Source organism: Phytohabitans sp. LZ39, from assembly GCF_059359075.1.
This window is the reverse complement of the sequence record NZ_JCADBM010000013.1, coordinates 229,460-282,617: the sequence shown is the minus strand read 5'-3', so window position 1 is coordinate 282,617 and position 53,158 is coordinate 229,460. Positions and strand designations below refer to the sequence as shown.

The window sequence follows — 53,158 nt, the reverse complement described above, 5'->3', positions numbered from 1 at the left end:
GTTGCCGTTCTGGAAGCCGTCGTGCAGCTGGAGGTCGTTGCCCTCGGAGCACTCGTCCGGACCGAAGTCCAGCGGCGGGGGCGCCGACGGCGGCGCGCTGGTGGCGGGCTGGTTGGGCGCGCCGGGGTTGTTACCGCCGCCGCCGTTGCCGTTGCTGACGGTGCAGGTGGCCAATGCCTGAAGCCCTTGCGGCCGCGGCCCGGCCCGGTCGATCGCGATGGTGATCCGGTCGAGCGCCGCGCGGCGCTTGTCGGCCAGCGGGCCGAGGATGGCGTTCTGCACGAAGTTCGGACCGCCCTGGCCGGCGCTCGAGGCAAGCCGCCGGTTGGCTTCGGCGATCTGCGTCTCCAGCTGGGCGAGGTTGCGGTCCACCTCCTCGCGGGCCCGCGCCGGCACCTCCGGTAGGCGGTCGGCGACGGTGGGACAGGAGATCGTCGGCGTGCTGCTCACCTGGGTGGTGCAGGCCTGGCCGTCACCCCAGTAGTTGCGGACCGTGCGGCCGTTCTGCCGGCTTTCGGTGACGTTCTGCTGCCCGGCGGGCGCGGTGCCGTTCGGAGCGGGTCGGCACTGGGCCGCCGCGGGACGGTTGCGATCGCGGTTGCTCCCCGCGTTGGACACCTGGGTGACCGCGATGACGCCGCCGAAGACGGCGAGGGTGCCGATGATCGCGATGATCCGGTTTCTGCGCGTGGACAGGAGACCCTTTTGCCGTCGTGCCGACCTGTACATGGTGCACCTTTTTCTGGAAGCCGAGCGCGGCTCTCGTTCGCTGAGTGCAGCCACCATATGAGTCAGCATTGAGCTTCCGCCAAGCTGCAAATGATGATTTAAAGCTACGCGGCGATTCCTTAACGACGATTTATGGAATCACCATTCAACCGCTCAGATCATCCGTTCGGCCGATGCCTGGGGGTCGAGGACACGCGCCAGCTTTTCGGGAGTACGCACCGCGCCGGCGTCCCGCGCGACGATACCCTGCGTGCCGCTCACCGTCACTACCTTCGCACCGTCGGGTGATGCGAGACGGAGCGGCAGCGGCACGGGCGCTGACGCCGGCGGGCTTTTCGTGGGGCGGTGGGCAGCCTAGAGTTGGGGCTGGCGTTGACCGGGCGTGGGTGTGCGTCCGGGCGGGAGGCGCAACCCGCCCGGAGTCCACCGCCACCCGCCGTCCGGGGCCGCGCCGCTGCATGCACCGGACCGGTCTCCTCGCGCCGTCCATCGCTCTTACAGGAGAGGGACATGGCCCGACCGATCACGCTGTTCACCGGCCAGTGGGCCGATCTGCCATTCGAGGAGATGTGCCGGCTGGCCTCCGACTGGGGCTACGACGGCCTGGAGATCGCCTGCTGGGGCGACCACTTCGAAGTGGACAAGGCGGTAAACGAAGACGGGTACGTCGAGCGCAAGCGCGAGACGCTCGCCAAGTACAACCTCCAGGTCTTCGCGATCTCCAACCACCTCGTCGGGCAGGCGGTCTGCGACCACCCCATCGACGAGCGCCACCAGGGCATCCTGCCCGCCCGCATCTGGGGCGACGGCTCGCCAGAGGGTGTGCGGCAGCGGGCGGCAGCGGAGCTTGCCGACACGGCTCGCGCGGCGGCCAAGCTGGGCGTCCGCACCGTCGTCGGCTTCACCGGCTCGTCGATCTGGCACACCCTGGCCATGTTCCCGCCGGTGCCGCCCTCGATGATCGAAAAGGGATACGAAGACTTCGCCAACCGGTGGAACCCGATCCTCGACGTCTTCGACGAGGAGGGCGTCCGCTTCGCACACGAGGTGCACCCCAGCGAGATCGCGTACGACTACTGGACCACCAAGCGCACGCTCGAGGCGATCGGTCACCGCCCCGCCTTCGGGCTCAACTGGGACCCGTCGCACTTCGTGTGGCAGGAGCTCGACCCGGTCAACTTCATCTTCGACTTCGCCGACCGCATCTACCACGTCGACTGCAAGGACGCGAAGGTCCGCACGGGCGACGGCCGCCGCGGCCGCCTCTCCTCCCACCTGCCCTGGGCCGACATGCGCCGCGGCTGGGACTTCGTCTCCACCGGCCACGGCGACGTGCCGTGGGAAGACTGCTTCCGCGCGCTCAACGCGATCGGCTACGACGGCCCGATCTCCATCGAGTGGGAAGACGCCGGCATGGACCGGCTCGTCGGCGCGCCCGAGGCGCTCCAGTTCGTGCGCCGCCTGGCCTTCGACGCACCCCAGGCAGCGTTCGACGCGGCCTTCTCGAGCAAAGACTGACCCTCGTCGGGTACACGGATGGGCCCGGCCACCGCGGCCGGGCCCATCCTTCTGTGCGGGGTCACATGGTTGCTGTTCGCGATCCGACCCGACGGGTCAGATGGTGCTGTTGTTGCGATTCGCGCTCGCGGATCCGGTGGAGGTGGTCGACGCCGTCAGCGCGTCGTCCGTGTGCCCGGTGAGCTTCTCGCCGACCCGGGTGTGGGCCAAGCGGTCCTTGCCCTCCTCGTAGAGGCGGTTGGCCTGCGCCTGCGCGACGCCGGCGGCCTCCTGCACCGTGGGGTGGTCCCACACCTTACGGGCGTTGAGGACCAGCTCCTCGTACTTCTCCCGGCCGGCGCGGGCACCCAGGACGAAGCCCGCAGCCAGCCCGCCGATGAACCACAGCTTTCCGCGCATAGCGGCTCCTTCCCAGTGGTCTTCTACACGGGGTACGTACCCATCCTGCCTCGCGTCCATGCACCCTTGGGCCCCGAGCGGCAGAATGTCCCGATTTGGCACTGGCGTGTCCCGGGTAACCCTGTAGCCCCACGCCCCACACCGTCCTGTACTCTTGTGCAGTCGCGCGGCGCCGGAGCGATCCGATGCCAGCTCGATCCCCCATAGCTCAATTGGCAGAGCAGCCGGCTGTTAACCGGCAGGTTTTTGGTTCGAGTCCAAATGGGGGAGCTCACGCTTCCAATGGGCCCGCTCGTCCGGTTCGGCCGCGGCCTTCCCCAGCCGGCGGGTCAGTGGCCGCTAGCACCGCCTGCGGGATACGATCCCCGCGCCAGCAGGGGGCGGTAGCTCAGCAGGTTAGAGCAGGGGACTCATAATCCCTCGGTCGCGGGTTCGAGTCCCGCCCGCCCCACAAGTACTGACCTGGGATTATGTCCGGCCTGGTGATCCAGTTGATCTGCTCGGGACCTGGATTGCTAGGGAAATGCTAGGGATCTTGCTCTGCTACGCGCTCTTCCGCGTCTTCAGTGGGACGAGCGCTGCCGCCGCTTCTGCGGCGTCCCGGCCTACCGTGCCGATGAGGTGGCCGTAGGTGTCGTTCGTGATCTTGATTGAGCTGTGCCGGAGACGCTTGCTGACGATCGCGATGTCGACGCCGGCGGCGAGCTGGAGGCTGGCCGCGAGGTGGCGCAGCTTGTGCAATGAGATCTTGGGCAGTCCGTGACGGGCGACGAGCTTCTCGAACCGGTAGGTGACGAAGTCCGGGTGCTGGCCGGAGCCGTCCTCGCGGGTGAAGACGAGCCCGGTGTCCTGCCAGGCCGGCCCCCAGGCGAGCCGCTCTTCGAGCTGCTGCTTTCGCCACACCCGGAGGACCTCGGCCGTGCCTTCGTCGATGTCGACCATCGACTCCGACCCGTCCGTTTTCGGCCTGGACTCCACCACCTTGTGCCGGGCGGCGGTCCGCTGCCAGGCCACGTCGACAACGCAGGCGTCCAGGTCGACGTCGCACCAGCGCAGCCCGCAGAGTTCACCCCGCCGCAGCCCGGCGAACGCCGCCAGGTGCAGCATCGGATACAGCCGCTCACCGTCGGCTGCGATGGCATCGAGGAACTCGCCGAGCTGCTCCGGCTCCCAGACCTTCACCCGTGGGCGGGCGCCTCGAGCGACGTCGGCGAGGGCCGCGACGTTGCGGGACACCTCGCCCGCTCGTAGCGCGGCGTTGAGCGCGCTACGCAGCGTCGCCCGCACACGCTGGGCCGTGACCGGGCTGAACGGCCGCGGCACCGGAACCCGCCGGGCCTTTACCGGACGCTTGCCCGCCGCGGCCCGTTCGGCGTTTACCGCGTCGGCTTCGGCCTGGAGCCGCTCGTTGGTCTCCTTCGCCGTTTACCGCGTCGGCTTCGGCCTGGAGCCGCTCGTTGGTCTCCTTCGCCGTTTACCGCGTCGGCTTCGGCCTGGAGCCGCTCGTTGGTCTCCTTCGCCGTTTACCGCGTCGGCTTCGGCCTGGAGCCGCTCGTTGGTCTCCTTCGCCTCGGCGATGCGCTCGTCGTGCTCGCTCCGGATGTCGATGAGCATCCTGGTGACATGCTGTGGGCGTAGATCGATCAGGCGCAGATGGCCGAGGTAAGGGATCAGGTAGTTGTCGACGTGACCGCGATAGCCGACCTCGGTGGTTGGCCGGATCGCTTCTGCGCCGACCTTGCCGTCCAGCCAGTCGGTGAGCCATGCCCCGACGGTCTGCTTGCCGTCGGTGGGCAGGGTGCCGGCCTGGTCAGCGGCGAGGATCTCGGCACGGGCCTCTACGGCGGCCTTGGCGCTGGAAAAGCCGCCCTTGGTCCATTGTCGGCGTTTGCCGTTGGGGCCGGCGGACAGCTCGACGTGGTACGCCCAGGAGTGGGTCTTGCAGACCTTGCCCTGCGGCGGGCAGCCGGCGTCGCAGCGCTGGAACACGCCCTTGCCGTACTTCGGCGATCTTCGGTTCACTTCCTCTCCTTCGCGGGTAGCAGGTTAAGTTTCTTGGCCCTGCGTGACCAGTTCCTCAACTGGCCGTCGGTGACGTCGCCGAAGCCTCGGGCCTTGAGTTGGCCGGTGACGTACGGCCACGGCTTGCGAGCTGGCTCACCTCCTTGTGCCTTCGCTTCGTGATAGAGGGCGGCGACCGTCGCTACGAAGTCGTCACCCCGCTCTGCTGGGCGGCCCGGCCGCTTCGGCGGTGTTTTGACGCTGCTCCGGCGCGCCGCGGTGGTCCTCTTGACGGTCGGTGCGGTCCACGCGCCTTCGCGCCGGGTCGCCTCGACGATCTCCGCGACCCGCAACGAGCGGAGGACGGCGGCGGTCAGCACGCCGCCGGTCGGCTGTACACGTGCTCGGCCGTCGCTGGTGAACGCGCGCAGGTCCAGGCCGACCGGGGTTGCCGTGCCGTCTATGTCCGCCCAGTGCACGGTCAGGTGCCATTGGTGCCCGTCGGAGTCGGTGTGAATTTGTGAAATCGCGCCGAGCTGGCGGGCCATACATGGTCCTCTTGTCATCGTTGTGGGCTGAATATAGCGTAAGTGATGACAAACCATGAGCACAATCTATCGCTCTGGCAAATACTACCGGCGTTCCCCTTGTCCACTATGGATACCGCGGCTGTTCGTGTGAGCCGACGGCTCCTGTCGTCACCTGGTCGGTGATGCCGAGCGCGTTCAGCACAGCAGCGCGCGTGACGCGTAGGTACCGTCCAAGGTGCAGCACCGGGACCGGGAAGCGGCCTTCGCGGGCAAGGCGGTAAGCCTCGTCGCGGCCGACGCCGAACGCGCGACCGGCGGTCGGGACGTCCACCGTTACGGGCCAGGCCCGGATCTCGTCGGGAGTCGGTACTCGCTTGCTCACGGCTGCCTCCTGCTCGTCACTGCCTGGCCGATCCCCGCGCTCGGTGCTGACGCTGTGCCCAGCCAAGGCGCAGCTCGGTCCCGGCCCTTGACGTCGAGGATGACGCGCAAGGGTTAGCGGCGTCGCGACCAGTGGCAGCCGGTAGCGGATGCGCTGACACGTGTTGGTGTGGCCCGCTACGAGCCGTTAGTAGGCGCCGGAAAAGTTGGCACGTCCGTGCCGGCTCGTCCGGTCGAACTGGCTGGGCGTCCGAGCAGGAGCGCTACGGGCTACCGGCAGCGCTACGGGGGCTGCAGAAGCTCTACCCCGCGCCTGGTGACGACAGACAACACCTGCGCCAGCGTGTTGACGACACGACATCCGACCTAACGCCCACGCCCGCCGCTACCCTCGCTACCAGCGTCAGGACGCCGGGGCGCGACCTCCACTTCTGGTCGCTTCCGCTTCCGCACCGCCGGGCTGGCCGTGCGGAACGGAACCAGGAAGCGGAAGCCGGGCCGTTCCGGAACGCCCGGCGGGGCACGCGGAACGGCCGTCGGAATGGCCGGACGGTTCCGGCCGGCGGCCCGGAGGGGTGCCAGTTGACACCGGCCCCGTCCGCAAGCGCCGAAGCGGCCCCCGGAACGGCCAGAGCTGGCAGCGGTCGAGCGACCGCTACAGGGTTAGCGGACCCATTAGCGCCGCAGGTCACTGGCTCTTCGCGTATCCGGGAGCGCTACGGGTAACGCCACCGTGGTAACGGCGCGCCGGCAGCGCTACCAGCCGCCGCCATAGGCCGACCCGGGCGCCGTACGCTTCCACTTCCGTTCGCTTGGCGAGCGGAACTGGAAGCGGAACCAGGAAGCGCACGCCGCGCCGTTCCGCCGTTCTACCCCATCGCGTGCGGCAGGACGCCCGGTCCGTTCCGGAGGGTGCCGGCATTCCGGCGGCATGGGTGGAACGGCCCACCCGGAACGGGCGGGCCGTTCCGGCACGCTGGCCTCGGAACAGCCGGGCGGCATTCATCCCGGCTGGGCCGGCTCGGCCGCCGGCGCGGTCTCAAGGTGGACCTGGTGGAGCCGCCCGGCACCGAGTGCCGCGAGCCGACCGGTTCGGGTGACCAGATTCCCGCCGACATGGGCCGTTACGTGTCTTGGCCGGTACAGCCGAATCGGAGCCAAGCGCATCTGCCGCCCGTGCGCCCGCGCGAGTTCGAGGTGCCCGCAGCCACGTCGAGCGTGCCGTGCCCGGACCCCGACCGCTAACCCGTAGCGCCCGCGCGTAGTTGATCTTGGGTGAGCAAGTTGAAGGGTCTTGCAACAACACGTGCCGACCGAGCGCGGTCAGCAGGTGTTGTTGGCGGGCCACCGTCGTGCGGCGGGGCACCCGTAGCGCGTTACGGCAACGGTTCCGCTAACCCCCAGCGCCGACGATTCCCTTAGCGGCGAACAGTTCGCCGGGAGGGACGGTCGGTTGTGGACGGGCAGGCGCACGGCGAGTGGGCTCGCGTCCCGCGTCAGCGGGCTGGCCGTGATCGCCGGCACGAGTTCCCGGGCCGCACGTTGCGGATAAGCCCGAGTTTCACCGTCGCTGAGCACGCGGAGGTGGCTGCCGCCGCCCGCCGGGCCGGGTTGACCCCGACCGGGTTCTGCGCCGTGGCGGCGCTGGCCGCCGCGCGGGGCGAGACGGCCACGGTCGAGCCCGAGCGGCTGGAGTTCGAGGCCCTAGCCGGGGTGCAGGTGGAGCTGTTCGACCTGCGCACGGCCGTGAACCGGGTCGGCACGAACCTCAACCAGGCCGTTGCCGCGTTCAACAGCAGCGGGCAGGCGCCTGTATGGCTGTGCACCGTGGTGACGATGTGCGGGCGGACCCTCGGTGCCGTGGATGAGGTGATCGCGGCGTTGCACCGGCGGGTCCAGTGATACCCGCAGTCCACTCACGCGGCCGGAACGTCGGTGGCCTGTTGCGGTACCTGTTCGGGCCGGGCCGCCGGGAGGAGCACACCGACGCGCACCTGATCGCGGCGTGGGACGGGGCGGGCAGCCTAGCCGAGCTAGAGCCGCCGACCGACGCGGCCGGCCGCCGGGATGTACGCCGGCTGACGGAGCTGTTGGAGCAGCCGGTCGCGGTGGGGTGGAAGCCGCCGGCCCGCCCGGTGTGGCACTGTTCAATCCGTACACACCCCACCGACCGGATACTGACGGATGCGCAGTGGGCGCACATCGCCGGTGAGGTGATGGCCGCCGTAGGGTTGGCCCCGTACGGCGATACCCGGGCGGTGCGGTGGCTCGCGGTGCGCCACGCTCCGGACCATGTGCACGTGGTGGCCACGACGGTGCGCCAGGACCGGCGCACCGCGTGGATCAGCTACGACAAGCGCAAGGCGCAGGCCGCGTGCCGGGACCTGGAGGAGCGCTATGGGCTGTACCGGGTGGCGCCTGCCGGTGCCGGGTCGCGCCGATGGCCCAGCTCGGCCGAGCTGAACAAGGCCGCCCGACTGGACGCCAAGACTGGCAGCGCCAGGCCAGGCGAGCGGGCGGGGCCCACGGTGGCGCCGCGTGAGGTGCTGCGTCGTCGAGTGCGCGAGGTGGCCGCCATCGCCACGGACGAGGTGGATTTCTTCGCCCGGCTCCAGCAGGCGGGCGTGCTGGTCAGGCTTCGGTGCAGTGCGCGTGACCCGGGGCGGGTAATCGGGTACGCGGTCGGGTTGGACGCGCATGTCACCGCGGTCGGTACCACGGTGTGGTACGGCGGGGGCCGCCTCGCCCCGGACCTGACGTTGCCACGACTGCGGTCCCGGTGGGCCGGGACACCACCGCGAGGCGGGAACGCGGCGCGGCTCGCCGCGACCGGGATGATCCCGCCGCAAGTGTCCCGCCGCGCGGCCGAGACGGTGCGGGACGCCGCCGCCGCGATGCGCGCGGCGCCGATTTCCGGCCTCGCCTCAGCCATCGCGTACGCCGCCGCCGACCTGCTGACTGCCACCGCACGGGCGTGGGAAGGCGAGGCGGGTGGGCCGCTGACCGACGCGGCCGACTGGTTCGACCGCGCCGCCCATGACCTATGCGGCCGGGTGCCGTCACGCCGGGTCTGGCAGGCAGGACACCTGCGCAGCATGGCCCGGCTCATCGCCGTCTTAGGCGCGGTATCCCGGGACCAGGACACTACGGCCGCCCTGCACCTGATCTACACCCTCGCCGCGTTGGCGGAGAGCCTGGCCGACTTGCGCCAGGCACAGGACCGACTGGATCAGGCCCGCGACGCCCGCCGCGCCGCTGAGCAGCTTCGCACCTACCGGCCGCGGTTCGAGCCGGCAGCACCAGCCACGGTGGACCTGCCTATGGTTCGGCCGCTGGTAGCGGACCTGTTGTCGGCCGAGCGCCGCGCCCGGCAACGCTGACCCACCACAGCCGAGACTCGGACCGCTACATGGGGGCCGCCCGCGAGGTTCTAACGGTTGAGTCGTGATAGTGATCGGGTGCCCCGGCGTTCAACTCGGACAGGCTCCACCATGGATCAGTTTCCACCCGGGTCAGGGTACGGCGTCGGTTCCCGCATTCGCCGGTGCTGCGACCTGTGCAAGGTGATGCTCAAGCTTCGGGATTAGGTGGTGCATCGTCTCCTGCTCACGGCCAACTCCGGTTCTGGCCACCTGTGCGGCCAAGTCTCTCAGCATCGGATGTCCGTTGGTGGCCAGGCGTGAGGCGAGGGCGCGTTGTTCTTCGTCTTGTTCCAGGAATGCCGAGGCCGCGTGTAGTTCGACGGTCATGAAGATCGGCGTGACCGCGACGCCGGAGCGGGCCTGGACATCTCCGACGATCGCGACGCCGTGCGCGTCCAGGTCAGACCAGCAGACAGTGGGTTTGTCGATGAGCTTGACGAGGCTTACCAGGCTGTTGTTGACGTAGCCATGCCCCCAAAGGCACAGCCAGGTGTCGGGAACGTCGGAGTGGCGGCATATCGCTTCGAACGTGTCGAGGTTCTCGACGATCAGGACTCCGTGGATGTCCGAGTAGTCGAGGGTGCCGAACTGTTGTGCGCTGCGGGCTGGGATCGCGACCCATGGACGTGCTGCGGAGGCGTCCACGATGACGTCGTCGCCTGTCCACCGTAGCGGCCCGCGGAGCCGGACCTCCGGCTCCGCAGTCTCTACCGCTTGGTCGAAGGGCACGCCGATGATGCGTTCAAAGGCCGCGATGCGCGCGTCGGTCCAGGCTTTGGACCAGCCGAGTTCTTTGGCTGCCAGTTCGCGGGCGGAGAGTCTCTCGTCGTTGGCGGTGGCGCGGTACCAGCCAGCCGCTGCGCGCAGGGCTGCGTCGTAGACGGACCATTTCGTCGTTCGAGCACGTGTGCCCTCTGGTACACGGAGCGGACTGCCGTGGGGCGCCGCGGAGAGGCGGGCGTGCTCGTCGGCTAGTTCGTTGGTTGAGAAGATCGCGGCGAGGAGGGTGTGCCGCGCGTGATCGGGTTCGAGCTTGCCGAGCGTGTGGCGGACCTCGTCGCGACGGCCGTCCGCGATCTGTGCCCGGTAGGCTCGCCAGTGGTAGAGCGCCGCGGTGCCTTCGACCTTCTCCTCCAGCCGTAGCACCCCACACGTGGCGAGTATCGCCGCCACCTGCTCCTCTTCCGGGCGAACGAATACGCCGGTGATCGATTCAGTGGGCAGTGCGCGTCGCAGCAGGGCGCGGGCAGCAGTGGCGGCGGCCGGGTCGAGGCGGGAGATGACCGTGTGCGCCTCTTCGGTGGCTGCTACCGGATGGATGCGTCGGCCGTGGGCGTACTTGCGGCCGATCCGGACGCCTTCGGTGTCGCTCGAACGTGCCATTCGTGTGGCCCTAAATGAGTGGCTGTTGTAGTGATCGGAATCGTTCTTCGAGTTGACCGGCGCCAAGCCGGGACATCAACCGGACGGGCGGGCTGAACGCCGCGCCTGGCTCTCGCGGCAGGAAACTTACTTGCACGTCACACCAGTCCGCTTCTTCGTCGGTGTCTTTGGCGTTGGTCGGGGCACTCAGCACGAACTGCACCTTGGTTCCGAGATTCCGCATGATTTCGATGATCTGGCTGTTGTTGGTTCCGTCCAAGTGTGCCTTGTGCTCGTCGACGATCAGGAGGTCCGCGGTGCGCCCCAAACTCATGGCTGCGAGCAGCAGCAGAATCGAGATCTTGGTCCCTTGGCCTCCGGAGTGGCTGTCGTCTTGGTATGAGACGGGGTTCTCGCCTGCTTTGTGTGCCACCAGGACGTCAACGCCATATTCGTCGGGGACATCTCCGGGAACGAGTCGAATATCCCCGACGATTCCAGCGATCTGGCAGATCTCGATGAACCGGGCACGTAATTCCCGGACCACAGCGCGAATATGCTCGTCGTAGCTTGCGCGGGCGCTTTGGACGAGCCTGGCCCGCTTCTCCATCTCTCCGCTCTTGTCCGTGATGAGTTCTTCGACACTAACCAGACGGTCCTTTTCTGCCTCGTGCTGGCTCACGATGATCGGATCGCGAACGTCGAGCGGGTACCGTGCGGTGTCCGCCACGTCGAGGGCGAGCCGGTCGCGTTCGAGTTGAAGCTCCGCCGGCTTCAGCCGGGCCGTCTCAGTGCCTGTGTACTGTGGCGGAAGCGGATGATCGGCAAGGTCGATCTCACATGCGACTCGTTTCTTGTTGAGCACCTCCAACTCGGTGACGGCTTGCTCACCCTCGCTCTTCCTGGCCTTGGCCTTCTCGGCCAGCTTGTTGACTTCGGCCTTGTCGCGTTCGATCCGCCCGAGCAGTTCGCGCTCCTGCCGGCCGACCCTTGTGAGTTCGTTTCCGATCATGTTGCGTCCGAGCCTGATGCGTGCTAGGTCGCCGCAGGCGACTCGAAAGTCGAGTCTTGTTGATTCGAGTCCACGGACCGTTTCAGACAGTGCGTATGCCTGGCTCAGGCGATAGCGTAGCGACGGTACCGCGGCGTCGATCTCGTCGGATTGTCGCCGCGCCTGGTCGGCGGCATTTTCGAGTTGCGCCATCGTGCGGGCGCGGGCGTCGGGATGAAGCACCGGATCGCGTACGGGGGTGAGCCGGGAGACCACAGGGCCATGCCGCATGCCGTTAGTGGTAGTTGCAGGGGTGCCATTCGCGTTCAAATGCCCGACCTCGTCCATGTTGGCGGCCGCTGTCGCGTCGAGGTGTGCGAGGAGGCCGTGTAACTCGGGCGGCGCGGCGGTCGTGAGGATGTCGAGCGGTGCGCCCGTGCCGCGGCGGATGATGGGCCAGGTGTAGGCCGCGTCAATCGCCTGCTGGCATGCGGACCGGTACTGGCCGTCGGGCACGAGGATGCCCCAGATGGTGTCACCGAGTGCGGCTTGCATGTGCTCGGCATGGGCGTCGTCGTCCGCGGTGGCTTCAAGAAGATCACCGACGGTCGACGCGCTCACGCCGATTGCCCGTAGTTGGTCGAGGAAGGCGCGTACCGCAGGCGGTGCCAGGGTTCCGCCCCGGCGGATGCGTTCGCCATCCGCGTGGCTGCGTTCATGATCTCCACCGGCATCCTGGCGCGCATGGAGAGCCGCGGCCAGTTCGGCCTCGGCTTCGACGACTTGTGCATCGACGTCCGGGACGGTGAGCCCTCCGGTTGCCGCCCGTGCGGAGCGCAGCTCATCCCAAGCGCGGGCGAAGCGTTCGCGGGCCTGTCCGTACATGGTGTTGGCCTCGGAGAGATCACCTTCCAGCGCCTTGCGGCATCGCGTGACACCCGGAAGCTGCTGGGTCAGCAGGGCCAGGTCTTGTTCAGCTGTGCGGTGCTCGCGCTGCAACTCCTCCGCTTCCTGGTGCAGCCGCGCTTGGTCGGCCTCCTTGGACTTGATCTCCCTCTTGATTGCGTCCAGGTCGTTGTCGGCTTCGAAATGGCGTGCTGCGGGTAGTAGAACCTCGTCGATCTCGGTGAGCCTCGTCCTGTCACGCATCCAGGCGCGATGCTGACTCAGCTGAATCCCGAGGCGTTCGACGTCGATCTGCTTCTGCTCGTATCGCCGCTTGGCGTCACGGTGCGCGATGACGGCTTCGTCGTGTTTCACCTTGGCCAGCCGGAACTTTTCCAGAGTCTCTTGCCGTCCGGTCAAGTCGAGCAGCCGCTTCATCAGCCCGCTGGGGCGCTCGGCAACGAGCCGGTCGGTCGCGCCTTGCGGCAGGGCCAGGACTCCCCGGAGGGCTTTGGTGACCCCCGCTCGGGTGAGAATGGTGTCGTACTGGTCCGGGCCTTTCCACTTGCTCTCCGGGTAGCGCTCCATGAGGTCATCGAGTTCGGCGTTGACGTCGGCGCCCCACGTCACGCGGCCGGGCAGGAAAAGGTACTGACGTTTGTCGCCCCGTACGCGGCAGACCACGGTCACGTGTTCGACGTCGAGTCCGGGTCCGGCAACGGCAAACACGCGGTGCGACTGCCCGGGGTGCCTCGGGTTGGCGAAGGTTGCCCGCAGCCATGCTTGGTCGGCTGGTACGCCGGAAGGCTTGCCGTTGAAGATGTAGCTTCCCGGCGTGCGGTGTCCGGACAGGTCGCTCACGCCGAGGATGATCTTCAAGCCGTCGAGCCAGCAGCTCTTCCCGGAGCCGTTCGGACCTACGGCCATCGTGATCCCGGGCGCGGCGAGTGGAATGATGTCCGGCCGCATCGAGCCCCAGTAGACGAACTGCGCCTCCTCAATCTGCGGCATCGTCACTCCCGCCGTCGACCGTCGTACCAGTGGCCTCCTCGCCCGCTTCGCTGTCGGCTCCACCTGTTGCGCGCTGCGCGCGCAGCAGCCTCTGGTGTCGCAGCAGCAGCCGGCGCGCCTGCTCGCTGGCGCGGACCTCATCCAACGCGTCCATCATTGGCCCCGCAAGCAGCTGACCGTCGCGTTGGACGAGGAACCGGGTTCGCTTCAGCTTCGTTATGGAGATCTCGATGGACCGTGGGTGAAGCGTGGGAAGCTGACCGATGATGTCGGCTTGATCGAGGGGAACCTCGACGACGGTGTCCTCCTCCGGGAACAGTCCATCCTCGTCGAGAGGCAGGCGTGAGTTCTCCATAGGCAGGAACCGCAGATGCAGCCAGCAGACCGCGAGCACCGCAAGGTCCTTCGTGTCGAGTGCCTGCGGCGAGTTGTTGAGATTGATGTCCGGCAGCGCGCGTGACAAGCGGGCGGTCCAGCAGTCGAAATGGTGAGAATAGATCAGCTCGCAGCCGACCTCGCTGAGCCGAAGTTCTACCTCCTGGCGTACGTCGTCGTCGCGAAGTTCTGGCACCTCACGGGCGGGCAGCATGGCCACGAGAAGGGCGCCGCTGATCTCAGTCGGCGTCATCGGCGGCTCCAGCCGAAGGGCTTCTTACCCAGGTCGCCGACATCCAGCCGACATCGAACATGTCCAACCGTAGAAGGTCGGTTCTGGCGTCCAGTACGGCGCGGAGAGTGCCGTCGCCGCTCGGTCCGTGCCTCGACCACGCCTCGACGGCCTGGACGTTGCGTCGCAGGGCCTCGTCCCAGCCGTTGTCCACCACCCAGTCGGACAGCAGCGCGCTGCCGGATGCGGCCAACCGTTCCAGCGCGCTGACCGCTCGGTCGACGGGGTTGTCGCCGACGGTCAACGGAGCACGAATCGACAGTGCGCTCGGCGGGGGAGGCGGCAGCGGACGCTCCCGGATCCGCCCAAGGTAATCGTCCAAGGCGGTGAATGCCGCGACCGTGTTGACGGCTGACAGGAAGACCGGACTGCGGGCGCTGTCTCTCACCAAGTCGGCAAGCTCCTCCACGCCGGTTTCTTCGATGGCCTTACGCAGATCTTGGCGATCCACCCGTAGCGTCCCACGAAGACGCAGGTCAGCGCGGCGGGACAAGTGCGTGACGACCTCGTCAGCAAGCCGCCCGACGCTCGCGATGACGTCATGCGCCCGTTGATCGTGCTCCAGGAAAAGAGGATCACCCTGGAACCGCGCGAACATGTCTTGCTGCTCCTCAAGCAGCGTTTGCATGTCCTGGACGTGTGTCCCGGCCATACGCGCCGCTTCCAGCAGCGCCTCTTCGGAGAAGTCGTTCAGCAGACCGCGTAGCTCCTCATAATCGAGTTCAAGGACCGCAATGGCGTTGAGGAACGCCTCGTAGGCCATCTGCGACGGCGCGTTCATCGCTTCCGCCAGCCGCATCGTGGCGGACAAGACCTTGATGATCCGGCTGTAGTCCACGCCGGTTGTGGTGAGCGCACCGCACACCGCGGCCACAACCCTCGCTTCGCGAGTGAGCTGATAGACGCTGGTGCGGCTGTCGTAGGACAGCAGTTCGGCGGTACGCAAATCTTGAACCAGCCGCGACACGGACAGCGGATCCATCCACGCAACGCAGTCCTGTATCACCCGGATCGACAGTCGAGCCCGTGGCTGCGTCGCCAGCTCACGCAGAATCGCAACCCGGTACCGGGCAAGCGGCCCCCGCCCCACCAGACGGGCAAACAGTCCGATAATTGGCAATGCTTGATCGACAACGGGCAGTGGTGTGAGATCTTCATGGATAAGCAGCGTCGGCGTCCAACTATCTGCACTGCGATCCTGCCCGTAGCCATCCGGGTCGACCCGAGGTCCATCGATCACGCATTGACGATAGCGGCTGAACGGTGCGTGAACCATGGGCAGGAAGCACCACCGTTCCGGGCCCCATGGCGTCTCGTGAGGTCGCGGATCCCGCATCCAGCACACATGGTGCAACTGGACAGTTAAACGTAGACGGCGGTGAGGCCGGCACCGACGGCCATGCCGTACTGACTGTGCCGCGGTGTCAACGCGAGTGCGTGCCGGGGCGCCGCGCTGGCGCAACACGATCCTGGCAGACGTGAGTGCCGGCCGGCGAGCTATAATCGTCGATGCCGAGGCTCGGCACGGACTTACAAATCTCGATATTCGCCGCACCGACGAACAACGATTATCACCGACGCCACCACGATCCGCGTCGACTGACCAATCACCTGCGGCCTCTCTGAATCTCAGGACTTCTTCGCTTTCCGCGCTATCTCCAGCTTGACGTCTGCCGTCGCTTGCCCCTGCGCATGGCCAGTGGGCGATCCGGTAGTACCCGCCGTTCCTGACGAAGGAGCTCCTCATGACCACGACCGCCTCCGACCTGCTGGTTGTCGGGCTCGACCTGGCCACCGGCAAAGAAGTGCACATCGACGACGCGCCACTGTCCGTGTGGCACGCGAAGAGTTTCCGACGCGGTGACGCCACCCTGATCTGCCATCACTGCTATATCGGTGACCAGACCCCGGCCGGCACCATAGTTCCGCTCGTCGTCCGCGGTCGCCACCAGGGCGTCCGTCGCGCGCACTTTGCCCATCCACCCGGTATGGCTCCGGCGGGCGGACACCGTCCCGAAACCCTCTGGCACAGCGCGGGCAAGCACCTCGTCGCCCGCTGGGCCGCAGCCCTACCAAATATCCAGGCCGTTCAGTCCGAGCATTGGCTCGTCGACGGCAGCCGCCGCGCCGACGTGATGGTCACGTTCACCGGCGGCGCCCAGCTCGCGGTCGAACTCCAGCACCAACTCCTACCCGACCCGGACTGGGTGGCCCGCCATCATGCCTACACAGACCGCGGCATCGCCGACGTCTGGCTGTGGCATCCCAGCATCAGGCACGACCCGCGGATCGTGCTGCGCGAGGGCCTGCCCCTCTGGAAGCTCGATGTCGATGCGGCACGACTGGCTATCGGGTACGGCGCGCCCCACCGCGCGGGCCAGGATTGGTACCTTGCGGCCGACCCCGGTGTCTACGACTGGCACCACCCGCCATGCCCCGGCGACGACATCGCTTTCGCGTTCCGGCCACTGACCCAGTTTCGCCTCGATACGGAGGGCATCCTGCTGCCCATCGACGTTGCAGCGCTGCTCGACAGTGAGCGCAACTTGCGTCGTGCGGAAGCCGTACCGGAAGCCGCCCGGCGCGACCCCGGCACCTCCGGCCGGCAGACCCCTGCCACCGTCTGCCTCGACCCACCCATACCGGCCGCATCCCTTGCGCAGGGCAGGCGATCGACAATACGCATCGACTGCTATTGACACTCGCTCGATCAGCGCGCCCGACGCCATATGCGCTACACCCGCCCCATCTGGCGCCATACAAATCGCCCAAATTGTCATAGCGGTCTCTATGGCGCGTGTTGTCTAGGATTTGTCCAGGGTGGCCGCGCGGACAGCCGTCACCCGCCGGGCGGCTGTCCGCCCGGTGGCGGAATCATCCACGTTGCCAGATCCCACAGCGACTGTAAATCTCTGCAGCAGCGTCCAGCGCAGCGTCTCGTCGGCGACCGCGTGGGAGGGGCCGGACCGGGGGACATCGATCAGAGTCGGGCGAACGCTGCTGCCAGCTGGATCGCGTCGTGGACATCGTCGGTGGCCACCGACCGGAAGGCGTTGGTGCAGCACGGCTGACCGTCCGCCATGATGGGTTGGTGCGCAAGCCGGTTCTGTATGTCGTCGCTTGTGGCGGGCGTCCCGCCGGCGACCTGCCCAGCTATATCCCCACGTTGCAGCAGGACGGCTGGGAGGTGTGTGTCATCGTCACGCCGTCCGGGCGGAAGTTCGTCGACGCCCCTGTGTTAGCGGAGATCACGGGACACGTCGTGCGGTATGACTACAAGCAGCCGGATGAGCCGGATGTGCTGCCACGCCCGGACGCGCTCGCCGTCGCACCGGCGACCTTCAATACGATCAACAAGCTCGCTGGCGGTAGCAGCGACACCCTGGCGCTTGGGATTTTGAATGAGGCGATTGGGCTGGGGCTGCCAATTGTGGCGGTGCCGACGCCAAACGTCGCCCTCGCGAGGCACCCAGCCTTTCGGGCCAGCGTTCGATCACTTCGGGAGTGGGGTGTGACGTTGATCTTCGATCCTGAGGTCTATCCTTTGCCGACGCCGGACATGGGTCCATCGGCCGCTGAGCTGTTTCCGTGGGACGCACTCCTGGCTCATCTGAAGGACGTTCGCGAGCAGGTGGCCGCGCGACTTTCAGGTAGCGATGGATAGGGATTTGAGGCGGGGATGGCCGTGCGCGGTGACCACATCGGAATTCGGGTCCGGCATTGGCGGCTGAAGCGAAGCCTCAGCCAACGCCAACTGGCGGGGCTCGCCGGTGTCAGTCAGGGGTATATCGCGCAGATCGAAGCCGGCACAAAGGCGGTCGACAAACGCAGCTTGCAGGTTGCCCTCGCCGGAGCTCTACAGGTGTCGGTCGCTGACCTGACCGGCCAGCCTTACGATCCGCAGACCATCGAGCACACCGCCGCGGCTGGTGCCGTCCCCTCAGTCCGGGCAGCACTGCTGGCTCTGGCGCTCGACGATCGTCGCGAGCCGCGGCGGTCGATCGACGAGCTGCGCCAGGCGACTGCGGTGGCAGCGGACCTTCACAACGCCTGTCGATACGATCAGCTCGTCCCGATGCTGCCTGATCTGCTGCGCGACCTCTACTCGTTCGGCGACGAGCCCGCGGCGCTGCGGCTGCTCTCCTGGACCACGTACGCCGCGACGTTCGCGGCCAAGTACCTGGGCTATCCCGATCTCGCCCTGCTGGCCTCCGGCCAGGCTTCCCGGACTGCTAGCCGGTTGGGCGACCCGGCGTGGCTCGGTGTGGCTGAGTTCGCGATGGTCCATTCGCTCCCGCCGGAGAGCAAGGACCTCGCCGCGCGCCGGTTGCCAAGAGCGATCGCGCAACTCGAGCCGTCGTCAGGCGACGGTGCGGCGGCGCAGGTCTATGGGATGCTTCATTTCACCGCCGCGTTGTTCTCAGCCGTGTCTGGCGATAGCTCCAACGCGTACGCCCACCTTAATGAGGCGGATCAAGTCGCGGCCAGGACTGGTGAAGGTAACTTCGCGCAGATGTGGTTCGGCCCGACCAACGCCAAGATTTGGCGTGCTGGTGTCTACGCCGAGTTGGGCGACGGCGGTCGAGCACTGAAGCTCGCCGACGTTAATGTCAGCCATATCGGCGCCCGCGCACGTAAGGCGACCTACTTCGCGGACCTCGGCAGGGCGCTGGCTCAGACGAAGAGGCATGACCGGGAAGCGCTGACGTATCTGCTGCGTGCCGAGTCGATCGCGCCGCAACGGGTCCGGCTGTCACCGCCGGTTCGGGAAACGGTCGGCGCGATGTTGCGGCGTGCACGCAAGGCCGCCGGGGGCCGGGATTTGCAGGATCTTGCGACGCGGCTGGGCACAGTCTGATTACCACAGGTAATCAAATTCCCGCGCAATTCGCCTAGCTTCCTTCTTGGCACGGAGCCGACAGCTAACTGTCGGCTCGCGGTGCCCAGTTGTCCCCGGGTGAGGAGGCTTTGACATGCCTGCGCTAAATCGTGCGGCACGAGAAGCCGATCGTGAGCACGGAGGTAAGCGTGCCATCGCGTCGTGATCGTGACGAGTCGTCGCTGCGGTCGCGGTGGCTGGGTCGCGGGTTGCGTGAGCTGCGTGAGGATCGTGGGCTGACACTGAAGTACGTCGCCAACGTCCTGGGTGTGCAGTTCGCCGATCTCGCGGCTCATGAGCACGGGCGGCAGGTGTTCGTGTTCGACAAGGTAGCCGCGCTGTTGGACGTGTACGGGATCCACGACCGGGTCGAGCGTGATCACCTGCTAGGGCTGGCGCGTCAGGTGTTCCGGCTACCGCGGTGGCAGGACGACTTCGCCGGACCCGACCTGGACGTGTCCATGTTGGACTACCTGTGGCTGGAGTCGGTCGCGCACCGGATCTGCTGCTACGGACCAGTGCTGATGCCGCCGCTGCTGCGGACGCCGGAGTACGTGGAGGCGGTCATCCGCTGTGAGGTGAAGGACATCTCGGACATGCAGGTGGGCTGGTGGGTACAGACCTACCGGGACCGGCAGGAGACCGTGGAGAACGGCCGAGTAACCGACGTCCGCGCGGTGCTCGCCGAATCCGTACTCCGCCGACCGGTCGGCGGCGCCGCCCGCACACTGCCCGGCCAGCTCGGATACCTAACCAAGCTGCGCCGCAGCGACCGCATCCAAGTCCGGGTCCTACCGGACGAGGCCAGCTACGTGCCTTGGGCGGATGGCTGGTTCACGCTGTTCGAGCTGCCTGAGCCCTATTCGCGGCGGGTGGCTTGCGCCGGCCACGTCCGTGGCGTGGCCATCCATGAGGGTGCGGTGGCCGAGGTGTATGCGGGGATGTTCGACCGGCTCTGGGACGCCGCCACCACGCAGGTCGAGTCGGCGGCGTTGATCGGCGGCCTCGCCATCGACCTACCCATCGAATCGAACAGTTAAGGAGAGGGGCACGACCGTGCCGACCAAACGGGAACAGTTCATCCAGACCATCCGCGCCCAATACCTGGGCGAGCAGATGCGTAAGCTGCGGGAGGACCGAGGGCTGACACTGAAGTACATCGCGGCGCACCTCGGCGTCGAATTCTCCACTCTCGCCCGCTACGAGCGGGCGGAGTGGCCGTTCCGCCGCGACCACGTCATCGCCCTGCTCGACGTCTATGGCGTCTACGACGAACTCAAGCGGTCGCAGCTGATCGAGCTGTCGCAGTCGGCGTGGCAGATCAACCAGTGGCAGCCGGTCACGAGCCGCTACGACAGCCTCTTGCCCACGAACGGGAAGGGATTGCTGCCGATCGATCCCTGGTGGTTGCAGGCCAAGGCCGAGGAGCTGTGTATCTACGCCCCACTCCTGGTCCCGGAGGTGGTGCAGACCCGCGACTACGCCGAGACCATCGTCCGGCAGACGGTTCAGGACGGGCGGCAGGTCGATCAGATCGTCGCCCGGCTGATCGGCCGGCAGCAGCAGTTGGACGACCCGCCGCGCACCCGGTTGACCATCCTGCTGGAGGAGCAGGTGCTGCCCGGATCGTGGGCGGCCGGGCGGTACTGCACCAGCAGCTCGAGTTCTTGACCCGCACCGTGGAGCGACCGCACGTGGACATCCGGGTTCTGCCCGACCGGACCGGCTGGCACCCCGGCCTGGACGGCGCGTTCACCGTCTGCATGCCGCCGCGCCCGTACCCGCCGGTCGCGCTGGTCGACCACCTCACCGGACGTCTCGCCGTGGAAGCCACGGACGCTGACCGCTACGTGGACATATTCGCCAAGCTCAAGGAGACCGCCCTGGAACCGGTCCGTTCCGTCGAGATTTTCCAGGAGGCGGCCGACGACCTATCCGGCGGCAGCCGAGCGGCCGGTTCGACCGTGCAGGAGGCAACGGCGTGATGCTCCCGGTCAACTCGGACGCTGCCAAGGCGGTCGTCACCGTGGCGGCGCAGCGGATCGCGGCCTACGCCGACCGCAACAACATCCCGATCGACCAGGCCCAGTGCGAGGAACTCGCAGACGATCTCGTGCACGTGTATCAGGCGTTCTTCGCCGGCCTGACCCACCGCAGCCCGTTGCCCGGCGCGCAGCCGACCGGCTGACGGCACGAAGACCGGGTCTGCCGCCGCCTGTGCCCGCACTCCCTGGCAGGAGCCACCCCACGGGCGGCGGCAGACCCTTCCACCGGCCGAGCGGCAGGAACCGCGATCTCCTGGACCGTGCGGGTCCAGGTGGCCACATCCACCCTGTCGAAGGAGCGATCAGATGACCCCGGGAACCATCAGTGGCGCGGTCCTGGACCGGGCCGACCTCGCCGAGCCCGACGCACTGCTCGATTTCGAGCTGGACGTCCAGGTGACGCTCGACACCGGTGACGGCTACACGGTGCGTCGCTGCGACACCAGCGACAACTGCGCCGCCACGTGCGCATCGTCGTGCGCGAGCAGCTGACCAGATGACCAACCGGTCGCGGGCCGGCCGCCGTCGGCCCGTGACCACCACATGGCCGCACGAACGGGAGGAGGTGAGTCGTGGGCGACATGCATGCGCCGCTGTATCGGCATGCGGGCGGTGCGATGCTCCGGGCGGCGGTGCTGCCGTTGTCGCAGGCGCCGAAGCGGTGGCCGGTCTTGTCCGATCCAGGCTCGTGCCGGTTGTGGCTGCGTAAGGTGTGGGCGCTGCCAGGCTTCGCCGAGGCGGTCCGGTACGCCAGCGGCCCGTTCGCCGGCGAGGTCGAGGCGGTTCTCGATGGGACCGTGACGCAGACTCGGCGGGTGCGGCGGGCGACGTTGTCGGGGCTGCGGTATCTGCTGCGCGCGGTGGGCCGCCCAACACCGTTCGGCATGTTCGCCGGTGTCGCCCCGGTCGAGGTCGGCGGAGAACCGCACGCGTCGTGGGGTGCGCAGCACCGGCTGCTGGTGCGGGCGGACACGCTATGGCTCGACGCGGTGATCGAACGGCTGGAAGCCGACCCGGCAGTCCTGCGGGATCTGGAAGTCGTCTTCTCGGACCTGGTGGTATTCCGCGGCGGTCGGATCGAGGTGCCACGCGGGCCAGGACGGGCGACGATGCGCAACACCGCGGTCGTGCGGCTGGTCCGGGAGGCCGCCGCCACGCCGATCGCGTGGCAGGTCTTGTGGGCCAAGGTCGCCGAGGCGTTCCCCGGCGCGCGACCGTCCACTATAGACGCTACACTCAGTCAGCTCGTCGCCAACGGCGTGCTCGTCACGAACTTACGGGCGCCGATGACCGTCCCGGACCCACTGGCGTACCTCGTCGACGCGATCTCACGCACAACTGCGACACCGGCGGGCGACATGGTTGGGGAGCTCCGCGAGACCCGCCGGATCATCCACGCGCACAACGCGACCGAGACCCGCCAGGACGAACTGCCGCAACTGCGGGCCGCCGTCGCGGAACGGATGCGGCAGCTGTCTTCGGCTGGGCGGACGGCGCTCGCCGACGACCTGCACCTGGACTGCCAGGTCACCACCCCCACCGGTTTGGTCGAGGAGATGGCGTCCGCAGTGACCGCGCTGCTGCGGCTGACCCGCCAGCCCCGCCCGGACCCGGCGTGGAACGACTGGTGTCAACGGTTCTGTGACCGCTACGGCACCGGCGCGGTTGTCCCGGTCACGGAGGCCGTGCACCCAGACGCGGGGATCGGCTGGCCGGCCAGCTACCCGGCCAGCACGCTTACCGCACCCGACGAGCGGGTCAGCCGCCGCGATGAACAGCTTCTGCGGCTGGCCTGGGAAGCGGTCACCGACGGGCGTCGTGAGGTCGTCCTCACCGACGAGCTCATCACCGCGATCACCGCCGCCGAACCGGTCAACCCGCGCTGGATCCCCGCCCATGTCGAACTCGGCGCCCGCATCCATGCCAGCAGCGTGGAGGCGCTGCGGGCCGGCGACTACACGTTCACCGTCCATCCGGCCCAGACGTTCGGCACGCTCACCTCCCGGTTCGAACCGACCGTCGCCCAAGCCGGCATGGCCGCCATCTTCGCCGCAACCCCGACCGCGACCGCCGGGGCCTTGGCGGCGCAGATGTCGTTCCCGCCATTGTTTCCGTACTCGGAGAACGTCGCCCGCCTCCCGGCCTACCTGCCGCACGTGCTGCCGCTGGGTGAGCACCGCGTCGGCGGCGACGCGAGCGTCATCGGGTCAGGTGACCTCGGTATCGTCGCCGTCGCGGACGGCCTGCACCTGGTCAGCATCTCCCGCCGCCGCGTGGTCGAGCCGCAGGTCTTCCACGCCCTCGCCTTGGAGAAACAGGCGCCGCCGCTGGCCCGGCTCCTGGCCACCATGGGCAGCGGCTTCCTTGCCCGCTACACCGAGTTCGACTGGGGACCGGCCGCCGCACGGCTGCCGTTCCTCCCCCGGGTGCGCTACCGGCGGGCGATCCTCTCACGCGCGACGTGGCACATCACCGCCGCCGCCCTTTCTCAGGCTGGCTCGTGGGATGAAGCGCTGGCCGGCTGGCGGCAGCGTTGGCGATGCCCCGACGTGGTGGAACTCCACGACGACCACCGCTCGCTCCGGCTGGACCTCACCATCGCCGCCCACGCCATTGTGCTCCGCGAACACCTCGATAGACACGGCCACGCACGGCTGACCGAGTCCGAAACCACCGATGACTGTGGCTGGATCGGTGGGCACGTGCACGAGATCGTCCTGCCGTTCGCCCGCGCCACGCCACCGGCCCCGAACCCGGTCGCCGGTCCGCTGCCGCTGGTTACCAACGCGGCCGGCGCTCACCTTCTCACTAGGTCGGGACCGTCCTGGTTGTACGCCAAGGTGTTCACCCACCCGGAAAGCCTCGACGAACTCGTTCGTGTCCACGTGCCCCGCCTGCTCGCCATGCTCGACGGTGATCCTCCGTACTGGTTCGCCCGCTACCGAGGCATGCGCGAGACCGACCATCTACGCCTGCGCATCCGCGTCAACAACGCAAACGATCACGCCGCCGCCGCGATGGCCGTCGGGCACTGGGCCCAGCAGCTCGTTGAAGCCAGCGCGGTGTCGCACCTGACGTTGGCGCCCTACTATCCCGAGATCGGCCGCTACGGCCCCGGCCCGGCGATGGACGCCGCCGAAGCGGTCTTCGTCGCGGACTCCCGCGCGGTCGCTGCCGCCATGCGACTTCTCCCGCTGCGGCTGATACATCCGATGGCGGTGGCCGCGATCGGCATGGTCGACATCGCTGACGGCTTCCACACCAGCCCGGACGCTGCTACCGGCTGGCTCCTGGAACACTTCGCCGCCGAGAGCGGCCCTCCGGTCGACCGGGCTATCGCCGACCACGCGGCGATCTGGGCCACACGCCGGACGCTTCCGGACGGCAGCGACATGCCCATCCTGGTCGCCGAGGCGTGGCAGGCCCGCCGGGCTGCTCTCGCCGCCTACCGCCCAGAGTTGCCAGACAACGCCTTCACCGATCACGTCCTGTCCTCGCTGCTGCACACGCACCACAACCGGGCCCGGCTCATCGACCGCGCCGACGAAGCCCGCTGCCGCCGTATGGCCCGGCAGATCGCCCTCACCCGCCGCGCCCACACCGGTGTCAGCCCGTCATGAGCACCACCGTCACTACGAACGAGTGGACCCAGTCACTCGCCGACGGCGCACCCGGGATCGCCCCTACTCCATGCCGAACGCGCCCGCGCCGGCCTGGCCGGACGGGAACCAGTACACCGCCTCGCCATCGCGATGACTCGCGAACCCGTACACGCCCACCCCGAAGTGAGCAACCTGTTCCGCGGCGCGCCCGCCGTCGCCTACGCCCTCCACCACGCCGGCCAACCGTCCTACCAAACCGGCCTGGCCACCCTCGACGCCGCGATCCGCACGCTCGTCGCGCAGCGCCTCGACGCAGCGCTCCAACGAATCGACGCAGCACGCCTCGCCCGCGCGAGCGAGTACGACCTGATCAACGGGCTGACCGGCCTCGGCGCATACCTAATACACCGCCACCACGACCACCCGCTGCTCCGCGAGATCCTCGCCTATCTGGTCCGGCTCACACGACCCATCCGGGTCGACACTCGGACCCTGCCCGGATGGTGGGCGACAGGGAGCCCGGACCGGCGCCAGTCCCCACGCTGGCACGGCGGCCATACCGGGTTCGGCATGGCACACGGCATCGCCGGACCCTTGGCGCTACTGTCAGTAACGATGCGGCGCGGAATCATCGTCCTCGGACACCAAGACGCCATCCACACCATCTGCGCCTGGCTCGACCAGTGGCGCACCGGTCCCGACCGGAACCCGTGGTGGCCGGACGTGATCGGCCGAGACGACCTGGCCGCACGCACCACCGCCCACGGCGCCCCGCACCGGCCCTCCTGGTGCTACGGCACACCCGGCATCGCCCGCGCTCAACACCTCGCCGCCATCGCCACCAACGACTGGCAGCTGGCCGAGCTCGCCGAGCACGCCCTCATCGGCTGCCTCACCGACGACCGCCAACTCGCCCAGATCACCGACCCGGGCCTGTGCCACGGCTGGGCCGGCCTCGTTCACACCGCCCGCTGCGCCGCCGCGGACACCGGCAGCCGCGACCTCGCGAACGCCGCAGAGACCGCCGCAAGCCGGATGTGCGACTACCTTCGCCGCCACAGCGCGCCAACCGACGATGGCCTGTTGGCGGGAGCTACCGGTGTCGCACTCATCGACGCGGCTGTGGCATCCACCAGGCCGCGGTGGGATACCTGCCTCCTGGTCAGCTGACCAGGCCACCCCCCAACACTCGACTAGGCGAAGGAACCGATGAACGACACCACCACCGGCACCAGCCCCGAAGTCCTGCGCGAGCGGATGGTCGACCGCATCCTGGCCAACCAGCGCCTCACGCCTTCGGTGGAGGCCGCCCTGCGCCACGTTGAGCGACACCGGTACGTCCCCGACGCACCGATAGCCGACGCCTACGCCGAACAAGCCGTCATCACCCACACCTTCCCCGACGGCACCCACCTCAGCTGCGCCTCCGGCCCCACCGTCGTCGCCGCCATGCTCAACGCCCTCGACGTCCAACCCGGCCACCGGATCCTCGAAATCGGCGCCGGCACCGGCTACAACGCCGCCCTCCTGGTCACTCTCGCCGGCGCCGACGGCACGGTCACCACGATCGACATCGACCCTGACGTCACGGCAGCGGCCCGGCGCAACCTCGACGCCACTGGCTTCGAACGCGTCATGGTGCTCACGGGGGACGGGGCGCACGGTGCACCCGAGCACGGCCCGTACGACCGCATCATCGTCACTGTCGGCGCCTGGGACATCCCACCAGCATGGTGGGACCAACTCGTACCCGGCGGTCGGCTCGTCCTCCCGCTCCGATGGCGCGGCACCACCCGCGCGGTCGCGTTCGTCAAACGCGACACCCACTTCGAATCCGACTGGGTCTACCTCTGCGGCTTCATCCCCATGCTCGGCCAACCGGGCGAGCAGAACACCACCATCGACACCGACGGCCTGGTCACCATCCACTACGACATCGACCAAGCAGTCGATGTCAAAGCGCTCCAAGGCGTCCTGACACGCGAGAAGACCACCGTGTGGGCCGGCGCCACCGTCGACGCCAACGAATCCCTCGACCGCATCTGGCTCCACCTCACCGCGACACACGACGACACGGTCCGCATCGAAGCAGACCAGAGAGCCGTCACCACCGGCCTGTGCACGCCAGCGATCGCCAGCCGCAGCCCCGCCCTCGTCGATGGCAACTCGCTGGCCTACTTCACGATCCGTCGCACCGAGACCTCTGAACGATGGCAGCTCGGTGCCGTCGGTCACGGCTGGAGCGGTGAGCAACTCGCTGAGCGCATCATCAACCAGATCGACAATTGGGATCGCAACCGCACCGCTGATCCCCAGCTGCTCGCCTACCCGACCGGCACACCCGTACCCGACGCGCTAGATGGCAAGGCCATCTCCAAGCCCAACGTAACCCTAGTCCTTCGCAATATCGACGTCTGACCGAGCGGCGCGGAACGGCGCCAATGCCGTCCGCCGCAGGACGGTCCGGCCCATCACGGGCCATTCGGCGGCGGCGACGCCTGCCACACCGTGATGGCCAGGGTGTCGTAATTCCCGAGCAGGGAATTGGTGACCTTGATACAGGCGACGAGGTCGTGCCCCAGGTAGCAGAATGCCGTTCCTGGCTTGGGGAAGATGACCGACGAGGTGAACCGCGTACTCGCGACGCAGTCCGCGTAGGTCGGCGTACTCGCATCGAGTGTGGCAAGCGTGCCGTGCTGATCCGGGGCGTAGAACCCGTTGCTCCAGCTCAGAAACAGTTCCGCCCCGGATCGATCCTGATCGGCCGGGTGGGGTTGGCGCCGAAGGTGAGACCGTATCCGCCCGGCAGGTCGACGGTGAACTGCGTCAGCCTGCTGCCTGCCGCAGCAGTGGGGTTTGTCGAGTGCGTGACCGCCGGCGTCCGCGGCGCGTCGCCGCTCGCCGGTGCGCTGCTTTTCGGCCGGGACCGCGGTGGAGTTCGAGGCTTCGCGGCTTGAACGACAAGAAACCGGCGACCAGCGATCCGATCATCGTGGCAATCGCCGTGATCCACGCTGCGCCAAGTTCTGCGACGCTCGGTCTTCTTCCAGACCTCTCCGGCGTCATTCGTCCCTCCCGTCGCCGGCCTCGTCGCGTGTCAGCCAATTCGTATCGTGGTCTGTCGACTCCTTCCGCCAACCCAGCCGAGCCGCGGGCCCCGGGGGACCGTCCGTAATATCCTGTATCTGGAAAAGCTAGTACGAATAGCCACCGACACCGGACGAGCGGTCGGCGCACGGAGGGCGCCTGTACCCTTATCGCTCCGTAGCTGCGGTGATCTAATCGGACGGTTGAGTGGCTCGCCACGGAGGACGGGACATACATGGATGTCTTCGGGGTCCGGCAACAGTTGATCGCAGACTACCGGGAGTTCACATCCAGCTTCGTGGACGTCCGGGATGCCCGCATCAAGGAGCACGTCGATCGACTCGCCGCACTTGGGCACCAGTGGCCCGACCCGTGGTTGTCGCTGAACCCGAGCTTCGCATCCGGCGGGACCGTCGAGGACCTCGTCGCCGAGGGCGTGCTGCATCCTGACTGCGCACGCATCTTCCGCATAAAGCAGCACGCCAGCGACTCGGGCCAGCCGCTGAGGTTCCACCAACACCAGCGGGAGGCCATCGAAACCGCCGCCACCGGAGCCAGCTACGTACTCACTACCGGCACCGGTTCGGGCAAGAGCCTGTCCTACCTCGTACCGGTTGTCGACCGGGTGTTGCGAGCCAAGGCCGACGGCAGTTATCAGCCCGGCGTCAAAGCGATCATCGTCTACCCAATGAACGCGCTCGCCAACAGCCAGAAGCACGAGTTGGAGAAGTTCCTCCAGTGGGGCTTTCCGGATGGCGCACCGCTGGTTCGTTTCGACCGGTACACCGGACAGGAGGACCGCGACGAGCGCCGGCGAATCATGTCGGATCCGCCGGACATCCTGCTGACCAACTACGTGATGCTGGAGCTGGTCCTCACCCGGCATCGCGAGCGGCAGCGCCTGATCAAGGCTGCCCGAGGGCTGTGGTTCCTGGTACTCGACGAGTTGCACACCTATCGAGGCCGGCAGGGCGCGGACGTCGCATTCCTGGTCCGCCGTACCCGGGACGCCTGCGAGGCGCCTGCCCTGCAATGTGTCGGCACATCCGCCACGATGACCTCGAAGGGCTCAGTCGCCGACCAGCGGGCCGAGGTGGCACGGGTGGCCACCCGCCTGTTCGGCACGACACTCCTTCCGGAGCATGTCATCGGCGAGTCGCTACGCCGGATAACCGAGGAGCGGGCACCAGCGACGGGCGAGCTGGCGGACCGCTTGCGGCATTGGGCCGCTGTGGGGGAGACAGCGTGCACGTTCGAGGAGTTCCGCACCGACGCGCTTGCCCGCTGGGTGGAGACCGCGTTCGGGCTCGAAGAAGAACCGGCGACGATGCGGCTGATCCGCCGTCGCAGACCGCTCACGGTGTCGGAGGCGGCCGGAAGCCTGGCGGCCACCACGGAGCGGCCGGCCAGCGAGTGTAGCGCCGCTATCGAAGCGGTACTGCGTACCGGCGCTCGGGTGATGGATCCAGAGATCGGCCGGCCAGTCTTCGCCTTCCGGCTGCACCAGTTCCTATCCAAGGGCGACAACGTCTACGCCACCATCGAGTCGCCGGCGAAGCGGTATCTCACCAGCCGGAAGCAGATCGTCTCACCGGACAGCGACGACACCGAGCGGAAGATCCTCCTGCCGCTCGCCTTCTGCCGGGAGTGTGGCCAGGAGTACCTGATCGCTCGGCGCACCGCGACCGGATTCGAAGCGCGCGAAGACTTCGACGCGCTCGATGACACGTCCGGCTACCTCTACATCAGCGATGACCAGCCGTGGCCGGAGAGCTTCGACATCGCGCTGAGCGACGGCCGGCTGCCGTACTCCTGGACGCTGCTCGGCGACGAAAACCAGATCCTGCTGACGCCAGGCAAGGAGAAGTACCTGCCGGAGCCGTTGCATGTGGACAGTGTGGGCACGGAGGCTTCGCCGGGCCGAGGCACTCCGGCCGCCTGGATCACCACGCCGTTCCGGTTCTGCCTGCGATGCCGAGTCTCGTACGAGCGCAACCGCGGGCAGGATTTCGCGCAGCTCGCCAAGTTGTCCACGGAAGGACGGAGTTCGGCGCTGTCGGTCGTTGGCGCGAGTGCAGTACGGGCCTTGCGCGCCCAACCCGAGCTGACCCGCCAGTCGCGCAAGCTGCTCGCCTTCGTCGACAACCGGCAGGACGCCGCGCTGCAGGCTGGCCATTTCAACGACTTCGTTCAGGTGGTTCAGCTCCGCGGTGCGCTGTACCGAGCCCTGCACGCCGAAGTGGACGGCCTCAGCCACGAGCGGATAGCCCAACACGTCACCGAGGCGCTTGGCCTCGACATGCCCGACTTCGCGAGCAACCCGGCCGCAAAGTACAGCCTGCGTGACGAGGCATGGCGTGCCCTGCGCGAAGTGGTCAACTACCGGCTGTATCTCGATCTTGAGCGTGGCTGGCGGGTGACTATGCCCAACCTCGAACAGACCGGCCTGCTGCGGATCGAGTACCGCGACCTGCGTGAGGTTGCGGCCGATGAGTCATCCTGGTCCGGCACCCACTACCTGCTGCGCGACGCCGAGCCGGGACATCGGTACGAGGTCGCCTCGACGCTGCTCGACGAATTGCGTCGTAACCTCGCGATCGATGTTCGGTGCCTGACCGAAGACGGCTTCGACGAGATCCGGCGGCTGTCGGCGCAGCATCTGACCGAGCCGTGGGCGCTTGGCGTACGCGAACGTGCTGTCGTCGCCGGCATCGCGTTTCCCAAGCCGAGCGGTCGCGGCCGTCCCCGGTACCACCTCCATCTGTCCGGGCGGGGTGCGCTGGGCAAGTACCTGGTCGCCCAGTACCGGCGGCTCGGGCAACCCTGCGGCCCGGCTGACGCACAGGATGTGATCCGGGACCTGCTGGCCGTGCTGGTAGACGGGGGCCAGGTGACCGAGGCCGCGCCGCCCGACGACGACGATCTGATCGGCGGGTACCGGCTGCGGTCGTCGGCGTTGATCTGGCGGGTTGGTGCCGGCGAGGTCGGCGCCGAGGATCGGGTCCGCAAGGTGCTCAGCGGCGAGGCGGGAGCGCGGGTGAACAGGTTCTTCCGGGACCTGTACCGCGACACCGCCCACCTCTTGACCGGTCTGCAAGCCAAAGAGCACACAGCGCAGGTACCGCCGGAGGATCGGCAGGAACGCGAGCGTGACTTCCGCGACGGCGACCTCCCGCTGCTGGTCTGCTCGCCCACGATGGAGCTGGGCGTCGACATCAACGCGCTCAACGCGGTCGCGTTGCGGAACGTGCCACCGACACCCGCCAACTATGCGCAGCGCGCGGGCCGTGCGGGCCGTTCGGGCCAGCCGGCCCTGGTCGTCACCTACTGCTCGACCGGCAGCGCCCACGACCAGTACTACTTCCGCCGGGCCACCGAGATGGTGGGCGGCGCGGTCGTCCCGCCAAGGCTGGACCTTGCCAACGAGGATCTCGTGCGGTCACACGTACAGGCGATCTGGCTGGCCGAGACCGGACAGGAGCTGCCGGGGTCTGTTGCGGACATCGTCGAGACGGGCGGCGAGCACCCGAGCCTCAAACTGAAGCGAGAGGTGGCCGCGGCTGCGCGTGACGGGAGCGCTCAGGATCGCGCGATTGAACGGGCGACGAGCGTGCTCGGCGGGAAACTCGCCGCCGAGCTGGCGGAATCACCATGGTGGCGAAGGGGATGGATCACCGATGTCATCCGCGCCGCACCGGCGACGTTTGACGACGCCTTCGAGCGCTGGCGCACGCTCTACCGTACGGCCCTGACCGAGTACGAGATCCAGAACCGGCGCGCGGTGGACACGAACGTCTCGGCGAAGGCTCGCGATGAGGCGCACCGCCGGGCTCGGGACGCGCGGGTACAACTGACGTTGCTGCGCAACGAAGACTCCGACGACTCGCAGACGGACTTCTACACGTACCGGTATCTGGCCGCTGAGGGCTTCCTGCCGGGGTATTCGTTCCCGCGCCTCCCACTTGCCGCGTACGTGCCCGGGTTGGTCGGGCGGCGCGACGGCGACTACATCCACCGCCCGCGGTTCATCGGCATCAGTGAGTTCGGTCCGGGTGCATTGATCTACCACGAGGGCGCCCGCTACATGGTCCGCAGCGTGCAGCTTCCGCCGGCAACGCCCGGCCAGGAGGGTGTGTTGACCGCCTCGGCGCGGCGGTGCGAGGCGTGCGGGTACCTGCACGACGACGTCGTCGGCGTCGACGTGTGCGACGGCTGCGGCGAGCAGCTCGGGCGTGCGGTCGGCAACCTGTTGCGGTTGCACACCGTGCGCACCCAGCGCCGGGAGCGCATCTCCTCCGACGAGGAGGAACGCCGGCGGGCCGGGTTCCAGATCGAGACCTCCTACCGGTTCGCCGACCACGGCAACCGTCCGGGCCGGCTCGCGGTGACCGTCCGCTCGGCCGAGGGACCGACGCTCGCGACCCTGTTGTACGGCGACGCCGCGACGGTGCGCCGGGCGAACCTCGGCCTGAGCCGCCGTAAGAACAAGGACATTCGCGGGTTCTGGGTCGACACGGTGACCGGGGAATGGTTGTCGGAGAGCAAGGCGGAGGCGACCACATCCGACGAGGAGGACCTCGGCGGCGCCGATGGGGTGAAGCTCAAGCAGCGGGTGATCCCGTACGTGGAGGACCGCCGCAACGTGCTGGTGCTTCGCCTAGCCGAAAAGGTCGACAACGAAACGGCCACGAGCCTGCTTTTCGCCCTGGAGCGGGGCATCGAGGCGACGTTCCAGCTCGAGGACTCGGAACTCACCAGCGAGCTGCTGCCGGACCCGGATCGTCACGGCCGGATGCTGTTCATCGAGAGTGCGGAGGGCGGGGCCGGTGTGTTGCGGCGACTGGTCGACGAACCGGACAAGGTAGCCGAGGTGGCGGCCAGGGCGCTGGACATCGCCCACTTCGACCCGCAGACCGGAGAGGACCGCGGCAACAACCTGGCCGATGGGGCCGACCAGCAAACTCGGTGCGTGCTCGCGTGCTACGACTGCCTGCTGTCGTACACGAACCAGCCGTACCACGCCATGATCGACCGGCACCGGATCGCGGGACTGCTGCGGTCGCTCGCCGGAGCGGTCGCCCAGCCGCAGAGTTCGCCGGCACGGCTCGCAAGCTCGCCGAACGCCGCGCCCGCGTCCGTAGCGGGCCAGGCAACCGAAAGCGGCGCGGTCGCTGACTTCGTGGCTTGGCTCGACGCCAACAGCTACCGGCGGCCGGACGGCCTACACGAGAAGATCCTTGGCGGCGCCGCTGTCCCAGACCTTGTGTACCGCAGTCAGGCGGTCGGCGTCTTCGTGGACGAGCCCGCGCAGCCGCCCGGTCCGGGTCGGGACGAAGCCGCTGAGGAGAGCATGTACAACGACGGGTGGGGCGTGGTCCGGGTGATCGCCGGCGAGTGGCAAGCTGCGGCGGACAAGCATCCAAGCGTCTTCGGTCAGCATCGGGGGGCAGCACGATGACGGTGGCGGCAACGTTCCAGGCCGGGACGCTGGTGGAGGCGCGCGGCCGCGAATGGGTCGTGCTGCCCGAGTCGAGCGACGATCTCCTGGTACTGCGCCCGCTGGGCGGCGCCGACGATGAGCGGGCGGCGGTGATTCCGGAGCTGGAGCAGGTGCGCTCGGCGACGTTCCCGCCCCCCGATCCTGCCGACGCGGGCAACGCCTCCCGGGCCGGGCTGCTGCGCACCGCGTTGCGGATCGGCTTCCGGTCGACCGGCGGGCCGTTTCGGTCGCTCGCTTCGCTCGCCGTCGAGCCCCGGCCGTACCAGCTCGTGCCGCTGCTGATGGCGCTCAGGCAGGAGACGGTGCGGCTGCTGATCGCCGACGACGTCGGCATCGGCAAGACAATCGAGTCCGCCCTGATCGCCGCCGAACTGCTGGCCCAGGGCGATGCCGACGGGCTCGCCGTGCTGTGCAGTCCTGCCCTCGCCGAGCAGTGGCAGGAGGAGTTGGCCAGCAAGTTCGCCATGCCGACCGAGTTGGTGCTCCCCGGCACGGTGCGCCGGCTGGAGCGCAACCTCCTCGGCACCGAGTCCATCTTCGATCGGTACCGCCACGTGGTGATCTCCACCGACTTCATCAAGCGCCCGGGTCAGCGCGAGCAGTTCCTCCGCAGTTGCCCTAACCTGGTCATCGTCGACGAGGCGCACGGTTGTGTGGTTGATGACACCGGCGCCGGCGGTAGGTCCCGGATGCTGCGCTACGAGCTGGTCCGCAAGCTCGCCGAGCGGCCCGACCGACATCTGGTGCTGGCGACCGCCACTCCGCACAGCGGCAAGGAGGGCGCCTTCCGCAACCTCCTCGGCCTGCTCGACCCAAATCTGTCCACGGTGGACATCAACCGTGCCGATGGTCGCGGACTGCTTGCGCAGCACTTCGTGCAGCGTCGGCGGGTCGACATCCGCGGGTTCCTGGAGGACACTCCGTTCCCGGCCGACCGCGAGACCAAGGAGGTGTCGTACCGGCTGGCCGGCGACTACAAGAGCCTGTTCGACGACGTCGTCGCGTACGCCCGGCAGACCGTCCGTGACCCGATCGGCGGGCGGCTGCGCCAACGGGTCCGCTACTGGTCGGCTCTTGCCCTGCTGCGCGCGATGGCCTCGTCGCCCGCAGCCGCGGCAGCGACGTTGCGTACCCGGGCCGCCAACGCCGATGCCACCGACGAGGCTGAGGCGGATGCGCTGGGCCGGGCCGCGGTCTTCGACCTGCCCGACGAGGAGACATACGAATCGGTCGACCTGGCGCCGGGCGCAGACACCGACGACGGCGGCAGTCCAGAACGACGCCGCCTGCTGGCCTTCGCCCGGCGCGCCGAGCAGCTGGCCGACGGCGGCGATGCCAAGCTCGACCTGCTGGTCAAGGAGGTCAAGGCGCTGCTCCGCGAGGGCTTCAGCCCGGTCGTGTTCTGCCGATACCTGCACACCGCCGAGTACGTCGCGCAGCGGCTCACCAAGGCACTCGGCCGGCACGCCGAGGTCGGATACGTGACCGGGGCGCTGCCGCCAGACGAGCGGCGCAAGCGCATCGACGAACTGACCGCCGAGGGAAACCGCCCGCCCGTGCTCATCGCCACCGACTGCCTCTCCGAGGGCGTGAACCTTCAGGACAGCTTCCAGGCCGTGGTGCACTACGACCTGGCCTGGAACCCGACCCGGCACGAGCAGCGCGAGGGCCGGGTCGACCGGTTCGGTCAGCGGGCGCCGAAGGTACGCGCGGTTGCAATTTTCGGAGCCGACAACCGGATCGACGAAATCGTGCTGAAGGTGCTGCTGCGCAAGCACGAGCAGATCCGCAAGGCGCTGGGTGTCTCCGTGCCGGTACCCGACCGCAGCGACGAGGTGCTCGATGCGATCGTCGAGGAACTGCTGGCTGCGCCCGACGTACCGGAGCAGTTGATGATCGAGGAGCTGGCGCCGAAGCGCCGCCACGACCTGCACGCTGATTGGGAGAGCGCGGCGGCCAAGGAGAAGGAGTCCCGCACGAAGTTCGCCCAGCGGGCGATGCAGCCGGCCGAGGTGGCCACGGAGCTCGCCGAGATCCGGGCCAGCCTGGGGGCACCGCGGGAGGTGGCCGAGTTCACCCGCGACTGCCTCGCCGCACTCGGCGCGGATGTCGTCGACACGCCATTCGGGTTCACGGCGACCACCGCCGGACTCCCGCTCGCCGTCCAGGACAGCTTCCCGACCGGCCACCGCAAGCCGCTCCCATTCCACGAAGACCTACCGGTCCCGCCGCACGAGACGCACCTCGACCGCACCGACCCACACGTGACCGCGCTGGCCCGGTACGTCCTGGAGAGCGCGCTCGACGACACGGTGCCGGCCGAGCTGCGGCCCGCACGGCGAGCCGGCGTCATGCGGACGTCGGCGGTGGCCAAGCGGACCACCCTACTGCTCGTGCGGTTTCGGCTGCACCTGACACTGCCCCGATCGGCAAGCCACGATGGCGAGCCTCGCCGCATGGTCGCGGAGGAAGCCCGCATCCTCGCCTTCCGAGGTGCGCCCACGGCCGCCGACTGGCTCGCCGACGAGGACGTGGCCCCGCTAGTCGATGCGGTGCCCACCGGCAACGTCGCACCGGACCAGGCCGAGGCGCAACTGGAGCGGATCATCGACGCGCTCGGCGCGGTCTCCGACCACCTTGATACCGCGGCCGACGAAATGGCCGCGCGGCTTCGGGCATCACATATCCGGGTACGCGAGGCCGCAGGCCAACGCGCCCGGCGCCAGATCACAGTCACCGCCCAGAAACCCGCGGACATCCTCGGCGTCTACGTCTACCTGCCGGAGGTGGCGTCATGACGAGCACCTCCTCGTATCCGGCGGTGTCGGTCGCCGGTGGCCTGCTGCCCGGCACTCTCCTCCAGCGCATCGGCGAGGGCGACGCCGAGCTGCCCGGCGCAGACCCTGCCTCGTACGGCTTGCAGGCGGGCGAATCCGTGCGGCGCGAGGCGAGTTCTGCGTTCGCGTACCTGAAAGAGGTCTGGCGCGACTTCGCCAAACACCGTGACCGCGCCGGCAATTCAGCGCCGGCCCGCCTCACCCGCGAACGTTGGCTGCTCGTGCTGCTGCGCAAGCTCGGGTACGACGGGATCGAGCCGCTGTCCGGCGGGATCGTCGCCGAGGACAAGAGCTTTCCGGTCAGCCACCAGTGGCAGGCCGTGCCCATTCACCTGCTCGGCTGGGGCGTCGACCTGGACCGGCGGACGCCGGGCATGCGCGGCGCGGCCGGCGCCGCCCCGCACTCGATGCTCCAGCAGTTGCTCAACCATGATGACCGGTACGTGTTGGCGGCGCTGTCCAACGGGCAGCGGCTCCGGCTGCTGCGCGACTCGACCAGCCTGGTTGCCTCCGCCTACATCGAGTTCGATCTCGAAGCCATCTTCGATGGAGACCTATTCCCAGACTTCGTCCTGCTGTACCGCGTCGCGCACGCCTCCAGGCTGGCGATCCGCGACCCGGAGATCGGCCCGCCGTCATGCCTGTTCGAGGCGTGGCGCACCTACGGGGCGCAGCAGGGCGAACGGGCCCTGGCCACGATGGCCGGCGGCGTCACGACCGCCCTGGAGATCCTGGGCACCGGGTTCCTCGACCATCCGTCGAACCCAGGTCTCCGCGGTGCAATCGACCGCAACGAGCTCGACCTCATGGACTTCCAGCGGGCATTGCTGCGGCTGGCGTACCGGCTGCTGTTCTGGTTCGTCGCCGAGGACCGCGGCGTGCTCCTCGATCCCGACGCCGAGCCGGCGGCCGTGGCCCGCTACAACACATACTTCTCCGGCCGCCGGTTGCGGGATCTCGCCGTCCGGCGCCGGCACTCGCGTCACGGCGACCTGTGGGAGGCGGTGCAGCTCCTCTTCGACATCCTCGGCGCCGAGGAGGGACGGCCCCAGCTCGGCCTACCCGGGATCGGTGGCCTCTTTGAGGACGGCCCGCTCGACGAACCACTGCGCGGCGCGCGGCTGACCAACTCCGCGCTGCTGCGCGCCGTCGAAGCGCTCGCGGTGATGAGCGTGCGCGGTGGCGGCCGGCGCAGGGTGGACTTCGAGCACCTGGGCGCCGAGGAACTGGGCAGCGTATACGAATCGCTGCTGGAGATGCGGCCGCGGTGGGATCCCGCCGGGCGCCGGTTTCACCTGGAGAAGCTGGCCGGCAACGAGCGCAAGACCACCGGCTCCTACTACACGCCTTCGTCGTTGGTCGAGTGCCTGCTCGACTCGGCGCTCGACCCGCTGCTGGACGAGGCGCAGGCGCTGCCGACCAGGGAGGAGCGGATCGCTGCGTTGCTCGACGTCACGGTCTGCGACCCGGCCTGTGGGTCGGGCCATTTCCTGATCGCGGCGGCCCGGCGCATCGCCAAGCGGCTGGCTGGTGAGCACACCGACGAAGTCGAGCCGGCTCCGGCCGCGGTACGGGCGATGATGCACCAGGTGGTCGGCCGGTGCATCTACGGCGTCGACGTCAACGAGATGGCCGCCGAGCTGGCCAAGGTGTCGCTGTGGCTTGAGGCGATGGAGCCGGGCCACCCGCTGTCCTATCTGGACGCCAACATCCGGGTCGGTAACTCGCTGCTCGGTGTCACGCCTGGCCTGCTGGCCGACGGCATCCCGGACGCTGCCTTCGCTCCGCTGGAGGGCGACGACAAGCAGGTCGTGACCTCGCTGCGCAAGCAGAACGCCGTGGAGCGTGCGGGCCAGGGTGACCTGTTTGGCCTGGAGTCGATCCCGGTGAGCAACGAGTCGCTGGCTGAGGAAACGCTGGACATCATCCGGGCGGAGCCGCGGTCGCTCGCCGACGTGCATGTGCAGGCCAAGCGGGCGGCGGCGCTGGAGCAGGAGCGACGCCAGGCTCGGCGGGTCGCGGACGCCTGGTGCGCTGCCTTCGTACAGGAGAAGACGAAGGATACGCGTACCAGCGCGATCACCCAGTCGGTGCTGGAGCGGATCGTAGCCGGCGACGAGTCACATTTGTCTACGGTGGACGACCTCGCTCGGCAGTACCGGTTCTTCCACTGGCACCTGGAGTTTCCACACATCTTCCGGGTACCGGAGGGCGGCGAAGTCGATCCGGCGACCGGATGGTCTGGTGGGTTCTCGTGCGTCGGCGGCAACCCGCCCTGGGACCGGGTGAAGCTCCAGGAGCAGGAGTTCTTCGCGGCTCGGGATCCGGAGATCGCGGGCGCTTCGAACGCGGCGGCGCGCAAGAAGATGATCCAGGCGTTGTTCCGCAGCGAAGAGCCAGCCAAGCACGCGCTCGCGGCGGAGTTCCGAGGGGCACTGCGGGAGGCGGACGGAGTCAGCCACCTGCTGCGTTCCTCGGGCCGGTACCCGCTGACCGGCCGCGGCGACATCAACACGTACTCGGTGTTCGCGGAGACCGGCCGTACGGTGATCGATGGTCGTGGCCAGAACGGCATGATCCTGCCGACCGGAATCGCCACTGATGCGACCACGCAGGAGTTCTTCAAGGACCTGGTGGTGCGCAAGAGCCTGGCCGCGCTCTACGACTTCGAGAACGAGGACAAGGTCTTCCCCACGGTTCACAATCAGTTCCGATTCGCGTTGCTGACGCTCGGTGGTTCCCAGCGCCGCTCGCGACACGTATCACTCGTGTTCCGGGTCCGGCAGGCCAACCAGATTCTGGCTCGCGCCTACCGCCTGACGCCGGAGGAGATTACGCAGCTTAACCCGAACACGGGCACGTGCCCGGTCTTCTTTTCTCGCCGCGATGCGGAGATCGTGCTCGGCATCTACAGCAGGGCGCCAGTGCTGTGGCGGGAAGGGAGCGCCAACGGGAACCCGTGGGGTCTGTCGTTCCTACGGATGTTTGATATGGCCGCCGACTCTGGTCTGTTCGCGACCGCAGACCAACTCACTGCGGGCGGGTGGAGGCCGCGGGGCAACGTCTTTGTGCACGGCAAGGAGCAAATGCTGCCGCTGTATGAGGCGAAGATGACCCATCACTTCGACCACCGGTTCTCCACCTACACCGGCGCCACACAGGAGCAGCTCAACAAGGGCACGCTGCCTCGGCTTGACGATACGGGCCATGACGATCCGGGCAACCTGCCGATCCCGCGTTACTGGGTTGCTGAGGACGAGGTTGAGCAGCGGCTCGGTAGCCGGTGGAACCACGACTGGCTGCTTGGATGGCGCGACATCTGCCGCAGCGCCGACGAACGGACCTTGATCGCAACCGCGATCCCCCGTGCCGCGGTCGGCGATAAGTTTCTTCTCGCGCTGCCCATGTACCGAGCTTCCTGTCTCCAGGGAAATCTCGCCGCGTTCGTGCTCGACTACGTTGTGCGACAGAAGTATGCAGGCACGTCGTTGAAGTACTACCTGATTCGGCAGCTGGCGGTGCTGCCGCCGGAGCGGTATGACGAGCGAGCGGCTTGGGATCATCGGGCGACGCTCGACGCCTGGATCACGCCACGGGTGCTGGAGTTGAGCTACACGGCGTACGACCTTGTGGGCTACGCCCGTGACCTGGGCGACGGCGGGCCGCCGTTCCGCTGGGATCCGGCTCGTCGCGAGGTGATGCGCGCCGAACTCGACGCCGCCTACTTCCACCTCTACGGCATCGAGCGCGACGACGTGGACTACATCATGGACACGTTCAAGGTGGCCCGGGAGAAGGATGAGGCGCGGCACAGCGAGTATCGGACCAAGCGCCTGATCCTGGAGCGCTGCGACGCGATGGCAACCGCAGCGCGGACCGGAGAAGCGTATCGGTCGCCCCTAGATCCGCCGCCCGGTCAGGGCCCTCGTCACAGGCCAGAGACATGACACAGCCGATACGGTCCGGACTCCTGCTGCGCACATGCCTGGAGGTGCTCGCCGAGGCGCCCGACCGCGGACGGATGTCGAACCAGGCGGTACTGGCCGCAATCGCCGAGCGGGTCGAGCTGACCGACTTCGAGCGTGGCAAGGTCAAGAGCGGCGGTGACCGTTGGAAGGTCGACGTCAACTTCCTCAGCAGCATGGCGGCGACGATCGGCTGGATGGTCAAGCGCAATAGCCAGTGGTGGATCACCGCGGCGGGGCTGGAGGCACTCCGGGCCTGGTCAACGCCCGAAGAGCTGGTACAGGAGGTTGGCCGCCAATACCGGCAGGTCGACAACCGTCGGAAGGCCGCGCGCGCCAGGTATGCAGGGAAGATCGACGTCATAGGAAGCGCGCTGGCCCAGGTGCCAGAGGGGACTTGGACGTCGCACGACGACCTTGCGGACCTGGTCGGCGGAGATGCGGACGAGCTTGCCGACCTGCTGGCCTCGGTCGCCCTGCCGAATTCGCACCGGGTGCTCTACGCCAACGGCCAGGTGCCGAACGCCATGCATCAGTACTGGAGCTATCGCGGCGACGACCTGTGCGAACGACTGAGGAGTGAGGGCGTCGAGTTTTCGGAGGACCAACCGCCCCTTGCCAGCCAGGAGCAGCACCTCACGGCCGACTACTTTGAAGCGGAGGTCGGCGAGCCGCCTGACGCCGAGAGCGAGAGCGCCGGCCGACGTGCCTGGCTGGTGCGCGGGACCAACGTTGACGGCGTCGACGTCGTGCCAGCCTGGCTTGACGAGGGATGGGTGTCGCTGGCCGCCTCGCAACTGCCGGCCACCGCCGCCGGTGCGGACGAGCAGCAGTTGCGCGAGCTTGTCGCGGAGGCGTACCGGCACAAGGGCTACTCGGTGCGAGAGAAGCTGACCGAGGAGTTCGCCATCTTCCTGCGCCGGATGCGTACCGATGACTACCTGGTCACTGTGCACCGCGGCGCGGTCTTCCTCGGACTGGTTGCCGGCCCGGCTACGTTCGCCGAGCCGCTCGACCGCCGGACTGGGCTGCGGCGGGCGGTGCGCTGGCTCAACCTGAGCGCACCGCTTCGACTGGACGAGCTGCCGGCGCCGCTGACAACGCTAGCGAAGAGCCAGGACGACGTCGTCGACCTCACCGAGGCCCTCGCCATCCTCGACCAGCTGTACGACTCCTACCTCACCGATACGCCTACCACGCTCACCGAGCCGAAGGCCCGCCTGGGCGAGGTGACGGACAAGCTCGTCGAGGACCTCCTGATGGACGGGCGCGCCTGGCTCGACGGCGTGACGGCGCTGCTCGCCGAGCGGCGGCAGATCATCCTGTACGGGCCGCCGGGCACTGGCAAGACCTACGTCGCGCGGAAGCTGGCCGCACACCTGACCGAGCCACACGCGGTGCAGCTCGTCCAGTTCCACCCGTCGTACACGTACGAGGACTTCTTCGAGGGCTTCCGGCCGAAGTCCACCGTAGACGGCAAGCTGGAGTTCGAGCTGCGACCAGGCGCCTTCCGGCGGCTCGCCGACGAGGCGCGCGAGCACCCGACGACCGCGTACATCCTGGTCATCGACGAGATCAACCGGGGCAACCTAGCGAAGATCTTCGGCGAACTGTACTTCCTGCTGGAGTACCGCGACGAGCGGATGCGGTTGCAGTATTCGCAGGAGGACTTCACCCTGCCGGAGAACCTGTATCTGATCGGGACGATGAACACGGCCGACCGCTCGATCGCGCTCGTCGACGCCGCGATGCGCCGCCGGTTCGCCTTCGTCGAGATGCACCCGAGCAAGCCGCCGGTCGACGGACTGCTGGCGCGCTGGCTCGACGACCGCAAGATCGACTCTGACTCCGCCGTCCTGCTCGACGCGCTCAACGCGCGGCTACGCGACGCCGATTATGCGATCGGTCCGTCCTATCTCATGCGCGAGTCGGCGTACACAGAGCCAGACGGCTTGGACCGGATCTGGCGGCACGACATCCTGCCAATGCTGGTCGAGCACCACTACGCCGACGACATCGACGTTGAGGCGACGTACGGCCTGGCGGCGCTGCGGGCGGCGATGGCATCCTCGTGACCCTCTTGCGGCTGCGGGAGGCCGGGCCGGCCAGCGCGGCGCCGTTGACCGCCGAACAGGCTCGGCGACTCGCCGCCTCCGGCGTGGTCGAGGTCCGCCCCGGACCCGGGGCCGACACCTGGCTGGTCCGCGCCGATCGCAAGGTGGGGGCGGCCCGGATCGGGGACCTGGAGCTACGCATCGAGCCGAAGGTCGAGGTCGGCAGGCTGCTATTCCTGCTCGGGTACGCCCGGAACCCCGGCGCGTGGCACGAGCAGACTCTCGGCGTACCCCCACATCCGGAGCTGATCCCGGCGCTTGCCGCCACTCTGTGGCGGCAGACTGAGCGGGCGCTACGAGGCGGGATGCTGCAGGGCTACCGCGTCGTCGAAGAGAGTTCTCCGGTCCTGCGCGGACGGCTGCGCGAGTCGGCCCAGCTCGGCCGCCGGCTCGGCCTGCCGCTGCCACTGGAGATCCGGCACGACGAGTACACGGTGGACATCGTCGAGAACCGGATCCTCGCCACCGCGGCGGAGCGGATGCTCCGCGTGCCCGGGGTTGACGCCGAGTCGCGGCGGATGATGCGCCACCACGCCAACCGCCTCGCCGAAGTCACCCGGCTGCCGCCCGGCGTCCCGGTGCCCGCGTGGCGGCCGACCCGGCTCAACGCCCGATACCAGGTGGCGCTGCGGCTCGCCGAACTGGTGCTCGCCGGCAGCTCGGTCGATGCCGGTGTCGGCGGCGTGGTCAGTAACGGGTTCCTGCTCGACATGTGGCGGGTGTTCGAGGGCTTCCTCGCGTCGGCGCTGCGCCGCAGCATGGAAGGCCGTCACGGCGGAGCGGTCACCACGCAGGTCACGGACCATCTCGACCGAGGTGGTCGCATCGACCTCCGGCCGGACATCGTCTGGCGACGTGACGGGCGGGTGGTCGCCGTGGTCGACGCGAAGTACAAGGCGTACACCCCGGCCGACGACGCGTACCAGATGCTCGCCTACTGCACGGTGTACGGCTTGTCTCGGGGCCACCTCGTCTACGTCATCGGCGATCATCCGCCGATCCGCCACGCGGTTCGCAACGCCGCCATCGAGATCGTCTGCCACGCCCTGGACCTGTCATCGCCGCCCGCGGCGCTCGTCGCACAGGTGGAGGAGCTGGCCGACGAGATTGCCGGCAGCACGCTATCGTGACGAACGGTCACCTGCCGAACACATCACTGGAGTAGCGGTGGATCTGATCATCCAAGGTCTGACCAAGCAGTTCCAGACCGATCGCGGTCTCACGTCGTTGCGCGACGACGAAGCGTTCGAGGCGTTCGCCGGCTTCTGCGTGCTCAGCTCCTTCTACGAGGACGAGTTCGACCCGGATCGCTTCCGCACCGGCGGTGGCAACGACTTCGGCATCGACACGTACGCCATCGTGGTCAACGGCGACCTCCTGCGCGACCCGGCCGAAGTACGCGACGCCGTCGAGCAGGCCAGGCAGCTCGACGTCCGGTTTGTCATCGTGCAGGCCAAGACGACCGCCGGCTTCGAGGCGAAGGTCTTCACCGACCTCGCCGATAACCTGATCCACCTGTTCACGGCCGGCAGCATCGCCTACCCGGCGAGCGAGGATGTGCTGAACCTGCGGTCGTGCATCGACGCCATCTACTCCGATGTCGGCAAGCTGAGCCGTGGCCTGCCGCGGCTGTCGGTGCGCTATGTGTCCACCGGCACGGTCGGCAACGACCTGCTCGACCAGAAGCGGAGCAGCGCCGCCACGGCGCTCGACGCGACCAACCGGTTCGAGGACGTGGACATCCTGCCGGTCGGCGCGCGCGAGCTGCGCGAGCTGTACAAGCGGGCCACCGAGGCGGTCTCGGCCAGCTTCACCCTGGCCAAGCGGATCACGCTGCCCCGGATTCCTGGCGTCGAGCAGGCGTTTCTCGGCGTGCTGCCGGCCCGGGAGCTGGTCTCGCGGTTACTGACCGACTCGACCGGCGGCATCCGCAAGACGCTGTTCTACGAAAACGTGCGCGACTTCCAGGACTACAACGCCGTCAATCAGGAGATCCGGGCCACCCTGCAGGATGGCGATCGCCGGGACCGGTTCGCCGTGCTCAACAACGGCATCACGATCGTGACCCGCGAACTGACCACGGCCGGCGACGACTTCCGGATCCGCGATTTCCAGATCGTCAACGGCTGCCAGACGTGCCACGTCCTCTTCGACGAGCGGGAGGCCCTCACCGACGGCGTGTACGTCAACATCCGGCTGGTGGAGTCGCGCGACGAGGATGTCATCGGAGGGATCATCGCCGCGACCAACCGGCAGACCGCGGTGTCCGACGAGGACCTGGCCGCGCGAGAGCAGTTCCAGAAGGACCTGGAGGAATTCTTTACCGCCCAGCCGGAGCGCAAGCGGCTCTTCTACGAGCGGCGGTCCCGGCAGTACAGCGCCCACCAACAGGTGGAGAAGACCCGGATCATCACGCGTGGCCAGCTCATCCGGGCGTACGCGGCGATGTTCCTGGACGAGCCGGCGCGGATCGGGCACTACACCGAACTCAAGCAAGCCCGCGGCGCCGAGCTCTTCCAGCCCAACCACGCGCCGATCGTCTATTATGCGGCCGCCTCGACGTACTACCGGCTGGAGTGGCTCTTCCGCAACGGCAAGCTGCCCAGGGTGTACGCGCCCACCCGCTATCACCTGCTCGCGGCCGTTAAGACGTACCTGCTCGGGGCAGGCCGGCTCGATCCCCGGCCGAGGAAGGCGGCCGAGGAGTGCCGGCGCGTCCTGGAGGTCGTGTGGAACCCGCTGCGGGCCGAGGACCTGGTTAACCGGCTACTGGCCGTGATACAGGCCGCCGCGCAGGAAGAGGCGCAAGGGGCGCCGCTCGGCGAGCTGGTCCGGACCCAGCGCTTCGCCGACCGCGTACGCAAAGAGGTCCTCGCGTTGCCGCGGACCTGACCAGGCCGGGCGTTACGGTATGGGCGTGAGCCGTTCGTACCTGCTGATCCTCGGTGACCGGGACGCGATCGCGTGGGTGCTGCGCGAGCAGCGGATGGCGTTTCCCGCGACACCGCGCGCCGAGGTGGCTGCCCTCGCGGTGGACGACCGGCTGTTGCTCTACGCCACCCGCGGCGCATGGGGCAACCCGACGCGCGACCGCGGTCGCGTGATCGGCAGCGCTACGGTGCGGAGCACCGTCCGGGCGCTGGACGAACCGCTGGAGATAGCCGGGCGCAGCTTCCACTCCGGATGCGACCTGCGCATCGACGGCCTGGTGCCGTATCCGGGCGGCGTCGCGCTGCAACCGCTCGTCGGCCGGCTCGCCGCTTTTCCTAAGCCGGAGGCGTGGAGCGTGTACCTGCGCCGGGCCCTGCTCCAGCTTCCGCAGCCCGATGTCGACCTGATCAACGAGCAGCTCGCACCGCTGCTTCAGCGCCGCCGGGAGGCGCTCGCTACGTACCCGCGGGTCGCGGCAGCAGCGAAGTAGGCTCGCCTACCCAACCGATCCAGACCGCGTCGCGGGCGCGGGTCATGGCCACGAAGAGTTGGCGTCGCAGCAGCGCGAGCCGCTCGGCGTACGCGTCGTCGTCCTCGTCGGCGCGCCGCGCCTCCCGCAGCCCGTCGGCGTCCAGCCGAGGCAGGAATACCTGCTTGAACTCCAGGCCCTTGGCGCGCTGGTACGTGCCGACCTTGGCGAACGAGTTCGGCGTGCCGTCGTAGTCGTTCAGCGGCTGCGTGGGCAGCCCGAGCGAGCCGATCAACTCGGTGTACCGCTCGGCCAGTGCGTTGGTCGGCACCAGCACCGCCAGGTCGCCGATGCTGGTGCCGGCATCGACCGCCGCCTCCACGGCGGCCGCCAGGGCGAGATCGTGCTCATCGACCGTGGGCGCGCCGGCCAGGGTAGGCGCCGGGCCGATCCGCGACAGCTCGACGGAGCGCATCTCGGGCGCGGGCGTGTCGCCGCCCTCGTTGATGCCCCGGCCGTCCAGCACCGCTTGGGCGAAGGAGTACACCTGACTGGTGTTGCGGTAGTTGCGGCTTAGCACGTACGAGCGCCCGCGTACCTGGATACCGGCGGTGGCCAGGTTGAAGCCGCCGGGGTAGATGGACTGCTGGCCGTCGCCGACGAGGAGCAGGCCGTTGGGCCGGTCGCCGACGATCGCGTAGACCAGCCTGAGCGCGGCCTCTGTCAGGTCCTGTGCCTCGTCAACGATGACGGCGTCGTACTCCGGCTGCCCACCTCGTTCTGTCACCACCCGATGTGCCCGCAGCAGCACATCGCTGAAGTCGGAGACGCCGCGGTCGGCCAGCTCGGCCGTGTAGCGCTCGGCCAGCCGCCACACCTCACCCCGCAGCTCCTTCGACAGTGGCGTGCCGCGGCCGGTGCGTTCCAGGCCGAGGTAGGCGTCAAGGTTTGCGAGGGCCCGGCCGCGGATCACCCATTCGACCTCCTCGTGCAGGTACGCCGGGCTGAGGCCGGCCCGCCGGAGCGGCGAGCCTTTGGCGATCACCTGTTGACACGCTGCGCGCCAGGCCCGATCGGCACCCTTGGGATCGACCTGGATGGGCACCCGATGGCGGTGCAGGTAGCGAAGAGCCCAGCGGTGGACGTTGGCGAACTCGACCATCGGCCGCTCGGCCGGGGCGAACCGCGCGAATATCTGCTGATACACCTCGGGGAGGTTGCGGACGTACGTCGTGACCAGGACCTTACGGCCGAGGCTGGCCAGTGCCCGTGCCCGGTGCAGCGCCACGACCGTCTTGCCGGTGCCGGCGGCGCCGCGGATCCTGGCCGGACCGCTGAACGAACGGTCGACGAGCCCCTGCTGGTCGGGATCGAGGTAGACCATCCAATCCTCGATCGGCCTCGCGAGCACGGAGGCGAGATCGTCGGCGTCGACCGGGATGAACTCCGGGCTGGTGCTGCGCTCCTGCAGGGCGGCCGAGATCCGCTCGTCAACCGGCTCGGTCGGCGGCACCTCGACCGGTTCAGGTTCTACAACCACCTCGTCCGGCGTGACCTGCTCGCCGCTCGGCGTGCCGTACATCGCCAGGTTCATCGCGCATTGCCATGCGTCGGGCCGCATCCGGCTGTCCAGGGACACCAGATCCTGGTCGGTGTTGAGCCGCCGCAGTACGGCGATCTCCTGCGCCTCGAAGCCGAAGCCGCCCAATTCGGCGTCGTTCCACGCCATGAACAGCCGGCCTTCATCGGCGCGGCGCTGGCTGTATGGCAACTGCTCGCCGGTGCCTGGGTCTTCATCGACGACCCGCAGGATGTTCTGCCGGTCATCGATCTCCAGCCGTAACCGCTCGGCCCGGCGATATACCGCGTCGTGCTCTCCGAAGAGCAGCAGGACGATGACGTTTCCCACCCGGCGCCAGATAAGCCGGTGCCCTTGGTTCGTGACGTACGACGTGAAGGTGTTCGGCTGGGCTTTCTTGACCGCGTGCGTCTGAAGGCGGGGGTTACCGAACGGCTGCCGGGCAAGCTCCGTAAGGGTTTGCGACAGCGCAGCAAGGACGTCGGAGCGGTTTTGATAGCGCTGCACACAATCCATGTACGTCGACGTATAGCGGTGATCGTACGTCATGGGCGCGAGCCTTTCGTAGCGGAGGATTGCAGGGCGCGCTGACAAAGCCTATCGAGCGGCGTCACGGACGACTGTGGCGGATGCTTTGTAGCGGCTCTCCGTTCGCGGTGACGAACCAGAACACCCAGCCATTCCTATGTGGGGAGACGGCGGGCTTGTAGTGGCCGACAACCGCTCGTGCGGCTTCGCTGGGGGTGCGGAATGTGGTGCCGGCGAGCGGTCCGTCCGTGATCTCGATGCGGCCTGGGCCGGGGATGAACCGGGCCCGGGTGCGGTGGCCGTCGTAGTCCGCGTGTATCGCCACCCCGTTCTGGTTGCTCCTCTTGGGCCCCGCCGGAGGCTCCACCCTGGTTCTGGCCGCGGCGACGAGTTGGGCGACGATCTGGCCCTTGGTGACCCCGCCGACGTTCGCGGCGAACTCCAAGTACTGATCGGTGGTGTCGTCGATATCTACGGTGGCCACGTGCCCTCCAAAGAACTCTAAGAACTTACAGCGTCTCCATGCTGAATCTCCTCTACGCAGATGTCAAGCCTGCGGGACCTCGGCGGACTGATCCGCGCCGTCCCGTGTCAGCCTGTTGCTCGCCCACCGAGCACTCGCTGGGCGAGTAGTAGCCGGTCTCCCGTGAGGGCCGTCGTGATCGGCGCCGCGTCGCTCGCACGTTCCAAGAACCACTGGTCGCCGATCCTGCGGACGATGACCCGCACCGTACGGCTCTGGCCATGCCAGCCATCTGCTCCCCGGGGAATGCCGAGGCGGCTTCGACTGAGGACGCCGACCTTGCGGAGGGCGGCGCACGCTTGGCAACAGCCGTATGTGTTGGCAACGCAGCGCCCACACAGCCGGTCGCCGCAAAGGGCACAGGGTCGTACCGAGTCCGGGCATGCGCCGCACGTGCCGGTCCGGCATGTTGAACATATCTCCAGGCCACTGACGACGTGGTGGCTGCGGCATACGTGGGCGAGGCGCAGCGGTTGGCCCGTCACCGCGTCGGGGAGGTAGCCGTTGGTGGCGTTCGGTGCTACCCGGTAGCCCACCTTGATCGGGGTGCCGTCGGGCAGCTGCCAGTCCTCCTCCACGCGGAGCCCGATGCCGCCGCGGACACGGTTCTCTGTGTGGTCGCTGAGGCGTTGGCGCAGGGCCGACGTCAGCGTGGCGGGTAGTTCGTCGCGAGGGTGAGGCGCTGCGACCTTGACGTGCGGCAGTATCTGCGCGAGCGCTGTCGCGGGCGGTATGGCCGGTTTGGGCAGCGGCGCTGCGTCAGGGCTGGCCAGGACCGGATCTGGCCAGACGCGTCGTGCTATCCGACGGCTGTTGATGACGGCAGGGCCGATCAGGGTTCTCGGGGCGGTGATGGCGTTCACCGAGAGCAGGGCGGGCCGGCCGAGCAGGGCGGCCCCGAGCGCGCCGCGGGCGAGGTCGTCCCAGGCGGGTTCGGTCACCATGTACCACGCAGGTGCCTGCACGCCATGCTGGACGCCAAGGAGGGCGTGGGCGCCCACCGCGGCGAGCACGGCGGTGAATCCGTCCTTTGCCGCGACCGCGACGAGGTCCGGGGCAGGCATCCAGCCGTGGCCGGCCCACGGAATGGGTTCGTTAGCTGGCCGCCACTCAGCGACCTCCTCGGTGACCGTGGGGCCAATGGCCGTACGACGGACCAGCCCTCGCGAGTCGATAAGGACTGCGGATTCGGTGGCCTGCCGTGAGACGACAACGGCACCCCGGCCGGTGGGCAGGTGGGCGACGCTCGCCACGCGGCGGATCACCTCGTCGCGAGGGGCGGAGGTGGGTGCTGGCAGGCGAAGCTTCGTTCCGGCCGCCTGTAGTGCCTGGTTCAGTTCCTCGAGCAGATCCTGATTTGGGGGGCCGGCGACATTTCGGCCCGGCACGGTTGGCGCGTCGCCGGCCCGGAGCGCACCGTCGTTCAGGACGCCCCAAACCAGGCGTGTCGAGCCGTGCCGCAGTAGCACAATCGCACCCTCGGAGAACGGCGGCACGCTTCCGTCGACCACCTGGATCTCAATGTCACCGGTGCCGGCCAGATGCGCGGCGGCGATGCGTGCCTGAAGCACCTGGCGCGCGTCCGGGTGTGCCGTCTCCCAGCGGTGCAGGCCGGTCGCGGAGAACACGGCGACCTCAGCGCGGTGTTCGCCAGCCAGTAGCGCGACTGAACCGGCAGGGTCATGTCCGATCAGGACGGCAAGACCGCCAGCTGCTAGCTCGTCCGGCAGCGCAGCCAGCTCGTCGTCCGTTGCCGGCGCGAGGCTGCGGCAGGTGCCGCAGAGGTTGCCATCGCCGGTGCAGGCCGCGCACACAATCCGGCCGCACAGTGTGCAGCCGCGCACCGGCAGCCGCCGCGAGCAGTCAGCGCACGAGTAGTCGCCACACCGCTGGCACTGGGTGGCTTCGAAAGCCGGCGTGCTGGCTGAACGGCACACGCCGCACGCAGGCCGTCGACACGTACGGCAGCTCACGACGGTGCGGTGGGGGGCGCAGCAGGGGCCGTACACCCGAGCGCAGACCGGGCACGGCATCGACCGCCCAGCACCGATGAGGTGCCCGCAAGTGTCCACCGTGACCGGGTCGTCGTCGGTGCTGGGGCCGTCGAGCGGCGCGGCCACCGAGCCACCGGGATGTACCAGCAGCCGCCCGGTCAGCAAACTCCGCTGGATCGGCGTCGCCGGTGCGACAAGATATCTGCGTTCGGCCCGTCCGTGCGGCGAGCGCCACTCTTCGTCGACGAGCAGGCATGGCGCGATGGCGCTGGACGTCACCGGCTCGTCCATGACTTCCAGGAGGTGCCGTAGCGGCTCGTTGGCGACGGGCTTCGCGCCTGCGAACTCGACCGGTTCCACGTCGGTGACCGCCGCCGCGGCGTCGATTTCGCCTTCCGCCGAGTCGACCAGAGTCCACAATGTGCTGACCTTGCGGTGTGCCTCGGTGTCCGGCGCGGCGTCGAGGTAGCGCAGTTCGGTGGCGGCCACGCCTGGCCACGGGTGGCGGACGACCCGCCGGGTCGGCGGTAGCCCGGCCGCGGTAACCAACCCGGCGAACTTCTCCTCCATCCCGACCGTGGCCGCCGACCAACCCGGAACAAAGATCGTCGAGGTGCGTGAGCCATCCGTCAGCAGGCCAACATATGAACGGTGCAGGCCGTCGAACTCGATGGTGACCGGGCCTACTGTGGCGCGGGCGACCGGCCGGCAGAACGGCGACACCTCGTGCCGGCTAGGCAGCAGTGGTTGCGTGTCGGCGGCGGCGACCATCGGTTCGCCGGCCCCCTCGTGCCAAAGCTCCCGGTAGGTGATCCGCGCGCCGCGAAGGTCGACCCGGCGGACCACGGCGAACGGCACGGCGGCGACGGCCGGTACGGGAGGCGCCGGCTCGCGGCCGCGGAGTTCGGCGAGCAGGCCGTCGAAACCGGCGTTGACCTCGCCTACCACCGCGGGCCCGGTGATCTCGGGCAGCAGATCGCCGAGCTCCGCGTCCACCTGTCCGCCAGTGCTGGGAAGGCACGTCCACCACACCGACTGCTCCACGTCGGACCAGGCTGCCTCCCCGGCCAACTCCTCAGCCGCGGGGATGCGCGCCGCGGCGACCAGGCCCGCGCTAGCGGGAAGCCCGAAGCGCGCGGCCAGCCCTCGCAGCCGTACGCGCAGCGGATCGTCCACATCGGCGTCCGGGACGAGGTCGACGCGGCGCCCGGCGGGACCGACGAACGTCGCGTGTCGAGTGCCCACTAGCAGATGCGTGCCGGCGCCGAGCCGCCAGCCATGCTCCCACTCGGTGTCCAGGTCGGGCGCCCGATGTGGGTCGCGGCACTCGGCGCATAATGCCCCGTCGAAGCGGCACGGTCCGCACGCGTGGCCTTGGCAGGCCGCGCAGGGCACGACGACGCGTTGCGGTCCGCAGGCGGCGCACCGGTCCTCGTTGCACAGGTCGCATCGGACCAGCGCCGAGGCGTCGACGACGTGCATATCTGTGCACAGGGCCATGGTGGTCAATGGCTCGCCGGTGGCCTCGCAGCGCAGCCCGTGGTCGGCAAGATCCCCGGTCCAGGCGTAGCGTAGCTCCCGCCCGCCGCCGGCGGTACGCTCCCAGTACTCGACCACCTCAAGCTGGTCGGAGCCGTGTACCTCCAGCGTGAGCAGCTCGGCCCGCAGCTCGGTCTGGTCCGGGGCCACCGATGACTGTTCAGCGGTCCGGATCGCCCGGGAGAGCTGCTGATGCCGCTCGGTCAGCTCCTCGTACCCGGCCACGCCCCGGCTAAGCAGGGTCTGCTCCGTCTCAGCCAACTGTTCGCGCAGGTTGTCAAGCATGCGGTCGCGGGACTCGGCCTGCCGCCGCTCCTCGGCCTGCCGAGCCTGCCGGAGCTGCTCGGCGAGGTCGCTGGCGGCCTGGCGTTCCACCGCTTCCAGCACGCCGGACTCGGTGAGCTGCGCCGGAGGCGGCGCGCCGTCCAGGATCGCCACCCGTGGGGCGTCCGGCCTGCGAGCCGGGCCCACGTCAACCGAAACCAGCCGCTGGTTGCCACTGGTCGCGCCCTCCTGCACGCGGTACGTGGCGCGCGCCGACCAGTCGCCGGTGGGCTGCAAGCGCCGCTGGCGCAGCACCACGCCGGGCACGTGCGCGAGCACGGGTTCTTGCGGTATTGCGGGAAGCTCGGCGATCGATCCGGTCAGATCGCCGTGCTCACGCAGTACGCGCAGCAGTTCGTCGAAGACCTCCGATCCGACCACACACAACTCCGCCTCCGGATGGAGGTCCAGCGCGGTATGGGTGAAGGCCAGGAACAACTCATCACGGCCGTCGAACGCTGAGTCCATATCAGCAGGCAGCTTGACCCGTGTGAGCCCTTCCTCGGGTTGCGAAAGCTCGGCGCCTGCCATCTCCAGGAACCGGCACACGAACCGCTCCAGGTCCTGCTGGCGGCGGCGGGGTCGGTCCGCGGGCTGTGGCAGCAACTCCCTGGCTTGGGGCTGGGCGGCGCGTTGCTGGCGCTCCTCTTGCCGCTGGGCCAGCCACGCGCTTAGCCCGCTGTCGGTAGTGATCATGTGCATCGCCTTGGTGCGGGCCTGCTCCAGCTCCGCACCCAGCGCGTCGAGGCGGCGCTGCATGGTCGCGTCGCTCTTCTCCAGCAGCGCCTCCAGGATCCGCTTCTCCATGGTGGCGTCCTGGTCGCCGTCAAGCTCGCCGAGGACCGTCACGACCTGGCCGAAAAGCAGCTCGAACATGGCCAGCTTATCGTGCAGCAGCCGGTAGACGGCCTCGTCGAGGGTGTCCCGGGCGAAGATGTTGGCGATGTGCACGTCGCGGGTCTGGGTCAGCCGGTGCACTCGGCCGATGCGCTGCTCGACTCGCATCGGGTTCCATGGCAGGTCGTAGTTGAGCACGCAGTTGCTCACCTGCAGGTTCTGACCCTCGGCGCCGGCGTCGGTGGATACCAGGACCTGGGCCTTGCCGGAGCGGAAGTCGGCCACCGACTCGGCTCGCGCGGAGTGGGCCATGCTGCCGTGGAAAGGCACGGCGGCGATCCCTTCAGCGTCCATCAGGCGCAGCAGGCCGTCCAGGGTCTGGGTGTGCTGGGTGAACAGCAGCACTCGGCCATGCTCGTCCAGCCATTTGCGGACGATCTTCAGGGCGGTCTGCTCCCGGGCGGTGTGGTGGATTTCGCCGGCCAGGTGACCGATCTCCGTCAGCGCGG

The 53,158-nt window shown here is 68.4% G+C and carries 33 protein-coding genes, 2 tRNA genes and 1 pseudogene (1 of these 36 only partly in view); 23 read left to right on the top strand and 13 right to left on the bottom strand.

Translation table 11 applies throughout. From position 1 onward, the window contains the following. Positions 1-729, bottom strand: a pseudogene (locus tag AC5L36_RS25270) (hypothetical protein); the annotation flags it as partial. 510 nt (positions 730-1,239) lie between these two features. Between AC5L36_RS25270 and AC5L36_RS25265 the strand changes: the two are divergent. Beyond that, positions 1,240-2,247: a sugar phosphate isomerase/epimerase family protein gene (locus AC5L36_RS25265; RefSeq protein WP_441220557.1), complete on the top strand. Its 1,008-nt coding sequence runs from the start codon at positions 1,240-1,242 to the stop codon at positions 2,245-2,247. Positions 2,248-2,343: 96 nt separating this feature from the next. Here AC5L36_RS25265 and AC5L36_RS25260 read toward each other — a convergent pair whose 3' ends face one another. Beyond that, a complete protein-coding gene (locus AC5L36_RS25260; protein ID WP_441220555.1) occupies positions 2,344-2,646 on the bottom strand; it encodes a hypothetical protein in 303 nt (100 codons plus the stop codon). A gap of 197 nt (positions 2,647-2,843) precedes the next feature. Here AC5L36_RS25260 and AC5L36_RS25255 point away from each other — a divergent pair. Both AC5L36_RS25255 and AC5L36_RS25250 read left to right on the top strand, forming a co-directional pair. After that, a tRNA-Asn gene (locus AC5L36_RS25255) sits at positions 2,844-2,916 on the top strand. Positions 2,917-3,023: 107 nt separating this feature from the next. Further along, a tRNA-Ile gene (locus AC5L36_RS25250) sits at positions 3,024-3,097 on the top strand. Positions 3,098-3,189: 92 nt separating this feature from the next. On the opposite strand, the gene AC5L36_RS25245 is transcribed toward AC5L36_RS25250, so the two are convergent. From AC5L36_RS25245 to AC5L36_RS25230, 4 genes are all read right to left on the bottom strand, one after another. Beyond that, on the bottom strand, positions 3,190-3,969 hold the full coding sequence (locus AC5L36_RS25245; RefSeq protein ID WP_441220553.1) for a tyrosine-type recombinase/integrase: 780 nt from the start codon (positions 3,967-3,969) through the stop codon (positions 3,190-3,192). Between the two features lie 102 nt (positions 3,970-4,071). After that, positions 4,072-4,668 (bottom strand): Arm DNA-binding domain-containing protein, encoded by a 597-nt coding sequence (locus AC5L36_RS25240; RefSeq protein WP_441220551.1) that lies wholly within the window; start codon positions 4,666-4,668, stop codon positions 4,072-4,074. Then, entirely contained in the window at positions 4,665-5,195 is a 531-nt protein-coding gene (locus AC5L36_RS25235) for a hypothetical protein (RefSeq protein WP_441220549.1), read from the bottom strand. Before AC5L36_RS25235 ends, AC5L36_RS25240 begins: the two co-directional genes overlap by 4 nt. Before the next feature lie 106 nt (positions 5,196-5,301). Continuing rightward, on the bottom strand, positions 5,302-5,559 hold the full coding sequence (locus AC5L36_RS25230) for a DNA-binding protein (RefSeq protein ID WP_441220548.1): 258 nt from the start codon (positions 5,557-5,559) through the stop codon (positions 5,302-5,304). Between the two features lie 1,583 nt (positions 5,560-7,142). On the opposite strand from AC5L36_RS25230, the gene AC5L36_RS25225 reads away from it, so the two are divergent. Beyond that, the gene (locus AC5L36_RS25225) at positions 7,143-7,460 is read left to right on the top strand and encodes a hypothetical protein (RefSeq protein ID WP_441220546.1); all 318 of its coding nucleotides are present in this window, start codon (positions 7,143-7,145) and stop codon (positions 7,458-7,460) included. A gap of 41 nt (positions 7,461-7,501) precedes the next feature. Next, on the top strand, positions 7,502-8,938 hold the full coding sequence (locus AC5L36_RS25220; protein ID WP_441220544.1) for a relaxase/mobilization nuclease domain-containing protein: 1,437 nt from the start codon (positions 7,502-7,504) through the stop codon (positions 8,936-8,938). A 132-nt stretch (positions 8,939-9,070) separates the two neighbouring features. On the opposite strand, the gene AC5L36_RS25215 is transcribed toward AC5L36_RS25220, so the two are convergent. Genes AC5L36_RS25215 through AC5L36_RS25200 form a run of 4 tightly spaced genes read right to left on the bottom strand, consistent with a single transcriptional unit; the run spans position 9,071 to position 15,136 of the window. Beyond that, on the bottom strand, positions 9,071-10,363 hold the full coding sequence (locus tag AC5L36_RS25215) for a Wadjet anti-phage system protein JetD domain-containing protein (RefSeq protein WP_441220540.1): 1,293 nt from the start codon (positions 10,361-10,363) through the stop codon (positions 9,071-9,073). Between the two features lie 10 nt (positions 10,364-10,373). Further along, positions 10,374-13,229: a hypothetical protein gene (locus AC5L36_RS25210; protein ID WP_441220539.1), complete on the bottom strand. Its 2,856-nt coding sequence runs from the start codon at positions 13,227-13,229 to the stop codon at positions 10,374-10,376. Then, on the bottom strand, positions 13,216-13,857 hold the full coding sequence (locus tag AC5L36_RS25205; RefSeq protein WP_441220537.1) for a hypothetical protein: 642 nt from the start codon (positions 13,855-13,857) through the stop codon (positions 13,216-13,218). The genes AC5L36_RS25210 and AC5L36_RS25205 overlap by 14 nt, the downstream gene beginning before the upstream one ends. Then, positions 13,844-15,136: a hypothetical protein gene (locus AC5L36_RS25200; RefSeq protein ID WP_441220535.1), complete on the bottom strand. Its 1,293-nt coding sequence runs from the start codon at positions 15,134-15,136 to the stop codon at positions 13,844-13,846. The genes AC5L36_RS25205 and AC5L36_RS25200 overlap by 14 nt, the downstream gene beginning before the upstream one ends. A 505-nt stretch (positions 15,137-15,641) precedes the next feature. Here AC5L36_RS25200 and AC5L36_RS25195 point away from each other — a divergent pair. From AC5L36_RS25195 to AC5L36_RS25110, 18 genes are all read left to right on the top strand, one after another. Next, positions 15,642-16,595, top strand: coding sequence for a competence protein CoiA family protein (locus AC5L36_RS25195; RefSeq protein ID WP_441220534.1), 954 nt, complete (start codon positions 15,642-15,644; stop codon positions 16,593-16,595). Positions 16,596-16,915: 320 nt separating this feature from the next. Continuing rightward, entirely contained in the window at positions 16,916-17,560 is a 645-nt protein-coding gene (locus AC5L36_RS25190; protein ID WP_441220532.1) for a flavoprotein, read from the top strand. A gap of 15 nt (positions 17,561-17,575) precedes the next feature. Beyond that, a complete protein-coding gene (locus AC5L36_RS25185; RefSeq protein WP_441220530.1) occupies positions 17,576-18,754 on the top strand; it encodes a helix-turn-helix domain-containing protein in 1,179 nt (392 codons plus the stop codon). A 152-nt stretch (positions 18,755-18,906) separates the two neighbouring features. Next, positions 18,907-19,815 carry a helix-turn-helix domain-containing protein gene (locus AC5L36_RS25180; RefSeq protein WP_441220528.1) on the top strand — a complete coding sequence of 303 codons (909 nt, stop codon included), beginning with the start codon at positions 18,907-18,909 and terminating at the stop codon, positions 19,813-19,815. Positions 19,816-19,831: 16 nt separating this feature from the next. Next, complete coding sequence (locus AC5L36_RS25175; protein WP_441220526.1) at positions 19,832-20,446, top strand: Scr1 family TA system antitoxin-like transcriptional regulator; 615 nt, start codon at positions 19,832-19,834, stop codon at positions 20,444-20,446. After that, positions 20,404-20,760 carry a Scr1 family TA system antitoxin-like transcriptional regulator gene (locus tag AC5L36_RS25170; protein ID WP_441220524.1) on the top strand — a complete coding sequence of 119 codons (357 nt, stop codon included), beginning with the start codon at positions 20,404-20,406 and terminating at the stop codon, positions 20,758-20,760. The genes AC5L36_RS25175 and AC5L36_RS25170 overlap by 43 nt, the downstream gene beginning before the upstream one ends. Further along, positions 20,757-20,963 (top strand): hypothetical protein, encoded by a 207-nt coding sequence (locus tag AC5L36_RS25165; RefSeq protein WP_441220522.1) that lies wholly within the window; start codon positions 20,757-20,759, stop codon positions 20,961-20,963. Before AC5L36_RS25170 ends, AC5L36_RS25165 begins: the two co-directional genes overlap by 4 nt. A 163-nt stretch (positions 20,964-21,126) precedes the next feature. Next, a complete protein-coding gene (locus tag AC5L36_RS25160) occupies positions 21,127-21,312 on the top strand; it encodes an FxLD family lanthipeptide (RefSeq protein WP_441220520.1) in 186 nt (61 codons plus the stop codon). An 89-nt stretch (positions 21,313-21,401) separates the two neighbouring features. Beyond that, the gene (locus AC5L36_RS25155) at positions 21,402-24,440 is read left to right on the top strand and encodes a lantibiotic dehydratase (protein WP_441220571.1); all 3,039 of its coding nucleotides are present in this window, start codon (positions 21,402-21,404) and stop codon (positions 24,438-24,440) included. 132 nt (positions 24,441-24,572) lie between these two features. Continuing rightward, positions 24,573-25,592 carry a lanthionine synthetase C family protein gene (locus AC5L36_RS25150; RefSeq protein WP_441220518.1) on the top strand — a complete coding sequence of 340 codons (1,020 nt, stop codon included), beginning with the start codon at positions 24,573-24,575 and terminating at the stop codon, positions 25,590-25,592. A gap of 39 nt (positions 25,593-25,631) precedes the next feature. Continuing rightward, positions 25,632-26,840 carry a methyltransferase, FxLD system gene (gene fxlM / locus AC5L36_RS25145; protein WP_441220516.1) on the top strand — a complete coding sequence of 403 codons (1,209 nt, stop codon included), beginning with the start codon at positions 25,632-25,634 and terminating at the stop codon, positions 26,838-26,840. 967 nt (positions 26,841-27,807) lie between these two features. Continuing rightward, on the top strand, positions 27,808-32,967 hold the full coding sequence (locus tag AC5L36_RS25140; RefSeq protein ID WP_441220514.1) for a DEAD/DEAH box helicase: 5,160 nt from the start codon (positions 27,808-27,810) through the stop codon (positions 32,965-32,967). Next, positions 32,964-35,807, top strand: coding sequence for a DUF8741 domain-containing protein (locus AC5L36_RS25135; RefSeq protein WP_441220512.1), 2,844 nt, complete (start codon positions 32,964-32,966; stop codon positions 35,805-35,807). The genes AC5L36_RS25140 and AC5L36_RS25135 overlap by 4 nt, the downstream gene beginning before the upstream one ends. Beyond that, positions 35,804-39,793: an Eco57I restriction-modification methylase domain-containing protein gene (locus tag AC5L36_RS25130; protein WP_441220510.1), complete on the top strand. Its 3,990-nt coding sequence runs from the start codon at positions 35,804-35,806 to the stop codon at positions 39,791-39,793. Before AC5L36_RS25135 ends, AC5L36_RS25130 begins: the two co-directional genes overlap by 4 nt. After that, complete coding sequence (locus tag AC5L36_RS25125) at positions 39,790-41,886, top strand: McrB family protein (protein WP_441220509.1); 2,097 nt, start codon at positions 39,790-39,792, stop codon at positions 41,884-41,886. Before AC5L36_RS25130 ends, AC5L36_RS25125 begins: the two co-directional genes overlap by 4 nt. Further along, positions 41,883-43,055, top strand: coding sequence for an McrC family protein (locus tag AC5L36_RS25120; RefSeq protein WP_441220507.1), 1,173 nt, complete (start codon positions 41,883-41,885; stop codon positions 43,053-43,055). The genes AC5L36_RS25125 and AC5L36_RS25120 overlap by 4 nt, the downstream gene beginning before the upstream one ends. Positions 43,056-43,092: 37 nt before the next feature. After that, entirely contained in the window at positions 43,093-44,817 is a 1,725-nt protein-coding gene (locus tag AC5L36_RS25115) for an AIPR family protein (RefSeq protein ID WP_441220506.1), read from the top strand. 25 nt (positions 44,818-44,842) lie between these two features. Continuing rightward, positions 44,843-45,346 (top strand): hypothetical protein, encoded by a 504-nt coding sequence (locus AC5L36_RS25110; protein WP_441220504.1) that lies wholly within the window; start codon positions 44,843-44,845, stop codon positions 45,344-45,346. Here AC5L36_RS25110 and AC5L36_RS25105 read toward each other — a convergent pair. From AC5L36_RS25105 to AC5L36_RS25095, 3 genes are all read right to left on the bottom strand, one after another. Further along, on the bottom strand, positions 45,312-47,234 hold the full coding sequence (locus AC5L36_RS25105; protein WP_441220502.1) for a UvrD-helicase domain-containing protein: 1,923 nt from the start codon (positions 47,232-47,234) through the stop codon (positions 45,312-45,314). The genes AC5L36_RS25110 and AC5L36_RS25105 overlap by 35 nt on opposite strands. Positions 47,235-47,514: 280 nt before the next feature. Then, entirely contained in the window at positions 47,515-47,916 is a 402-nt protein-coding gene (locus AC5L36_RS25100) for a hypothetical protein (RefSeq protein WP_441220500.1), read from the bottom strand. Positions 47,917-48,023: 107 nt separating this feature from the next. Then, positions 48,024-53,158, bottom strand: the 3' portion of a protein-coding gene (locus tag AC5L36_RS25095; RefSeq protein WP_441220498.1) for an SNF2-related protein. The gene runs 1,471 nt beyond the window's last position; the window shows 5,135 of its 6,606 coding nt (coding positions 1,472-6,606); the start codon falls outside the window, past its right edge; its stop codon occupies positions 48,024-48,026.

Coding starts and splice junctions, on each gene's coding strand:
- AC5L36_RS25135 (WP_441220512.1), top strand. CDS start 32,964: ATGACGGTGGCGGCAACGTTCCAGGCCGGGACGCTGGTGGAGGCGCGC.
- AC5L36_RS25210 (WP_441220539.1), bottom strand. CDS start 13,229: ATGCCGCAGATTGAGGAGGCGCAGTTCGTCTACTGGGGCTCGATGCGG.
- AC5L36_RS25260 (WP_441220555.1), bottom strand. CDS start 2,646: ATGCGCGGAAAGCTGTGGTTCATCGGCGGGCTGGCTGCGGGCTTCGTC.
- AC5L36_RS25130 (WP_441220510.1), top strand. CDS start 35,804: ATGACGAGCACCTCCTCGTATCCGGCGGTGTCGGTCGCCGGTGGCCTG.
- AC5L36_RS25155 (WP_441220571.1), top strand. CDS start 21,402: ATGCATGCGCCGCTGTATCGGCATGCGGGCGGTGCGATGCTCCGGGCG.
- fxlM (WP_441220516.1), top strand. CDS start 25,632: ATGAACGACACCACCACCGGCACCAGCCCCGAAGTCCTGCGCGAGCGG.
- AC5L36_RS25125 (WP_441220509.1), top strand. CDS start 39,790: ATGACACAGCCGATACGGTCCGGACTCCTGCTGCGCACATGCCTGGAG.
- AC5L36_RS25205 (WP_441220537.1), bottom strand. CDS start 13,857: ATGACGCCGACTGAGATCAGCGGCGCCCTTCTCGTGGCCATGCTGCCC.
- AC5L36_RS25235 (WP_441220549.1), bottom strand. CDS start 5,195: ATGGCCCGCCAGCTCGGCGCGATTTCACAAATTCACACCGACTCCGAC.
- AC5L36_RS25150 (WP_441220518.1), top strand. CDS start 24,573: ATGACTCGCGAACCCGTACACGCCCACCCCGAAGTGAGCAACCTGTTC.
- AC5L36_RS25160 (WP_441220520.1), top strand. CDS start 21,127: ATGACCCCGGGAACCATCAGTGGCGCGGTCCTGGACCGGGCCGACCTC.
- AC5L36_RS25185 (WP_441220530.1), top strand. CDS start 17,576: ATGGCCGTGCGCGGTGACCACATCGGAATTCGGGTCCGGCATTGGCGG.
- AC5L36_RS25265 (WP_441220557.1), top strand. CDS start 1,240: ATGGCCCGACCGATCACGCTGTTCACCGGCCAGTGGGCCGATCTGCCA.
- AC5L36_RS25215 (WP_441220540.1), bottom strand. CDS start 10,363: ATGGCACGTTCGAGCGACACCGAAGGCGTCCGGATCGGCCGCAAGTAC.
- AC5L36_RS25195 (WP_441220534.1), top strand. CDS start 15,642: ATGACCACGACCGCCTCCGACCTGCTGGTTGTCGGGCTCGACCTGGCC.